General features: G+C 45.1%; 53 protein-coding genes and 2 pseudogenes (1 of these 55 running past the window's edge). 34 read left to right on the top strand and 21 right to left on the bottom strand.

Annotated features, from left to right (window positions below):
• Positions 1 to 292 carry the 3' end of a LysR family transcriptional regulator gene (locus AB4154_RS15285; RefSeq protein ID WP_017059462.1) on the top strand. It extends 611 nt beyond the left edge of the window, so only the last 292 of its 903 coding nucleotides appear in the window; its start codon lies off the left edge, out of view; the stop codon is at positions 290 to 292.
• Here AB4154_RS15285 and AB4154_RS15280 read toward each other — a convergent pair.
• A complete protein-coding gene (locus AB4154_RS15280; RefSeq protein WP_372123460.1) occupies positions 289 to 1188 on the bottom strand; it encodes a DMT family transporter in 900 nt (299 codons plus the stop codon). The genes AB4154_RS15285 and AB4154_RS15280 overlap by 4 nt on opposite strands.
• A 197-nt stretch (positions 1189 to 1385) precedes the next feature.
• Here AB4154_RS15280 and AB4154_RS15275 point away from each other — a divergent pair, with 197 nt between their 5' ends.
• The 5 genes from AB4154_RS15275 to AB4154_RS15255 all read left to right on the top strand — a co-directional run bounded on the left by AB4154_RS15275 (position 1386) and on the right by AB4154_RS15255 (position 5821).
• Positions 1386 to 1775 carry a VOC family protein gene (locus tag AB4154_RS15275; protein WP_017064032.1) on the top strand — a complete coding sequence of 130 codons (390 nt, stop codon included), beginning with the start codon at positions 1386 to 1388 and terminating at the stop codon, positions 1773 to 1775.
• Between the two features lie 51 nt (positions 1776 to 1826).
• The gene (locus AB4154_RS15270; protein ID WP_029236398.1) at positions 1827 to 2351 is read left to right on the top strand and encodes a hypothetical protein; all 525 of its coding nucleotides are present in this window, start codon (positions 1827 to 1829) and stop codon (positions 2349 to 2351) included.
• Between the two features lie 169 nt (positions 2352 to 2520).
• Positions 2521 to 3960 carry a 6-phospho-beta-glucosidase gene (locus tag AB4154_RS15265; RefSeq protein WP_372123458.1) on the top strand — a complete coding sequence of 480 codons (1440 nt, stop codon included), beginning with the start codon at positions 2521 to 2523 and terminating at the stop codon, positions 3958 to 3960.
• A 99-nt stretch (positions 3961 to 4059) separates the two neighbouring features.
• Positions 4060 to 5058, top strand: a complete 999-nt coding sequence (locus AB4154_RS15260) for a LacI family DNA-binding transcriptional regulator (protein ID WP_017059467.1) — start codon at positions 4060 to 4062, stop codon at positions 5056 to 5058.
• Between the two features lie 202 nt (positions 5059 to 5260).
• Positions 5261 to 5821: a sugar O-acetyltransferase gene (locus AB4154_RS15255; protein ID WP_017059468.1), complete on the top strand. Its 561-nt coding sequence runs from the start codon at positions 5261 to 5263 to the stop codon at positions 5819 to 5821.
• 88 nt (positions 5822 to 5909) lie between these two features.
• On the opposite strand, the gene AB4154_RS15250 is transcribed toward AB4154_RS15255, so the two are convergent.
• A complete protein-coding gene (locus AB4154_RS15250; RefSeq protein WP_017062388.1) occupies positions 5910 to 7097 on the bottom strand; it encodes an MFS transporter in 1188 nt (395 codons plus the stop codon).
• A gap of 281 nt (positions 7098 to 7378) precedes the next feature.
• Between AB4154_RS15250 and AB4154_RS15245 the strand changes: the two genes are divergently transcribed.
• Positions 7379 to 8260 carry a LysR substrate-binding domain-containing protein gene (locus AB4154_RS15245; protein WP_372123454.1) on the top strand — a complete coding sequence of 294 codons (882 nt, stop codon included), beginning with the start codon at positions 7379 to 7381 and terminating at the stop codon, positions 8258 to 8260.
• A gap of 120 nt (positions 8261 to 8380) precedes the next feature.
• On the opposite strand, the gene AB4154_RS15240 is transcribed toward AB4154_RS15245, so the two are convergent.
• Both AB4154_RS15240 and AB4154_RS15235 read right to left on the bottom strand, forming a co-directional pair.
• Positions 8381 to 8671, bottom strand: coding sequence for a putative quinol monooxygenase (locus tag AB4154_RS15240; protein ID WP_372123452.1), 291 nt, complete (start codon positions 8669 to 8671; stop codon positions 8381 to 8383).
• Between the two features lie 207 nt (positions 8672 to 8878).
• Positions 8879 to 9376 (bottom strand): hypothetical protein, encoded by a 498-nt coding sequence (locus AB4154_RS15235; protein ID WP_372123451.1) that lies wholly within the window; start codon positions 9374 to 9376, stop codon positions 8879 to 8881.
• 493 nt (positions 9377 to 9869) lie between these two features.
• On the opposite strand from AB4154_RS15235, the gene AB4154_RS15230 reads away from it, so the two are divergent.
• Entirely contained in the window at positions 9870 to 11402 is a 1533-nt protein-coding gene (locus AB4154_RS15230; RefSeq protein ID WP_372123449.1) for a phospholipase D family protein, read from the top strand.
• A 128-nt stretch (positions 11403 to 11530) separates the two neighbouring features.
• Here AB4154_RS15230 and nfsA read toward each other — a convergent pair whose 3' ends face one another.
• The gene (gene nfsA, locus AB4154_RS15225) at positions 11531 to 12253 is read right to left on the bottom strand and encodes an oxygen-insensitive NADPH nitroreductase (protein ID WP_017060948.1); all 723 of its coding nucleotides are present in this window, start codon (positions 12251 to 12253) and stop codon (positions 11531 to 11533) included.
• A gap of 279 nt (positions 12254 to 12532) precedes the next feature.
• Between nfsA and AB4154_RS15220 the strand changes: the two genes are divergently transcribed.
• Positions 12533 to 13777, top strand: coding sequence for an NADH:flavin oxidoreductase/NADH oxidase family protein (locus AB4154_RS15220; RefSeq protein ID WP_372123447.1), 1245 nt, complete (start codon positions 12533 to 12535; stop codon positions 13775 to 13777).
• Between the two features lie 127 nt (positions 13778 to 13904).
• On the opposite strand, the gene AB4154_RS15215 is transcribed toward AB4154_RS15220, so the two are convergent.
• Both AB4154_RS15215 and arcC read right to left on the bottom strand, forming a co-directional pair.
• Positions 13905 to 14531: a TetR/AcrR family transcriptional regulator gene (locus tag AB4154_RS15215; protein ID WP_004732262.1), complete on the bottom strand. Its 627-nt coding sequence runs from the start codon at positions 14529 to 14531 to the stop codon at positions 13905 to 13907.
• Positions 14532 to 14655: 124 nt separating this feature from the next.
• On the bottom strand, positions 14656 to 15564 hold the full coding sequence (arcC, locus tag AB4154_RS15210) for a carbamate kinase (RefSeq protein WP_004732260.1): 909 nt from the start codon (positions 15562 to 15564) through the stop codon (positions 14656 to 14658).
• A 396-nt stretch (positions 15565 to 15960) separates the two neighbouring features.
• On the opposite strand from arcC, the gene AB4154_RS15205 reads away from it, so the two are divergent.
• From AB4154_RS15205 to AB4154_RS15160, 10 genes and pseudogenes are all read left to right on the top strand, one after another.
• Positions 15961 to 17397, top strand: coding sequence for an APC family permease (locus AB4154_RS15205; protein WP_017078523.1), 1437 nt, complete (start codon positions 15961 to 15963; stop codon positions 17395 to 17397).
• A 16-nt stretch (positions 17398 to 17413) separates the two neighbouring features.
• Positions 17414 to 18505, top strand: a complete 1092-nt coding sequence (gene aguA, locus AB4154_RS15200; protein WP_017078524.1) for an agmatine deiminase — start codon at positions 17414 to 17416, stop codon at positions 18503 to 18505.
• Positions 18506 to 18675: 170 nt separating this feature from the next.
• Positions 18676 to 19722: an ornithine carbamoyltransferase gene (argF, locus tag AB4154_RS15195; RefSeq protein ID WP_372123444.1), complete on the top strand. Its 1047-nt coding sequence runs from the start codon at positions 18676 to 18678 to the stop codon at positions 19720 to 19722.
• A gap of 174 nt (positions 19723 to 19896) precedes the next feature.
• On the top strand, positions 19897 to 21162 hold the full coding sequence (locus AB4154_RS15190; RefSeq protein WP_372123443.1) for a RidA family protein: 1266 nt from the start codon (positions 19897 to 19899) through the stop codon (positions 21160 to 21162).
• 178 nt (positions 21163 to 21340) lie between these two features.
• Complete coding sequence (locus tag AB4154_RS15185; RefSeq protein ID WP_372123441.1) at positions 21341 to 22324, top strand: HAD family hydrolase; 984 nt, start codon at positions 21341 to 21343, stop codon at positions 22322 to 22324.
• A 159-nt stretch (positions 22325 to 22483) separates the two neighbouring features.
• Positions 22484 to 23177 (top strand): annotated as a pseudogene (locus AB4154_RS15180) (aspartate/glutamate racemase family protein).
• A 223-nt stretch (positions 23178 to 23400) separates the two neighbouring features.
• Complete coding sequence (locus tag AB4154_RS15175; RefSeq protein ID WP_258182976.1) at positions 23401 to 23523, top strand: hypothetical protein; 123 nt, start codon at positions 23401 to 23403, stop codon at positions 23521 to 23523.
• 196 nt (positions 23524 to 23719) lie between these two features.
• A complete protein-coding gene (locus tag AB4154_RS15170; protein ID WP_372074172.1) occupies positions 23720 to 24592 on the top strand; it encodes a radical SAM protein in 873 nt (290 codons plus the stop codon).
• 290 nt (positions 24593 to 24882) lie between these two features.
• Positions 24883 to 25119 (top strand): YdcH family protein, encoded by a 237-nt coding sequence (locus tag AB4154_RS15165; protein WP_017067743.1) that lies wholly within the window; start codon positions 24883 to 24885, stop codon positions 25117 to 25119.
• A 194-nt stretch (positions 25120 to 25313) separates the two neighbouring features.
• Entirely contained in the window at positions 25314 to 26210 is an 897-nt protein-coding gene (locus AB4154_RS15160; protein ID WP_102320698.1) for a LysR family transcriptional regulator, read from the top strand.
• 101 nt (positions 26211 to 26311) lie between these two features.
• Here the strand turns inward: AB4154_RS15160 and AB4154_RS15155 are convergent, their stop codons facing one another.
• From AB4154_RS15155 to AB4154_RS15135, 5 genes are all read right to left on the bottom strand, one after another.
• A complete protein-coding gene (locus AB4154_RS15155) occupies positions 26312 to 27121 on the bottom strand; it encodes an SDR family NAD(P)-dependent oxidoreductase (RefSeq protein ID WP_372123439.1) in 810 nt (269 codons plus the stop codon).
• Between the two features lie 293 nt (positions 27122 to 27414).
• Entirely contained in the window at positions 27415 to 28974 is a 1560-nt protein-coding gene (gene glpD / locus AB4154_RS15150) for a glycerol-3-phosphate dehydrogenase (RefSeq protein ID WP_372123437.1), read from the bottom strand.
• Positions 28975 to 29241: 267 nt separating this feature from the next.
• A complete protein-coding gene (locus tag AB4154_RS15145) occupies positions 29242 to 30027 on the bottom strand; it encodes a DeoR/GlpR family transcriptional regulator (protein WP_372123435.1) in 786 nt (261 codons plus the stop codon).
• A gap of 260 nt (positions 30028 to 30287) precedes the next feature.
• The gene (glpK, locus tag AB4154_RS15140; RefSeq protein WP_229648092.1) at positions 30288 to 31808 is read right to left on the bottom strand and encodes a glycerol kinase GlpK; all 1521 of its coding nucleotides are present in this window, start codon (positions 31806 to 31808) and stop codon (positions 30288 to 30290) included.
• A 59-nt stretch (positions 31809 to 31867) separates the two neighbouring features.
• Complete coding sequence (locus AB4154_RS15135) at positions 31868 to 32722, bottom strand: MIP/aquaporin family protein (RefSeq protein WP_004732234.1); 855 nt, start codon at positions 32720 to 32722, stop codon at positions 31868 to 31870.
• Between the two features lie 449 nt (positions 32723 to 33171).
• Here AB4154_RS15135 and AB4154_RS15130 point away from each other — a divergent pair, with 449 nt between their 5' ends.
• The 7 genes from AB4154_RS15130 (at position 33172) to AB4154_RS15100 (ending at position 42381) form a co-directional block, all read left to right on the top strand.
• Positions 33172 to 33840 carry a response regulator transcription factor gene (locus tag AB4154_RS15130; protein WP_016795398.1) on the top strand — a complete coding sequence of 223 codons (669 nt, stop codon included), beginning with the start codon at positions 33172 to 33174 and terminating at the stop codon, positions 33838 to 33840.
• Positions 33841 to 33855: 15 nt separating this feature from the next.
• The gene (locus AB4154_RS15125; protein WP_136973629.1) at positions 33856 to 35325 is read left to right on the top strand and encodes a sensor histidine kinase; all 1470 of its coding nucleotides are present in this window, start codon (positions 33856 to 33858) and stop codon (positions 35323 to 35325) included.
• The gene (locus tag AB4154_RS15120; protein WP_372123433.1) at positions 35325 to 36464 is read left to right on the top strand and encodes an ABC transporter substrate-binding protein; all 1140 of its coding nucleotides are present in this window, start codon (positions 35325 to 35327) and stop codon (positions 36462 to 36464) included. Before AB4154_RS15125 ends, AB4154_RS15120 begins: the two co-directional genes overlap by 1 nt.
• A gap of 169 nt (positions 36465 to 36633) precedes the next feature.
• Positions 36634 to 37698, top strand: a complete 1065-nt coding sequence (locus AB4154_RS15115; RefSeq protein WP_372123431.1) for a 4-oxalomesaconate tautomerase — start codon at positions 36634 to 36636, stop codon at positions 37696 to 37698.
• Positions 37699 to 38027: 329 nt separating this feature from the next.
• Positions 38028 to 39206, top strand: coding sequence for a Bug family tripartite tricarboxylate transporter substrate binding protein (locus tag AB4154_RS15110; RefSeq protein ID WP_372123429.1), 1179 nt, complete (start codon positions 38028 to 38030; stop codon positions 39204 to 39206).
• A 282-nt stretch (positions 39207 to 39488) separates the two neighbouring features.
• Complete coding sequence (locus tag AB4154_RS15105; RefSeq protein WP_135383584.1) at positions 39489 to 41492, top strand: tripartite tricarboxylate transporter permease; 2004 nt, start codon at positions 39489 to 39491, stop codon at positions 41490 to 41492.
• A 16-nt stretch (positions 41493 to 41508) separates the two neighbouring features.
• Entirely contained in the window at positions 41509 to 42381 is an 873-nt protein-coding gene (locus AB4154_RS15100; RefSeq protein ID WP_136973632.1) for a universal stress protein, read from the top strand.
• Between the two features lie 194 nt (positions 42382 to 42575).
• Here AB4154_RS15100 and AB4154_RS15095 read toward each other — a convergent pair whose 3' ends face one another.
• Positions 42576 to 43007: a PACE efflux transporter gene (locus AB4154_RS15095; RefSeq protein WP_017064018.1), complete on the bottom strand. Its 432-nt coding sequence runs from the start codon at positions 43005 to 43007 to the stop codon at positions 42576 to 42578.
• A 130-nt stretch (positions 43008 to 43137) separates the two neighbouring features.
• Here AB4154_RS15095 and AB4154_RS15090 point away from each other — a divergent pair, with 130 nt between their 5' ends.
• Positions 43138 to 44028 carry a LysR family transcriptional regulator gene (locus tag AB4154_RS15090; protein ID WP_372123426.1) on the top strand — a complete coding sequence of 297 codons (891 nt, stop codon included), beginning with the start codon at positions 43138 to 43140 and terminating at the stop codon, positions 44026 to 44028.
• 89 nt (positions 44029 to 44117) lie between these two features.
• Here the strand turns inward: AB4154_RS15090 and arsB are convergent, their stop codons facing one another.
• The 5 genes from arsB to AB4154_RS15065 form a co-directional block, all read right to left on the bottom strand.
• Positions 44118 to 45173 carry an ACR3 family arsenite efflux transporter gene (gene arsB / locus AB4154_RS15085; protein ID WP_102320692.1) on the bottom strand — a complete coding sequence of 352 codons (1056 nt, stop codon included), beginning with the start codon at positions 45171 to 45173 and terminating at the stop codon, positions 44118 to 44120.
• Positions 45174 to 45282: 109 nt separating this feature from the next.
• Entirely contained in the window at positions 45283 to 45624 is a 342-nt protein-coding gene (locus tag AB4154_RS15080; protein WP_017064015.1) for a helix-turn-helix transcriptional regulator, read from the bottom strand.
• 192 nt (positions 45625 to 45816) lie between these two features.
• Positions 45817 to 46224 carry a glycine zipper family protein gene (locus tag AB4154_RS15075; RefSeq protein ID WP_029235181.1) on the bottom strand — a complete coding sequence of 136 codons (408 nt, stop codon included), beginning with the start codon at positions 46222 to 46224 and terminating at the stop codon, positions 45817 to 45819.
• Between the two features lie 31 nt (positions 46225 to 46255).
• Entirely contained in the window at positions 46256 to 46918 is a 663-nt protein-coding gene (locus AB4154_RS15070) for an START domain-containing protein (RefSeq protein WP_065583761.1), read from the bottom strand.
• Positions 46915 to 48078 carry a glycosyltransferase family 2 protein gene (locus tag AB4154_RS15065; protein ID WP_017064013.1) on the bottom strand — a complete coding sequence of 388 codons (1164 nt, stop codon included), beginning with the start codon at positions 48076 to 48078 and terminating at the stop codon, positions 46915 to 46917. The genes AB4154_RS15070 and AB4154_RS15065 overlap by 4 nt, the downstream gene beginning before the upstream one ends.
• Positions 48079 to 48340: 262 nt before the next feature.
• Here AB4154_RS15065 and AB4154_RS15060 point away from each other — a divergent pair, with 262 nt between their 5' ends.
• From AB4154_RS15060 to AB4154_RS15050, 3 genes are all read left to right on the top strand, one after another.
• Positions 48341 to 49138 (top strand): Cof-type HAD-IIB family hydrolase, encoded by a 798-nt coding sequence (locus AB4154_RS15060; RefSeq protein ID WP_017069716.1) that lies wholly within the window; start codon positions 48341 to 48343, stop codon positions 49136 to 49138.
• Between the two features lie 180 nt (positions 49139 to 49318).
• Positions 49319 to 49966 carry a DsbA family oxidoreductase gene (locus AB4154_RS15055; RefSeq protein WP_017060931.1) on the top strand — a complete coding sequence of 216 codons (648 nt, stop codon included), beginning with the start codon at positions 49319 to 49321 and terminating at the stop codon, positions 49964 to 49966.
• 34 nt (positions 49967 to 50000) lie between these two features.
• Positions 50001 to 51209 carry a winged helix-turn-helix domain-containing protein gene (locus AB4154_RS15050; RefSeq protein ID WP_372123424.1) on the top strand — a complete coding sequence of 403 codons (1209 nt, stop codon included), beginning with the start codon at positions 50001 to 50003 and terminating at the stop codon, positions 51207 to 51209.
• Between the two features lie 28 nt (positions 51210 to 51237).
• Here the strand turns inward: AB4154_RS15050 and AB4154_RS15045 are convergent, their stop codons facing one another.
• Positions 51238 to 52095, bottom strand: a complete 858-nt coding sequence (locus AB4154_RS15045) for a LysR substrate-binding domain-containing protein (RefSeq protein ID WP_372123422.1) — start codon at positions 52093 to 52095, stop codon at positions 51238 to 51240.
• Between the two features lie 106 nt (positions 52096 to 52201).
• On the opposite strand from AB4154_RS15045, the pseudogene AB4154_RS15040 reads away from it, so the two are divergent.
• The 4 genes and pseudogenes from AB4154_RS15040 to AB4154_RS15025 all read left to right on the top strand — a co-directional run bounded on the left by AB4154_RS15040 (position 52202) and on the right by AB4154_RS15025 (position 56675).
• Positions 52202 to 52496, top strand: a pseudogene (locus AB4154_RS15040) (putative quinol monooxygenase).
• 3 nt (positions 52497 to 52499) lie between these two features.
• Positions 52500 to 53474: a Gfo/Idh/MocA family protein gene (locus AB4154_RS15035; RefSeq protein ID WP_372123421.1), complete on the top strand. Its 975-nt coding sequence runs from the start codon at positions 52500 to 52502 to the stop codon at positions 53472 to 53474.
• Positions 53475 to 53673: 199 nt separating this feature from the next.
• Positions 53674 to 54012, top strand: coding sequence for a Fis family transcriptional regulator (locus AB4154_RS15030; RefSeq protein WP_372123419.1), 339 nt, complete (start codon positions 53674 to 53676; stop codon positions 54010 to 54012).
• A gap of 431 nt (positions 54013 to 54443) precedes the next feature.
• Complete coding sequence (locus AB4154_RS15025) at positions 54444 to 56675, top strand: hypothetical protein (RefSeq protein ID WP_372123417.1); 2232 nt, start codon at positions 54444 to 54446, stop codon at positions 56673 to 56675.
• A 43-nt stretch (positions 56676 to 56718) separates the two neighbouring features.
• Here AB4154_RS15025 and AB4154_RS15020 read toward each other — a convergent pair whose 3' ends face one another.
• Together AB4154_RS15020 and AB4154_RS15015 are read right to left on the bottom strand one after the other, a co-directional pair.
• Positions 56719 to 57180 (bottom strand): hypothetical protein, encoded by a 462-nt coding sequence (locus AB4154_RS15020; RefSeq protein ID WP_017060924.1) that lies wholly within the window; start codon positions 57178 to 57180, stop codon positions 56719 to 56721.
• 206 nt (positions 57181 to 57386) lie between these two features.
• Positions 57387 to 57629, bottom strand: a complete 243-nt coding sequence (locus AB4154_RS15015; RefSeq protein ID WP_017065673.1) for a hypothetical protein — start codon at positions 57627 to 57629, stop codon at positions 57387 to 57389.
• Between the last annotated feature and the right edge of the window lie 42 nt (positions 57630 to 57671).

Raw genomic sequence — 57671 nt, 5'->3', positions numbered from 1 at the left:
CCGTTTATACACGGCAGATTATTTTACCAAGTCGCCACTGAAACAGAGAAAAGTGAGTGCCGAGTGTGACTCGCTGATGACCATGTGTGTGCTGGTATCGGGCTCAGATTGTGTCGGCAGTACATCGCGTGATTTTGCCAATCAATTTTCCGAATCCTTCCAGCTTCAAGTCCTTGATCAGCCGTTTGAAATCTTACCTATGCAGCAATACATGATTTGGCATAAAAGAACCGATTTGAACCCTGCTCATCAGTGGCTGAGAAACAAGATTCAGCAATATATGGCTGATTAACGAGCCGCTCTTGCTGCTCGTTTCTGTTTGGCGCTCTCTATCATCTTAGAAGGCGTCATTCCTGTCACCCACATGGTGCCGGTGATAACCAGAATTGAACCAACAATCGTATTGATGCCAATTGCTTCATCTAAGAATAAGTTACCCCATAGAATACCAAATACCGGAATGATGAAGGTCACGGACAGGGCTGAAGGTGCGCCGAGTTCAGAGACGAGATTGAAGTAAAGTAGATACGCTAACCCAGTACATACCGCGCCTAATAAGACAACCGATGTAGTGATCGTAACGTCGGGTGTTTCTCTCATCGGAATAAAGAATACAAACGGCAAAACCAGCAATACCGCAGTCCACATGCTGCCATGAGCATTGTTGAATGCCTCAACTTTAGGGGCTTGTTTGGTATAGTTTGACGCTATTCCGTAGCTAAAGGCCGCCATCACTGCTGCAAAGATAGGAAGCATAGCCTCACGGCCAATGTTCATCGCATCCCAACCGACTAACACGCCAACTCCTGTTACCCCAATCCCAAGTCCCAATAGAACTTTCGCCTCGAGTGCTGTTTTGGTCCATATTGCACCAATGATTGCCGCCCATATTGGCGCGGTAGAGTTCAAGATGGCGAGTGTCGAGGCGTTAAGTGTCTGCGCGGCATAAGCGAAAAGCAAAAAAGGAAGTGTGGTGTTAAACAGGCCGAGAATGAAGAAGTGTTTTGCGTGATCATGAAAAGAGAGCTTCTTTTTTAAATAGAAAGAAACTAAAAGCAGAGTAAGTGCTGCAAACAGAACTCGCGCTTCAATTAAGACTGCGGGCCCTAATGGATTGGCGGCCATTCTCATGAAAAGAAACGAGCCTCCCCATATAGCCGCAAGTAGTATCAGTTTTAAAAAGCTCACAGTTTGAATCTCAGATTGTGTAAAACCTGACTATGGAGGAAAGATAACTATTACACAAACATAGATGCCAATACTGTGCAGTTATGGACATAAAATCGAGCCCGTTAATCAGGAACAATTTCGATGAATTTCGTTCTGTTTATTGTTCCTTATTTGATGAGTAATCTAGTGTTAGACATCAAACTTAGGCAAACAAAATGAAGATTGAACACATCGCAATTTGGACCAAACAACTCGAAGTACTGAAGCGATTTTATGAAGATTATTTCGGCGCGACATTGAACTCAAAATATCACAACCCAACTAAAGGGTTTTCTTCATACTTCCTCTCGTTTGATACGGGAAGTCGTTTAGAGATTATGGAAATGGACTCTGTCCCTGAATCGAAAGACGACATCTATGACCAGTTCACAGGCTTCATTCACATGGCGATATCATTAGGTTCGGAACAGGCGGTCGATCAACTGACTCAACACTTGGTCGAAGACGGCTATGAGCGCTTAGATGGCCCAAGAAGAACAGGCGATGGCTATTATGAGAGCTGTGTACTCGATCCGGATGGTAATCGTTTGGAACTTACCGTTTAATGTAGAGACTTAATTGAGTTACTCATCTACTAACGGAACTGAGGTATGACAATGATGAAGCTTGCTGTGACTTTCCTTTTTAGTCTTGGGCTTATGGGATGTGCTACCTCAGAACCGGTGTATGAGCAGGAGGCGGACTCAAAGCTTGAACCATCACAACCCATAGGTTACCTCGGTTTTAAAGCTCACCAAGAGTGGGCGATTCAATTCAATGATTGCACGGTCTACGATTTAATCGGTGCACAACCTTACCAGTGGTTTGATCGCACTTCAGCCTCTGTGAGCTGTTATACGTTTAAGCCAAACGATGCCATCGAGCCTTTATCTGTCTATGCCGACGCAAACTTCGACAGCAATAAGCTAGCCCCGATTAACCTATTTCAAGAGCTGCAGGTATCAGAGTCTGGCTGGGGCAAGTTTCCTGCCGTCTATGAGACCAACGGTACCAATTGGCTGAAAGTCAAAGAGGGTTGGATTCACCTCACACTAGCCGATCAGACACTCGTTCAGTTCTACCCTGGCACTCAAGACCAATCTGGCAAATCACTGCATGATCAGTATTTTGAACAGCATTGATCGTAATGCTGACTGTTGATTAGTCTTTAGATCGATCAAAAAAGATCTTTTAACTGTTGCTGAAACCGGTTTCAATCTGTATCTTTGCTTTTATTGAAATCGATTTCAGAGTTGTAATTGCAGCTCAAATTCTGATCTTTTTCACGAATAACTTGTAGTGAGTAATGGTATGAACAACGAATTTTCGAACGATTTTTTATGGGGCGGTGCAGTAGCAGCGCATCAACTAGAAGGCGGCTGGGATGCGAATGGTAAAGGTGTCAGTGTTGTTGATGTATTAACAGCGGGCGCTCATGGTGTACAACGTCGAATCACCGATGGCGTGATTGATGGCGAAAACTATCCTAACCAAGTCGCAGTGGATTTCTACCATCGCTACAAAGAAGACATTAAGTTATTCGCTGAGATGGGCTTTAAGTGTTTCCGTACCAGTATCGCGTGGACGCGTATCTTCCCAAATGGCGATGAAGCTGAACCGTGTGAAGCGGGATTAGCGTTTTACGATGATCTGTTTGACGAGCTGTTGAAATACGACATTCAGCCTGTGGTAACACTGAGCCACTTTGAAATGCCTTACCATCTAGCTAACGAATATGGTGGCTGGATGAACCGAAAAGTGATCGACTTCTTCGTTAAGTATTCAACTTCAGTGATGGAGCGATACCAACACAAAGTGAAATACTGGATGACGTTTAACGAGATCAACAACCAGATGAATACCTCAGCGGATATTTTCGGTTGGTTGTGCTCTGGTGTGAAGTTTCCACAATGCGAAAAGCCGCAAGAAGCTATGTATCAAGCGGTTCACCACCAGTTTGTTGCCAGTGCGTTGGTGGTTAAGAAAGGTCACGAGATTAACCCAGATCTTCAAATCGGCGCAATGTGTGCGATGGTGCCTTTCTACCCTCGTTCTTCAAAGCCAGAAGATATCATGGTGGTACAGCAAGCGATGCGTGATCGTTACTTCTTCTCAGATGTGATGGTTCGTGGTCATTACCCAAATTACGCTAAGCGTGACTGGGCGATCAAAGGCTTCAACATTGAGATGCAGCCAGAAGATGAGCAGATCCTAAAAGAAGGTAAGGCCGATTACTTAGGCTTTAGCTACTACATGTCGAATACCTTGGATTCTTCTTCGCATCAGTCGACTGAAGAAGCGATGGACGGCGGTCACGAAAACTCGGTCGATAACCCGTTCATCCAGTCTAGCGATTGGGGCTGGCCAATTGATCCAACGGGTTTGCGTTTCTGTTTAGCGTCTCTGTATGAACGTTATGAAGTGCCATTGTTCATCGTTGAGAACGGTTTTGGCGCGGTTGATACCATTGAAGAAGATGGCAGCATTAATGACGATTACCGCATTGCTTACCTTGGCGACCACATCAAAGAGATGAAAAAAGCCGTTTCGATTGATGGTGTTGATTTGATGGGCTATACCCCTTGGGGCTGTATCGATTTAGTTTCGTTCACCACGGGCGAGATGAAAAAACGCTACGGATTCATTTACGTAGATAAGCACAACGATCAATCTGGCTCACTAGAACGCAAGCGCAAGAAGTCTTTCGAATGGTATAAAGGTGTGATTGCATCTAACGGTGCCACTATTTAGAATGCATTCCCCAGCGCAGTTATGTGAACTGTGAGCTGTCATTTTGCAATGAATTAGTCGGCCTATGTCGGCTAATTTTTTATAAAGGAAAAAAAGCGAATGGTAACCATGCTTGATGTCGCAAACCGCGCAGGCGTATCTAAATCGACCGTTTCTCGTGTCTTAAATGGCAAGAACATCGTGCGCCCAGATGTGGTGAAAAAGGTATTTGATGCGATTCAAGAAACAGGTTATCGACCGAACTTGTTGGCTCAGCAATTGGCGACCAAGAAGACCAACTTCATCGGCTTTGTTATCACCAATGAGTTGTTCAATGGCCCTTACTTCTCTTCCTTGATGTATCACGCGGCTTCTTATAGCGAAAAGTCGAATCACCAACTGGTGATCACCGATGGCAAACACAGCGCTGAAGACGAAATAAAGGCGATCAACTTCCTGCTGGATATGAAGTGCGCGGGCATCATCCTCTATCCGCAATGCTTAACCGAATGTGAGATTGCAAAGATCATCGACAGCACCGACACTCCGATTCTGGTACTCAACCGTGAAATGCCGTCGAAGCCCAATCATGCTATTACCACCGACCATTATCAGAGTGCTTGTTTGATGGTTGAACACATCATCGAGCAAGGCCATACAGACATTGCAGTGATTCGTGGTAAAGCCGGTTCTTCGACCGATGAGCTGCGTTACCAAGCCTATCAAGATGTGTTAACTAAACATGGTGTTGCATTGGATGAGTCCAACGTTGTTCAAGGTGATTGGACGATGGAGAGCGGTTATCACGCGGCTCAGGCTTTGGCAAAAAGCAGAACCACATTCACTGCTATCTTGTCTGAAAACGATGATATGGCGATTGGTGCGATTAAGGCGTTAACCGAACTTGGGTACTCATTGCCTCAAGATGTTTCGATCGTCGGCTTTGATAACAGCAAAGTGGGGGCGTTTTTAACGCCAAGCTTAACGTCTGTGAGTGTGCCATTAGAGCAAATGACGCAAAAGGCGATCCTGCAAATTGTCGGTGAAACAGAGCAAGCGACCACCATCAATACCACTGGTAGTTTGGTGTTACGTGATTCGATAGCGAAGCTAAATTAGCACTGTTCGAATTTCATATTTTACCTACAAAAAGTGACGAGCTGCGCATCTCTTAAACCAAGCTCAAACACTCCTTATTCACTGTTATTTAGATGTGCGATATTGCGTTTTTGGTCGATGAATTGACCACCATTAGTTAAGTAATGTGAAGCTAGATAAGTAATATGAAAATAGCTAATTGATGTGAGAACAGGTAAGTAACGTGAAAACAGAAAAACAAAAAATGCTAGCAGGTGAACCTTATCAGGCTTGGGATAAAGAGCTTTATGCAGCTCGTATCGAATGTCGCAAGGTGCTTCAAAAACTCAATAACAGTATTCCTGACACACCCGAATGGGAAGCAGCAACGCAAGAGCTGATTCCGGGCTGTGAAAATGCACATTTAGAACCTCCATTTCGTTGTGACTACGGCTCGAACATCAAGCTAGGCAAGAACTTCTACGCTAACTTTAACTGCGTGATTTTGGATGTGGCTGAAGTGACTATTGGCGATAATGTGCTGCTTGGTCCGAACGTTCAAATCCTGACTGCAGGTCACCCACTCGATGTGAAAGGCCGTGTAGAAGAAGGCGTTGAGTTTGGCACACCGATTAATGTTGGCAACAATGTTTGGCTTGGCGGTGGTGTAATTATCTGCCCCGGTGTCACCATTGGCGAAAACAGCGTGATTGGCGCGGGCAGTGTCGTAACCAAAGACATCCCAGCCAATGTGGTTGCAGTCGGTAATCCATGTAAAGTGCTGAAAGCGATCGATAACGAGTAATAATCAGATTGAATTGATAAAGCCCGAACCTAGGTTCGGGCTTTGTTTTTTCTATTCTTGCTAGATGCTAGATGCTAGATGCTAGATGCTAGATGCTAGATGGAACAGCTTGTTGTGCTTGCTTCTTATCTAACGCACCACTGAATCGAGTCAGAACAAGAGCGATCAGAACGATCACAGCACCTACCCAAGGGGTGTTCATTAATCCAGATTTCGCGACAATCAAACCACCGCCCCATGAGCCCAATGCAATACCGACGTTGAAGGCGGCAATGTTCAACCCAGAAGCGACATCGACTGCGTCTGGTGTGTATTTCTCAGCCAGTTTCACAACATACACTTGTAGCCCCGGAACGTTACCGAATGCGAATGCACCCCAAACCAAAATGGTAGCAACAGCTGCGTAAGGGTTTACTGCGGTAAAGTTGAATACCACCAGTACTGCGGCTAAACCAGAGAAGATAACGGTCAACGCTTTAATCGGGCCCATCTTGTCGGCCATTTTTCCGCCCCAGATGTTACCTACCGCCACTGACACACCGTAAACCAACATGATGAGACTGATAGAGCTCGAATCAAACCCTGATACATTTTCCAGTATTGGAGCAAGGAACGTAAACGCTGTGAACGTACCGCCATAACCTAGTGCTGTGATAGCGTAAACCAACAGTAAGCGTGGTTGAGTTAGAACCTTTAGTTGTGCCGAAATCTTCGCCGCAGGTGGTTGCTTAAGGTTGCTTGGAACCAAGATAGCACTACCGATAAGAGCAATAAGGCCAAGCAGAGCAACGATCAAGAAGGTCGCTTGCCATCCAAAGGTTTGGCCGATATAAGTGCCCAGTGGTACTCCAGTTACCAATGCAACCGTTAAACCCGTAAACATGATCGCAATGGCACTGGCTGCTTTATCTTTTGAAACCAAACCTGTCGCGATGGTCGATCCGATCGAGAAGAACACACCATGGGCAAGGCCAGTCAAAATTCGTGCGGCGATCAGCGTGTTATAGCCTGGAGCTTGCCACGCCAATAAGTTACCAATGACAAACAATGCCATCACGGTTAGCAATACCGCTTTACGATTCCACTTTCCGGTTAATGCCGTTAATACTGGTGCGCCAATAGCAACGCCAAGCGCGTATAAACTGACTAATAGGCCTGCCGATGGCAGAGATACATTCAAGTCGCTCGCCATGGTAGGAATCAAGCCTACGATGACAAATTCTGTGGTTCCGATGGCAAAGGCGCTGAGCGTCAATGCAAGTAATGCTAATGGCATAATCATCTCTCTTACTGTTCTTTGTTAAATACCGAGCGCGATAAAATGGGGCAGCTTGTGACTGCAATAGGAGCGCTTCGTTTGATGGCGAGGATTATCTAGCAATATATATTTGTGATAAATGACGCTATTAACAAATAACCTTTGTGTTATTTGCAATAATTGGAGAGTTAACCGATCATTGGATTAAGCTGATGAGATCGAAAAGACACAGATGATTTGAGCTGTGATGAGCACAAGCGAGATGACATTAAACAAAATGAAGATAGCGAAGGAGCCTTATGTTAACCCGTTCAGATGATTTAGAAATGGTACTCACCGTTGTCGATGCTGGTGGTTTTTCTGCGGCGGCAGAGGCGCTGGATGTGCAGGTCGCCAAGGTATCTCGTTCGGTGAGTAAGGTTGAGTCGCAACTCGGCGTCTCAATATTCAACCGAACAACGAGACGCGTGGAATTGACGGAGGAAGGGCGGCAGTTTGTCGATTCAGTCAGGGTGGGATTACAGATGATTCAGAGCGCGGAAGAAGAAATCGTGTCGCGCGGAGAGTTGCCAAAAGGTCGTTTAAGAGTCGATGCCGCCAGTCCATTCGTATTCCATCAGCTAGTGCCGTTGGTGCAGTCATTCAAAGAGGCTTACCCAGACATTGAGTTGGAACTCACTTCCAACGAAGGCTTCGTTGATCTTCTCGAAAAGAGAACTGATGTTGCGATTCGAATCGGTAAGCTGTCCGATTCAACACTGCACGCTCGACCGTTAGGTAAAAGCTTACTCCATATTGTGGCGTCACCTGGTTATCTCGCTAAGCGTGGGCTGCCCACCAAACCTGAAGATTTGAGTTCGCATCAAATTGTGGGGTTTGCGGGTAACAAAGTGCTTAACCATTGGCTTTTACCAAACCAAAGTGATGTCGCGCCTACTGTGACAGCCAGTAATGGTGAAACCGTGCGTCAACTAGTCTTAGCTGGAAATGGGATTGCTTGTTTATCGGGGTTTATGGTGCAGGAAGATATGGCTGCGGGTCGCCTAATCCCTATTCTGGAACAAGACAAACTTGCCAACACAGACCGAGAGCGAGTGAATGCGGTTTACTACAAGTCGTCATCGGTCTCTAAACGTATCTCGGCGTTTATCGACTTTATTCAGCCCCGTTTGAAGCTCTAACTAAGGCAGCTGACGATATCCGCATAAATGAAAAAGCCCCGCTGACGTGCAGCGGGGCTTCCAAATCGAACTCGATAGCTTGTCAGTGTGCTTTCTAGTAACAGACTACAGAAACTGTACTTAAGCGAACTTAGTCATCTCGTTAAGTGTAAATGACGTAACACTGCCTTCGGTTGCTGCCATGTATTCAGCAAGGTGAGTATTACCCATGTGTGTTTGCCAAAGTTCACGTGATGTCCAGTTTTCGTAGAAAGTGAAATGTGCTGGGTTTTCATTGTCTTGGTGAAGGTCGTAGTTGATGCAGCCTTCTTCAGCGCGAGTAATATCAATCAGTTTTAGCAGCTCTGCTTTAACCAATTCAATTTTGTCTTCGTTAGCGACGATGTTTGCGACGATAGTTAGTTGAGTCATGTTCGTACCTATATTATTTTTCACCGAAATGGTGATTTGTCTGTGTTTACAGTGCCACTCTTTGTTCATTGAGCTGCAGTCTGTGTCGATGGATAAATAATAGTGGGAATATTTGAAACGATAAACAGTGCTACATTTGAATTATTGTCAAAAAATAATTGATAATAACTTGGGTATTATGTGCTACTAGGCGTAGGTGAGGAGTATTTAGAAGCCGCCCGCCCACGCATCAAAATCGTCAATGTTGTCGAGCTCTTCTTTAGTTCTTGAGGCTGGGTAATAAGGCAGAGCCAATCTTTGAGTGGAAGGTTGCAGTTCCCAATCGGGTGTAATCTTGAGTCGGGTTAATTCATCGTTGAGGCGCACAGACATATAGTAGCCATCGGCATGGGTATTGGCGTAACTCGCGATTGTGGCGATATCTCCAGAAGGTAATTTTACGTCTCGACCCAGTGGATAGAGCTGGTGCAATGCGAAACTCACTTTGGGATCTTCAAGTTTGCCTTGCTTAAAGCGTTCTAATCCGATGGCGGTTGAAGTGGTGCGCGGCTTCCACCCTGTGAGGAACAATCCACTCAAGTTATCTTGGAACGGCTTACCCTTTCGATTGCCTTCATTGGTAATGAATTGAACCGTCAATGTATCTCCCGATTCTTGCAGAATATCTAAAAACTGTTCACCAGTGCGATCGACCAAAAGCTTCATAATATCCAGTTACCATCAAGAATGAGAGACAATAAAGGGTACTACTATAGGGAAGGCTTGTGTAGGGACGATAAACGTTATGTAGTGTGAACAATGTTTTCGGTGTTGATCCTTACATGTCCCTTAGATGAACAACAGCTTTAGCGCTTACGTAAGTAATGCGTTTGCACGATCTCATATAAGTAAGTCGACACGCCTGTTAGTGTGAAATCAAGCGGTGAAACTAGATCTCCAAACAATGGTGAAGCATCACCCAGACCGAACAGACTCACCATCGAAATGGTAGAAAACCCGCTAAGTTTATATTGCCTGACACTCACTCAACTTAGGTGATTTGTAGGTCAATTTACTGATCTTCAAATTTATACTGGATAATTACCTATAAATTTCAGGATTTAGCAGTAATAATCAATGAATAGATCGGAATAGCTTGTTCATTGAAAAGCTGTACGGAAAGTTTCTAAAGACGCATCGTGAAAAGGAAGTCAGATACATGCCTGTGCTCCAACGCATCAGTTTAACGTTAATCTTAATCGCCGTTTTAGGTGGGTGTTCTTCACTTCCTGAAGGCATCGATCATCCAACAGAACCGCCAACCTCTCCTGCACCTAGTTCTTTATCGGTTCTAACCAATGAATTTCAGCCTGAAGCTTTAGAGCAAGGCACCACCGCGGTTCGTCTGCAAGAGTCTGGTTGGGATGCTTTGGCACAGCGATTAGCACTGGTCGAAAGTGCCGAGCACACCATCGACATTCAATACTACATCTGGAACTCTGACGAATCGGGCAGCTACTTAGCTAGCCGCTTGCTAGCCGCGGCCGAGCGCGGTGTGAAGGTTCGCGTAATGCTGGATGATATCAACCTCAACGAACGTGAAGGGTTGCTGTCGGCACTGGATGCACACCCGAACGTCGAGATTCGTATCTTCAACCCAACACCAACACGCCGCGGTTTTAGTAAATGGCTGAGCTTTGTCGGTGACTTTTCTCGATTAAATCGCCGTATGCACAATAAGTCGTTTACCGTCGATGGTACTTTGTCTGTGGTGGGTGGACGTAATATTGGTGATGAATACTTCGATCTTTCTGATGAAATCAATTTTCGAGACCGCGATGTATTAGTCATGGGCTCGGTAGTTAACACCATCCAAACCAGTTTTGTTGAATACTGGAACAGCCGTTGGTCTTACCCTGTCGATATGCTGGGTGATGACGAACAACCTGATCTCTCGAAGATAGATAATATTGTCGTTCCGCATTATCAAAATTATCCTGAATTACCATTAGATCGCAAGGCTGCTGATAGCTTACTGAAAGAGGTGATTGGTGAGATGACTTGGGTGAATGCACGTTTTGTTTATGATCAACCCGTCCCTGATGACTCCGATAATACTGATGAACCAAAAGCGACCGCGATTCTTCTAGGTAAGTTAGCGAGCGAATCGAAACAAGAGATCTTATTGGAATCGGCTTACCTTGTATTCGATGATGGTCAGCTTGAAGAGTGGCAGGTATTGAATAACAAGGGCGTTGAGATAAAAGCGCTAACGAACTCTATGGCGTCTAATGATCTGGTGACCAATCACTCCGCTTATGCGGGCAGACGTTACGATATGTTGGAGCATGGTATCGACCTGTTTGAGCTAAAACCAGAATCTAAGCTTTGTGAAGCATCGACTCAAGACGTGTCTAAATGTGCGCCTGAGACGGCCTATGGCTTGCACGCTAAATCAGTCGTATTCGACCGCAGCATCGCGAGCATCGGCTCATTTAACTTCAACTTGCGTTCTACCTACTTGAACACGGAATCGGTTTTGATCATCGAGAATAAAGAGATTGCTGAAACATTAGCAGAAACCATTGAGCAAGCAATGAGCGAAGAAAACAGCTGGCGATTAGAGCTTGAAGACGGTGATGTGTATTGGTATTCAGGCGACCAACGTTGGGACAGCGAACCTGACACTGGTCAATGGGAACGAATGCAGTCAGGCTTTTTGCAATTGCTACCGATTGAGAAATATCTGTAAGCTAGCCGCCTCCGGATAAATAAAAATGTCAGCGTATATTACGCTGACATTTTTGTTTGTACTGCTGTTTGTTGCTAGCTCTAATCGCTTAACGGCTTAACGGCTTAACGGCTTAACGGCTTAACGGCTTAACGCTTGGTCAGCTGCTTGCTGTTTAAGTAAGGCAGGATATGTGGGCGAGATTCACCAGAGAGTTTCTGTGTGATCTGCTGTGACCAACTGCTCTGCTTTTGGTTGCTTGAACGGCTTGCGTAGTAGCTTTGCATTGAATCATCGTAGCTGGCAATTTCATCTAGGCTCAGCGGTTGGTATTGGTTTTCGTGCATCACCACATGAGCAGGAAGGCGAGGCTTAACCTCTGGTTGCTGTGCCGGGTGACCTAAGCACATCCCAAACAACACGGCGGTATGTTGTGGTAGTTCTAACAGTTCATCGACTTGTTGTGCGCTGTTACGCAGCCCGCCAATGTACACGCCACCTAAACCTAGAGACTCAGCTGCCAGCATGCAGTTTTGCGCCATGATGCCAGAATCTACCGCGCCAATCAGGGTCAGTTCAGTAAAGTCGGTTTTCACTTCAGGGTTAATTTGAGCGTGGCGTTGATAGTCGATACAGAACACTAAAAACTCAGCCGCATTCTCAACGTAAGCTTGGTTACCTGCGTATTCTGCTAGCAGTTTACGCTTCTCTGTGTCTGTCACTCTCACGATAGAAACAGCCTGCAGTAAGCTCGATGATGAAGCCGCGAGACCAGCCTGAATAATCACATCAAGTTGTGCTTTTTCAATCGGTTGATTTGTATATTGACGAATGGAGCGGTGCCCCAGAATAGTTTCAATCGTGCTGTTCATAACTCTCAGACAGTCCTTGTGGTGATGACGTAGAGAATCACAATAACGACAATTACCATGAGCGTAAAGGGCATTAGAGCCTTTCTGGTTGACATATTTCAGCAGCGTCAGCCCAGTTTTTGAGATTCTATTTATAATCGATTAATGCCAGCTGCTATGCCGCTGGCATTTTATTATTGAGTGAAATTTGCTTCGAAATAGGCACTAAATGCTCAGAACTGTCGGATAAAATAGGGCATACTGGACGCAATATATAGACCAAAGAAAGTAACCACGCGCATGAATCCAATCTGCCTCAACGACCCTTTTTCTCTTCCTAATGGCCAAGTGATCAAAAATCGCCTGTTCAAATCGGCAATGAGTGAACAGCTAGGTGATAAACATCATAACCCTAAGCAAGGTTTAGTCACGCTTTACCAGCGTTGGGCTCAAGGAGGAATTGGCCTATCCATGACGGGCAACGTGATGGTCGATAGAGGTGCGCTTGGTGAACCTAAAAACGTTGTGTTGGATGAGCAAAGTGACTTAATCGTATTTCGTGAGTGGGCGAAGGCTGGAACGCAAAATGGTTCGCAGATATGGATGCAATTGAACCACCCAGGAAAGCAAATCCCTAAATTCTTATGTGATAGCCCCGTTGCTCCTTCGGCTATCTCTTTAGAGCGTGGATTAGAAAAAGGTTTCAATACGCCACGAGCTCTGACTGAGACGGAAATAATCGCAATCATTGATAAATTTGCGCTGAGTGCAAAGCTTGCAAAACAAGCAGGCTTTACTGGCGTGCAGATTCACGGTGCTCATGGTTATCTTGTAAGTCAGTTTTTGTCTTCTAGACACAATCAACGCCAAGACAAATGGGGTGGGTCACTCGAAAACAGACTTCGTTTCGTGCTTGAGGTTTATCGCGCGATTCGAAAAGAGGTCGGTGAAGATTTCCCTGTCGGAATTAAGCTCAACAGTGCTGACTTCATGAAAGGTGGCTTCACTGAAGAAGAGTCGATGCAGGTTGTACAAACTCTGAGTGATAACGGTATCGACCTGATTGAGATCTCTGGCGGCACCTATGAAAGTCCATCAATGATGGGTTCAAAGAGCAAAGCTGAATCAATCAAGTCCAGCACAGTAAAACGTGAAGCGTATTTTATGGATTACATGGTTAAGGCGAGAAAACTCGTGAGTACACCGCTGGTGGTCACGGGTGGTTTTCGAACCGCGCAAGCAATGAATGAAGCATTAAACACCTCGGCGACCGATTTTATTGGTATTGCGCGAACAATGGCGGTTGATCCTGATTTCCCTAACAAGTTAATTGAAAACCCTAGCCACGGCATGCCACTAACGGTGCCAACCACAGGAAAACCCGCATTAGACAAGGTGGCGATGGTCGGGCTGGTTTGGTATGAACATCAGATGTGGCGCATTGCTTCTGGCAAGAATGCCGACCCTAAACTTAGCGCATTAAGCGTGGTGGTAAAAACAATTCTCAGCGCTGGCTGGCACGCTTTCAAAAAGCGCAGAGCGTAAGCAGTCATGGATTGTTAAAGCAGAACTTTGAGGAATTGAAGTTCTGCTTTTTTGTTTGGTCAGCGAGTTTAGCCTGGTCATCGAGCGCAAATAGAAAGGTAAGACGTTATCGGGATTACAGGTTCTCTTAATGCGTATGCATCATGCTAGGCTCTGTTTTTTGACAGATATGAGGAATATACAGCTTAAGGTAAGACTCGGTCAGTCGGATTGCTTCGTTGGCAAGTTCTGGTGTGATGCAGCCATGTTGTCGATAAGATAACGAGTATATTTTATCTGCGACTTGCAATGAGATAGCGAAGACATTGATGGATTGTGGTAACTGAGGAACATCAAAAAACTGTCGATAAATCGTTTCTACTTCTTTACCAAGAATTAAGTCATTCTCGGTGTCTGCATGTCCTAGCTCAGTGAATGTATGACGACCTAGAATTAACTTTTTAGCAATCGGGTGATTGTTGTAATAATTAACATACGCTGTTTCAATCATGCGATTGATGTCAGTCCAATGATTAACATGCTCGTAATCTATACATTTACCGAGCAGAGAGTCGAAATCAGTAAAAACGTCATCTAATAGATTATGAAATAAGTTCTCTATGTTTGGATAGTGGTGATAAACCGTAGATGTTGCCATTCCACACTCTTTGGCAACATCGTACATTGAAATATCAGTAGCTTCACGGCGTTCCATTAGTTGCACAACAGCATCATGAATTCGAATTAACTTTTCTTCGGTTGTTACTTTGCGCATCTAATGATCCTCATTTTTATTTGGAACACAAAAAACATAAAGGGCTTTCAAGAAAATTTCCAATCGGAATATCGAAACTTAGACTTTATTACCCTTTATTTATATAAAGCATTATAACCCAATATTAAGCATTAATATGTGTCCCCGTTTTTCCTTCTATGATCTCTAATGCACTAGACAGGTCACCAATGTATCCATGCTGTTTTGTTTTTTCTACAAATTGACAACATGCGTCGACCTTCGGCCCCATAGAACCGGCTGGGAAAGTGTACTTTTTCATTTGTTCAACTGACACGTTCTCAAGCTTCTCTTCCTTTGGGGTTCCCCAATCTAAACAAACATGAGAGCCGTCAGTGAGGATCAGTAAATGTTCTGCGCCGATTTCTTCTGCGATAAGAGCAGCTGTCATGTCTTTGTCGATTACCGCTTCAAAACCCACATAAGCGCCATCTTTTTCGACGACTGGAGCGCCACCGCCACCGCCACAAATAATTAGGTGCTCTTTCTCTAGCAAGTCTTTGATGGCTTTTATTTCTAGCACTTCTTTTGGTGAAGGTGATGGCACCACGCGACGCCAGTGTGCACCGTCAGGTTTCACAACCCATTGGTTGGCTTCTGCGAGTTGTTTGGCTTGTTCTTCTGTATAGATAGGGCCAATAAATTTGGCTGGGTCGGCAATCGCAGGATCATTCTCGTCGATAACAATGCGAGTTAGAATCGTGGTCGTAAAGCGGTCTTTAATTGCAGCATTTAGCCCCTGCTGGATAAGGTAACCAATCATCCCTTGAGTCTCGGCACCAAGCACATCAAACGGATAAGGAGGGCAATCTTTATAAGCATTGTTCTGTAATGAGAGTAGGCCGACTTGAGGGCCATTTCCGTGCACAACCACTAAACGGTAGTCTTTGCTGAGTTCAGCCAAAGAGCTGGCGGTTTGCGCGATGCTCTTTTTTTGGTTTTCGCAACTCATTACTTCACCACGCTGTAGTAAAGCATTCCCACCGACAGCAACAACAATAATAGGCTTCGACATGTTTAACTCTCCAAATAATATTTTGCTCAGGGCAAATAAGTTAGTTTGAATTGTATTTAAATAATGCAGGTGTCGTGGGGATAGAAATCACAATTCGATTTGTGATCAATATTTGATGTTTTTAGTCGCCTATATGTCACAGAAAGCCTTAATTCCCCCTAGATTAACTAGATATGTGATCTTGGTTTTGAAATGGAAAATGTATTTATTAATCGAATGGTTATTGACCAAAATCAAGTATTCCGACTTTTAGCATTATAAATCTAATATTTGTTGGGTTTATTTTATTTTTACCCCGAACTCGTTTATGTAAAACCGATATTCAATTCTCATCCCAGTTCACTTCATCGCTTTGCCGTTTAATTAATCCCGAATTAGAGATTAAGGAGCTAAGAGATGAGTAACGAAACGCAAGGAAAAATGGGGGTTACGGGAATTGCACTCTTTACACTGTGTGCAGTTTTGGTGGTCGACACATTAACCGCGTCAGCCAGTATTGGTGTCAGTGCCATTGGTTGGTGGGTGTTAATGCTGGTCTTCTTTGTCATTCCATATGGCTTAATTACTTCCGAACTGAGTACCACCTACCCAGGTGAAGGTGGGATTTACGATTGGGTAAAACAAGCCTTCAATTTTAAATGGGCAGTCAGAACAACGTGGTTTTACTGGATTAACGTTGGTTTATGGATGCCTGCGGTATATATCATGTTTGCAGGGATGTTTGCCGAACTCTTCATGCCAGATCTGTCTTTATGGGGACAAATCGCCATTTGTATATTACTGACGTGGCTAACGGTTTTGATTTGTAATGTGTCTGCCGACATCGGTGTGTGGGTCACCAATATTGGCGCAATATTAAAAATTGTCGTGATCAGTACATTGGGTGTGGGCGGCTTTATCTATGCAATGAAAAACGGCGTTGCCAACGAATTTACGTTGCCCGCAATGATGCCTTCATTGGATTCTGCGGTCTCTTTCTTACCCGCGATTGTGTTCAACCTAATGGGTTTTGAACTGGTTGCGACCATGACTAAAGAAATGAAAGACGTTCGTGATATGCCTAAGGCTGTCTTCCTCTCTATCGGTATCACCGCTTTCTTATACATCTTCGGTACGGTAGGCATTTTGATGGCGCTACCTGTCGAAAGCATTGGCTTGGTGTCTGGCCTTATCGACACATTTAGAACACTTTTCGGCACTGGTGTGGTTGGTACAGCGATGGTGTACATCTTCGGTACTTTCGCTTTGTTAACGCTTATCGGCAACATGGTGAGTTGGACAATGGGCGCTAGCCGAGCTGCTGCTGAAGCCGCTCAAGAAGGTGAGCTTCCAGCCCCAGTCGCGAAAGTGTCTGAGAAAGGCTCTCCAGTTGGCGCAAACAACATCACAGGCACAGTATCAACGGTCGTTATCCTGTCTTACGCGCTGTTTGCTCAGGGTAATGATGATCTGTTCTGGTCGATATTTGCCTTCTCTAGCTGCATTTTCTTACTTCCTTACCTGTTCATGTTCCCTGCATACCTAAAGCTTCGAGTGGTTGATGGTCAACGTGAACGCCCATTCAAAGTTCCGGGTGGCATGGCGGCTCAATGGGTCATGTCGATTGTTTGTTTCTTGGTCGTCCTTCAAGCCGTGATCTTATTCATTTTCCCTGAGGCCCTTGATCTAACTGTTGCTGATTGGGGATACACAGGACCTGTTTTGATTGGCGTGATTGCCACCATCCTTGCTGGTGAATGGATTCTTCTAGGTGCTCTAAAACGCAAGAAGCAGCAAGGTTCAGGCGATGACGACACGACCGAGACACAAGATAAAAAAGAAGCTCAAGCATAATTTAGGGGACATAACGATGAAAAAACTGATTGAGACTACTCCAAAACATGATGGCTTCAGAATGCCAGGGGAACACGAGCCACACAGCGAAATTTGGATGGCTTGGCCAGAACGTACTGACAACTGGCGCAATGGGGCAAAACCAGCGCAAGCGGTGTTTGCAGACGTTGCTACCAAGATCAGCCATACAACACCAGTCACCATGCTTGCGAGTTCAGACCAATACGATAACGCAGTATCTCGCTTACCAGAGGACATTCGAGTGTTGGAAATCTCGACTGATGACTCTTGGATGCGTGATATCGGTGCGACTTATGTTGTTGATGACAGCGGTGAACGCCGAGGTGTGGATTGGGAATTCAATGCATGGGGCGGATTTGTTGATGGTTTGTATTCACCTTGGAATCGCGACAACCAAGTTGCTCAAAAGATGTGTGAAACCATTCGTGACTCTCGATACCGCGCTCCAATCGTACTAGAAGGCGGCTCAATTCATGTTGATGGCGAAGGGACACTCTACACAACAGAGGAGTGCTTACTGCACGAAAGCCGCAACCCAGATATGAGCAAAGAAGAGCTGACAGAAGTACTTTGTGAACACCTCAATGTTGAGAAAGTGATCTGGCTGCCTCGTGGCTTGTACAACGATGAAACCAATGGCCACGTGGACAACATCCTTCACGTCGTGAAGCCGGGTGAAGTCGTTCTGACGTGGTGCGATGACAAGAATGATCCTCAATATGAGATCAGCAAAGAAGCCTATGACTACATCACCAGTCAAACCGATGCCAAAGGCCGTCAAATCAAGGTACACAAGCTGCCGATGCCAGGCCCTCTTTTCATGACCGAGGAAGAAGCGGCAGGTATCGATATCGCAGACGGAATGGAGCGAGAAGCGGGTGAGCGTTTAGCGGCGTCGTATGCCAATTACCTGATTACCAATAACCAAATTGTGTTGCCGTTGCTCGATCAACGCTACGACAACGATGTTATCGGGATCTTGGAAGGCATTTATCCAGGCTACGAAGTGAATGGCGTTCCGGCTCGAGAAATTTTGTTAGGTGGCGGCAACATCCACTGCATCACCCAACAAGTGCCAAGAGTTTAGTTACAGCGATAAACCTAATAACAACTAAAGACTGAGAGCAGTCGTTAATACCAATATTTAACCCCAAACGTAGCGGTTCTTGAAAGTGATGGCAGGTATTCAAAATCAAATTGCCATGAAAGTGAACTTGAAAGAGCCGCACACAAAATTATGAAAAATAGGAACTTATTATGAAATTACCTTCTTCTAGCGCAACTGAACTAAACAAAGCAAACCTAGAGCACATGGTTTCCATGAAAGATTTCTCTGTAGAAGAGATGGACAACATGATGGAGCTCATGACTCATCTGAAACAGGCGCGCAAAGACAACGCAATTCCACCTCTGTTCAAAGGCAAGTCAGTTGGGATGATCTTTGAAGCGGGCTCTACTCGTACACGTGTTTCTTTCGAGGTGGCAGCAACATTACTGGGTGGTCATGCGCTATTCCTATCACCAAAAGACATTCACTTAGGTGGTAAAGAGTCGATTGATGATACTTCTCGAGTGTTGTCACGTATGTGCGACATCATCATGGCTCGTACTAATAGCCCTGAAACACTAGATGGCCTACTTGAAATGTCGACAGTGCCTGTGATCAACGGCCTTGATACGCGTTTCCACCCAACTCAAATGCTTGCGGATCTCTACACGATCAGAGAGCACATTACTGATGGGCGTAAGCTATCAGACCTAACTTTAGCATTCATGGGTGATGCGACAGATGTGTGCCGCTCTTTGATGCTGACGTGTGCTAAGTACGGTATGGGCTTCAAACAAATTGGTCCTAAGAAATACCACATGGAGCAAGAGTGGATCGACATGGCGCTCAACTTCTGTGAAGAGTCTGGTGGCACGATTGAAATTACTGATGATGTAGAACGCATCAGTGATTGTGATGTTGTGTACGGCGATAGCTTCTACTGGGTGACGCAAATGGATGAGAAGGAAGAGCGCCTTGCGGCATTCATGCCTAACTATGTTATCACAGAAGAGCTAATGGCTAAGGCTCGTCCGGGCGCAATGTTGCTGCATTGCCTACCTGCGAATGACAAAGAAGAAGTGACTCGCGGCGCACTAGAAAGCGAATACTCAGTGGCGTTCGATGAAGCAGAAAATCGACTCACTGCTCAGATGGCGATTTTAGTGTACTTCACACATAAAGATGCGGTTATCCCAACACAAGAAACCGTTAAGCATCATGAAGAAAAAATCAACAGCTTCTTAAGTACTCTGTAGGGGTTAATTGTGGGGGCGTAAAAACCTCCACTGTGTTGCTCGAATTAAGCTGAACCAGTATTTATCACGATTTATTGGTTCGGCTATTTTTGTACCTTTTATTTTGAAATGTCGGTAAACATGCAGCTAATTGGCTCTATCTGACATCAATACTCGAATAGGAGATGTATCGACATGAGTGCCGATATTATTAAAGTTTCAAGAAACACTGAAGATGCACCATTGAGCCCTTTCTCAACACAATCGGTGGCATTTTCACACTACAATAACCTCTCTGCTCAATTACCTATTGATCCTAAAACAGGTGGCCTGATCTCAGGCTCTTTAGAAGATCAAACAAAACAGTGCTTATTAAACATTCAAGCGATTGTGGAGAGCATTGGACACCGCATGCACGACGTTGTGAGAGTAAATATATACTTGAAGAACATTGCGGCTCTCGACTCGGTTAATGAAATCTATGCGTCTTTTTTCCAACACTACGTACCCACATGCACGACACTCGCGGTAGCCGATTTACCGCTCGAAGGTGCTCATTTGCAAATGGATGCGGTGATCTCTAATGGTGAAGGTACCTATCCTCAAGCGGCTTGTGAGTTAGTTAAAATCGCAAGAAATACCCAACATGCACCAGTCAGTTCATTGTCAACTCAGACGGTGGCTTTCTCTCACTATAACCATATTTCAGCCCAGTTACCGATTGATCCTCAAACGGGCAATATCGTTGTTGGGAGCGCTAAAGAGCACGCCATTCAATGTCTCAAAAACATCAAATCGATTCTGGAGAATGTTGATGTTCCACTTGATGACATTGTGAAGATTAATATCCATGTGAGAAGTTTGGATGACCTTGCTGCCATTAATGAAGTGTACACCACCTTCTTCCCTGACTCGGCGATTGCACGATCTGTGGGCTATATGCCAGCACGTTCAATAACTGTTGTTGAAGGCTTAGCGATGGGAGCGTTAGTACAGATAGATGCAACCGTGTCGCACGGTGATGGAACTCCGCCACAAGCGGTTGAAGATCGACATGGGATAGTGATTAAGGCAAACAATACCAAAGCTGCACCGGTAAGCGAGCTTTCAACACAAACTGTGGCCTTTTCACACTACAACAATATCTCCGCCCAGTTACCACTTGATCCTAGAATTGGCGCAATTGTGACGCATGGTGCCAAAGAGCAGGCGATGCAGTGCCTGAATAACATTAAAGAAGTGATTGAGAGCGTTGGGCATGTCATGGATGACATCGTGAAGCTCAATATCCAGTTGAGATATATGGCTGATTTAGATGTGCTCAATGACGTTTGCACACATTATTTTGACGGTCCGTTGCCTGCGCGCACGGTTATCGGTGTCTCTGATATTCCTATGGGCGCTTTAGTGCAAATTGATGCCATCGCTTCCAATGGTGAGGGCACTCCGCCTAGCCTTTAAGCTTCCTGTTTAGCTTTTTAAACAACGAGGGTTGGCCGTGAGGTTAGCCCTCGTTTTACGTTTGTTCCAATACCAACATGAGTATTGGTTATAGTGTCCATAAGTGGAAAATCAGAGTAGACCAACTAGGATGAATTGAATTAAACCCTACAATTAATTCAACAACATGGTAGTTGCTATGAAGAAAATAACTCTTTTATCCGTCGCGATCTTATCCAGCCTCTCTTTCTCATCTTTTGCTAAAGATTGTGATCCTAATTTACTGCCTTCTTGGAAGGACAGCGAGAGCAAATCCGCTATCGTCGACTTTGTTGGGCAAGCCACCAAAGCTGAATCCGATACGTTCGTTGCGGTAGCCGATCGCATCGCCGTGTTCGATAATGACGGTACGCTTTGGTCAGAAAAACCTTACTACTTCCAACTAGCCTTTGCACTAGACCGTGTAAAAGAGATGGCGCCTGAACACCCTGAATGGAAAACAGAAGCACCGTTTAAGTATGTACTTGAAGATGATATTGAAAGTGTTCTGGGCAGTGGCGAAGAAGGGTTATTGAAAATCATCATGGCGACACATTCTGGTATGACAGTAGAGCAATACCAGCAAGACGTTGAGCAATGGTTGGCGGTAGCAAAAGATAAACGCTTCAATAAAGCCTACACAGACCTTACTTATCAGCCAATGAAAGAGATGCTGATTTACCTGCAAGAGCATGACTTTAAAACTTACATTGTGTCGGGCGGAGGCGTTGACTTTATGCGAGCGTGGGCTCCAGAAGCTTATAACATCCCGCCAGAGCAGGTCATTGGTAGTGCGCTTAAATATAACTACAGCTATAACGATGGTAAGCCGACGGTTACCAAGGATTCGTCCATTTTGACCATCGATGACAAAGCCGGAAAGGTCACTAACATTCAGCATATTATCGGCAAAAAACCTATTCTAGCGGTCGGTAACTCAGACGGTGATCAAGCCATGATGCAATGGGCAACGAGCCAACCCAACTCAATGGCGATGATTGTTCATCACACTGATGCTGAGCGCGAGTGGCAGTACGATCGTAAGTCCCATGTTGGCAAGCTTGATAAAGCACTAGATGAGGCAAATTCCAGAGAGGATTGGACACTGATCGACATGAAATCCGATTGGTGTGAGGTGTATTAACCCACACAAACATTCGGACAAAACAGCAAAGGCTCGGATGGTTCATTCGAGCCTTTTGCTAAATAGCGAAGACTTCGTCTCATTTTCAGCAAGATCGTACTATAAATTTTTAACGCATGACGCTTTAATCGGGATAGTCAGAAATTAAAGGAATAAAAAATGAAAACGATCGGTTTGCTTGGTGGTATGAGTTGGGAATCGACCATGAGCTATTACAAATCCATTAACGAAGGTGTTAAAGCGACGCTGGGAGGGTTGAACTCTGCAAAGATTTGTATGTATAGCGTGAACTTCGATGAGATTGAAAAGTTACAACACCAAGGCCGTTGGGCTGAGACTGCCGATATTTTAGCTGACGCGGCATTATCTGTTGAGAAAGGTGGCGCAGACTTCATCTTAATTTGTACCAATACCATGCATAAAGTCGTGCCTGAAATCGAACAGAAGATCACGGCTCCTATCTTACATATCGCTGATACTACCGCGCAAAAGCTGCTAGAACAGGGCGTAAAGAAAGTCGGGTTACTCGGCACCGCTTTCACGATGGAACAAGATTTCGAAAGGGCGCCTGACTAACAAGTTCGGTATCGATGTTGTGATCCCTGATGAGAGTGACCGAAAACAAGTGCACAACATCATTTACCAAGAGCTGTGCCGAGGCGAAGTAAAAGAACAGCCTCGCGCTATCTATAATCAGATCATTGAGAGGCTAAGCCAGCAAGGAGCAGAGGCCGTCATTCTAGGCTGTACTGAAATCGCCTTACTGATTCAGCAACAAGATAGTGATGTTCCTTTGTTTGATACCACAGCCATTCATGCAGAAGCCGCGGTGAGCTTGGCGACGAGCGATTAGCATCTAGCTCTTATTCTTAGTTCTATAGCTGTCCTATTTTCGTTCTTGTACGATTTTCATTCGTTGAAGTGAAAGTTTTTTGTACAAAAGCAGGTCGTTAATTAAAGAAGCGATGCTTTGTTCATTAACCAAGGCCTTATCGGTAGGTAAGGTTTTAGTTAATGATTGAGGTATCCGCGCTTTTAAACACTATGCTTTAGTCATGACCGAAAGAGGATTTATTATGAAATGGCTTATCTTATCTGTAACGCTGTTATTCGTGGCAGGGTGCCAATCGACGGGCTCTCAAGAAGCACAAGTCGGTGACGACATGAATCGAGTTCATACTCAGGGGTGCAGTAGCTAACTGGTCCTTTCAAATATGTTTTAGCTGCTCTTGCTAGAACCACTTCTTATAAAGCCTTGTGTTCTCACAAGGCTTTTTATTTTCTACAAAATCTAAAAACTGATTCGACTATATTGTGGATTATCAACGAATGCTGACGTTGATACGCTTTGGTGTATTCACGCACGCTCTGTGCTTGTAGACCGGAGATACCAATATGAAATATGAGGGAAAAGTATATCGTCCATGGATAGAGGCGAAGAGCATTCTTATTCAAACCACATTAGGTTGCAGCATCAACACGTGCACGTTCTGTAATATGTTCAGCGATAAGCGATTTAAGGTTCGCGACATTGAAGACGTGTATAAAGATATTGAAGAAGCGCGCCTAATATACCCTTACGTTGAATCGATTTTCCTTATTGATGGCAACGTGATGGCGGCTCGTACGGATTATCTGCTTAAGGTCTTGGATAAGCTTCGTCACACCTTTCCTGAAAGTAGAAAAATATCACTCTATAGCGGTTTGAATGATTTCCGTCGGAAGAGCTTGAGTGAGCTTAAGGAGCTGAAAAGTGCAGGGTTGAGCATGGCGTATGCGGGTCTTGAGTCTGGTGATCCTGTTGTGCTCGATAATATCAAAAAGCGTATGACACCAGAGCAAGCGATTGAGGGCATGGCACTGGCAAAAGAGGCAGGTATCGAAACTCTATTGTCGTTTATTTTTGGACTCGGCGGTCGTGAGCGTTCCCGCGAGCACATTGTCGAGACAACAAGGTTGCTGAATATCATGAAACCTGAGCAGATAGCGCCAATGGCGTTAGCAATACAACCAGGAACGATTTTGGAGCAGCAAGTTAATGACGGTACGTTCATCATGCCGACTCAACTTCAGATCTTAGAAGAGGAAAAATACTTACTCGAAAACCTCAATATCGATACTTTCTATTGGGGTGACCACGGTAACAACATCGTGACTCAGAAAGGCTTCCTACTTGATTCTAGAGAGCAGTTCTTAGCCAAGGTGAATCATGCGATCACATCTAATCCAATGGCGAAGGATAGCGTGATTCAAACTTTTGCCTGGTAGATAACTGATAGCTGAAAGGTCTCATTCAAAATTTAGACCTGTTCGCTGGATTCAAATCCAACAAGATAAAAGTAGTGCTTACGAGAATTCATGATTCTCGTGAGCCTATATCGTTACTGAGACAATTCAATTTAACACCCTCGATTTTGTAGGGGGATGTTGTAAATTTGTGAATCTAAATTGTCTATATTCTACGCTGTGTACTGGATCTCATTTGTCATTTGACTCCCTTGCTAAGGTTAATAATGAATGCGTAATACCAATCACTTTACTCAACTTAAGAGGTTTCTATGCTAGGTGAAAATCATTCTCTTGTTCACGAATTTCCTGAAATGAAAGATAAAATTGCTGAGCTTGTTAAAACTGACGATGGCTTTGCAGCAGACATGAAGACGTACGACAACCTTGATAAAGAGATTCGTAAGCTTGAGCTGAAAGATTCACCCATTGATGACGGCTCGATGCACCAACTGAAACATGATCGTTCTGTACTGAAAGATGCACTGCATGCACGTTTAACTGGCTAGTGAGTTGGTAATTTTGCTGACTAGCTAAATGGCGAATTGCAGACTTAGACAAAAAAACTCCTTCGGGAGTTTTTTTTCGTTTTGGCTCAATCACTTCTTCACAATTCAACTGAGTTAATACGTTGTATTATTATGTGAATGACGCATAATGAGGGTTACTGGTACGCGATTTTTAAGATTTTATTGGTAATCTCATGAATATTGAACACCTCAAATTGTTTGTTCGTTTAGCTTCCACACATAACATCAGCATGGCTGGGCAAGAGCTTGGTTTGTCTCCTGCTGTTGCAAGCTCGCACATCAGTAAACTGGAAGACAATTTAGGCGTTCGCTTGGTCCACCGAACCACTCGTAAGGTCTCTTTAACCGAAGAGGGGGAAGCATTCTTACCTCATGCTGAAGAAGTGTTATCGAGCGTGGATGCTGCCAAATCGGCGGTCGGTGTGGGTTGTGATTCTCCAACCGGAACGTTGCGAGTTACCGCATCTGCGTCTTTTGGACGTTTGCATCTTGTTCCTGCCTTACCTGGATTCTTAGAGCGCTACTCTGGGTTAAAAGTCGATCTCAGGCTATCAGATTCGATGGTGGATGTTGTTGAGGGTGGCTTTGATATCGCGATTCGTATCTCGGAGCTGAAAGACTCGACACTGATTGCCCGAAAACTTGCGACAGACAAGCGTATTGTGTGTGCATCGCCTGATTACTTAATCAAATATGGTAAGCCAGCCAAACCTCGAGATCTTAACGATCATCAATGTATTAGCTTAATTGGTTTAGAAAACTGGACCTTCAATACTGAAAGCGGGCCTAAGACGATTAAGGCATCTGGGTCGTTCAGGGCAGATAACGGGGAAGCACTGCGTGACGCAGCCTCAGGTGGTATGGGGATCACGGTGACATCGAATTGGTGTGCCTATGAACAACTGAAAAGCGGTCAGCTAGTTCAAATATTAGAAGATTACCCATTAACATCAGAGCCTGCAATTTGGGCTGTGTACCCAAGCACAAGGTTACTTGCACCAAAGGTGAGAGCCTTCATTGACTACTTCTCTGAATATTATGGTAATCCACCGTATTGGGAACAAAAGTAGAATCAGATAGATTTAACGAAAAAGCCCTACGTGACTAAGTTATGCGTTAGTCACGTAGGGCTTTTTCTTGGAATCAGAAAATCACTTGAGCATAGCTGTCATTAAGAAAGCGTTGCTTTGATGATCTCTTCAATTTTAGCGACAACTTGTTGTGACTTATCGCCGTAAATCGCATCTGGGTGCGGGTTAGCAAACGTGTTGTTGTCGTTATCAAAGTATTGACCGCCTGCTTGTGCGAACTCATTAGACAATGATGCGCGAACCAGAATATCAGAACCGATGCTTAGGTCGCCGCCTGCAATGCCATAAGCGTCTTTCACCATCTTGCTGCCTAGTAACGAAGCTGGGTTGACAGCAACCACCATTGGCCCATTAGAACCTAGTTCTTTTGCCATCTCACGTGTCCACATGGTGATCGCCAGTTTACTTTGCGCGTAAGCATCGCCATCAGAAAGTGGCTTTTTCCCTTCTAGTGCTTCGATGCTCACTGCCGCTTGCGCTGCCGACGATAAGTTCACCACACGGCTCGATGAATTCAATACTGGCAACAGGCGTCTGGTCAGGTGATACGGCGATACTGTGTTCACAGCAAAACGAACATCTAAACCGTCTTTGGTGATTGGGTTTGGAGTATTGAACACACCCGCGTTGTTGATCAGTACATCAATCTTCTCGTGCTCGGCAATCACCTCGTCAGCCAACGCATCCACATCAGCCAGAACAGACAAGTCTGCCACGTAACTTTGGATCTTCGCTTCCGTAGAGAGAGCGATAAGTTGCTGCTCAACGTCTTTAAGTTTGCTTGGGTTACGTCCATGCAATAAAACGTGGTGACCTTGCTGAACGAGTACTTTTGCTGTTTCGAAGCCGATACCGTCGGTAGAGCCTGTGATCAGAATGACTTTTTGCATGGAATAGATTCCTTATTAAAGCGCTGACATCGTGAGCGTTTTGAATGAATTGTTTTGTTGAGATAAAGAATAGCAACCTTTTATGAAGTTGATAATTAACCCATTTGATAAAACACTATTTAGCTTTTGTTGAAAATAGAAGAGGGTAATAGGGCGATTTGGTCGAGTGACAACTACTGAAGTGCAAGGAATTGAACGCAAATAGTGGAGGCAAATAATAAACAAGCTTAGCACGGGGGACGCTAAGCTTGTTTATTAATCAGGTTGTTGAACTGTACTTGTTGGCTGGTGGATTAGCCTACTTGAGAAAAGCTCACTACCTTGCTTTGTAGTTTCTCTTTCAGGTAATCCGTCACCGCTTGCTGCTCGGATTCGCTCATGTATAAGCCAAGTTTGGTTCTGCGCCACAAGATGTCTTCGTCAGTCATCGCCATCTCTTCATTAATCAAGTAATCGATTTCAACTTGATAAACGCCATGGGCTTCGCTTGAGAACTGGATGCCAAGGTCCGCCTCACATGTAGCGCCTTCAAGCAGGTCCCATGTGTAAGTACCAAATTGGGTCACGTAACGAAGTAGCAGTGCTTCTGGTGCCCAAGGGTATTTAGTGTGCATCATTGCTGCAAGCTGTTCGCGGCTGCAGCTGAAGTTACCACCCGGTAGTGTGTCGTTAGCTGTCCAAGGTGCGCCCATGTGTTTCAGGTAAGGTTCTAGCTTGTTCAGTGCCGCTTCACCGAGTTTACGATAAGTCGTTAACTTGCCACCAAAGATAGATAGCAGTGGTGCTTGATCCATTTCTGCATCCAGCTCCAGTGTGTAGTCACGAGTGATAGCTTGTGGTGAGTCAGATTCATCGTCACAAAGCGGTCGTACGCCACTGTATGTCCAGACCACATCGTCACGCTCTAGTTGCTTAACAAAATGCTGGTTAACGATATCAATTAAGTAATCAACTTCTACATCGTCGATAGCCACTTCGCGAGGATCGCCTTTGTATTCAAGGTCGGTTGTGCCGATGATCGAGAACTTATCTAGGTAAGGGATCATGAACACAATACGATTGTCTTTGTTTTGCAGAATGTACGCTTGTGGTTCGTCGTGAATGCGTGGCACAACAATGTGCGAGCCTTTGATCAGACGAATATTACGAGGCGAAGCCTGCTCTAATCCATCATCAAAGAACTGTTTAACCCAAGGACCAGCAGCGTTAACAAGCGCTTTTGCTTTGCGTTCAAAGCGTTGGTTTGTCATGACATCAAGGATCGTCACATGCCAAATACCACCTTCGCGGTGCGCTTTTTCAACACGGCAGTAGTTACGTACTTCTGCGTTGTTTTCTTTTGCTGCCAACACGTTGAGCAATACCATACGCGCATCATCCACCCAGCAATCTGAGTATTCGAAGCCTGTCTTCATTTCTGGTTTCAGTAGCCCTGATTTTGCTAGGTTGACTGTCTTACTTCCAGGAAGAGTAGTGCGCTTACCCAAGTTATCGTAAAGGAATAGGCCACAGCGAATCATCCAAGCTGGGCGTAAAAATGGTCGATGAGGTAAACGGAAGCGCATTGGTTGAGCAACATGAGGTGCTTTTCTTAACAAGACTTCACGTTCAGCGAGTGCTTCCGAAACCAAACGAAATTCGTAATGTTCAAGGTAGCGTAGGCCACCGTGGATAAGCTTTGAGCTAGCAGAAGACGTCGCAGACGCGAAATCATTTGCTTCGTATAAGCCAACGTTTAGACCACGACCTGATGCATCTGCCGCGATGCCTGCGCCATTGATGCCGCCGCCAATCACGATCAAGTCTAAAGTGGAAGATGTACTGTTGTTTGAATTATTTTGTTGAGCACTCATGGTTTTGACCTCTTCTGAGCGAACGAGCATTTTAGAACATAATTGAATCCTATATGAACTTTCGTTTGCGGTCATTTATTATTTTCGTTTATGCGCGTTTTATGTGATTTGGGCATAAAAAAACCTCTGCTTATGAAAGCAGAGGTTCAAATAAGTCTAATTCGAGCATAGAAGCGACAGTGACAGCGAGCAAGTTTTACTTTTTTAACTTTTCTATAAAGAATCGTGATTCATTATAGAAAGTGGCTCACCGAGCACTTATGTGAGTTATTCGCTCACAGGACGAGCTGTATCGATGACTTCTAAAGGAATGTCTGAATCTTTAAGGATGTTCAAAATCTCTTCCGGCGGCTGCTTGTTGGTAAACACCATGTGCGCCTGGGAGATATTACCAAGCTTAACCATCGCATTACGGCCAAACTTAGTGTGGTCGACGGCTAAGAAGATACTGCGACTGTTCTCGATGATGGCTTGTTTCACACGAACTTCGTGATAATCAAAATCGAGCAGTGAGCCATCAAAGTCGATGCCACTGATGCCCAAGATACCGAAGTCGAGGCGGAACTGTTTCACGAAATCTAGTGTTGCTTCGCCCACGATACCGCCATCACGGTTTCTCACTTCGCCACCGGCCAAGATAACCTTTATCTCTGGGTTCGGCAGAAGGATGCTCGCAACGTTAATGTTGTTGGTGACAACTCTTAACTGTTTGTGGTTTTTGTTGAGCGCGCGGGCAACCGATTCTGGTGTGGTACCGATATCAACAAACAAAGTCGCGCCATCTGGGATGTGTTTAACCAGTTCATCGGCGATCACGTCTTTTTCGTTGAAGTTAAGCGCTTTACGCGTGTTGTACGAGGTGTTTTCCGAGCTTAAAGGAATGGTTGCACCACCATGATAGCGACGAATTTTGTTGTTATCGGCAAGTTCATTGAGGTCTCGTCTGATGGTTTGTGGGCTGACATCGAACTTTTCAACGAGCTCTTCGGTACTCACATATCCTTGTGTTTTTACCAGATCTACAATCTGCTGGTGTCTTGGTATCTGCTTCACTTAACTTACCACTCCCTGCGCGCAAAGGGCTCTAGCGCGTCAAAATCGAAAATATAAACTCACGCTATTGTGCTCGAATTGATGAAAAGAGAGAAGTAATGATAGTAAGGAATTATGTCCAAACCGCAAAAACGTTGATCAAAACATGAAAAATTGGCTCCAAACGCAAAAAAGAGCACAAAATAGTGCTCTTTTTAGTTTCGTTTACTGAGGAACGAACAATTCAATCGATAAGAGAGTGATTATTCGAACGCTCGATTTTACTCTTCGTCGTCATCGTGCAGCTCAGACCAAACCTGTGCACACTTGATTGCACGCTTCCAGCCTTTGTAACGGCGGTTACGTTTCTCTTCGTCGTGGTGCGGCATGAAGGTGCGGTTAAGAACGGCTTTGTCTTGAAGCTCGTCAATGCTGTCCCAGAAACCAACTGCTAGACCAGCAAGGTATGCTGCACCCAGAGCCGTTACTTCAGTTACTTCAGGACGGTGAACTTCTGTATCTAGTACGTCTGATTGGAATTGCATTAGGAAGTTGTTCGCTACTGCACCACCATCAACACGTAGGTTTGCTAGCTTGATGCCAGAGTCCGCTTGCATCGCATCCAATACGTCACGCGTTTGGTAAGCAATACCTTCCAACGTTGCACGGATGATGTGGTTAGAGTTAACACCACGAGTTAGGCCGACAATCGTACCGCGAGCGTAAGCATCCCAGTATGGTGCGCCTAAACCAGTAAACGCAGGGACTACGTAAACGCCGTTTGAAGAATCTACTTTCGTTGCGAAGTACTCAGAATCTTCTGCGCCAGCCAGTAGCTTCATTTCATCACGTAGCCATTGGATTGATGCGCCACCCATGAATACCGCACCTTCAAGTGCGTATGCAGGCTCACCTTTAGGACCACATGCTAGCGTTGTTAGTAGGCCGTTCTTTGATGTTACTTTCTCTTGGCCTGTGTTCATTAGAAGGAAACAACCTGTGCCGTAAGTGTTCTTAGCTTGGCCTGCTTCTACACACATTTGACCGTAAAGTGCAGCTTGTTGGTCACCCGCAATACCCGCGATTGGGATACGAGTACCGCCTTTACCCCCAAGGTTCGTTTGACCGTAAACCTCAGAAGAGCGCTTCACTTCAGGCATCATGATTGCTGGAATGCCCATTTCATCAAGTAGCTTCTGATCCCAGCATAGGTCGTTGATGTTGAACAACATAGTACGTGACGCGTTGGTGTAATCCGTAACGTGTACACGTCCTTGAGTCATTTTCCAAACCAACCAAGTATCAACTGTACCGAACAGTAATTTGCCAGCTTCAGCGTCTTCGCGAGCGCCTTCAACGTTGTCTAGAATCCATTTTACTTTGGTACCTGAGAAATACGGGTCAAGGACTAAGCCTGTATTGTCACGTACGTAGTCTTCTAGGCCACGCGCTTTAAGGTCTTCACAGATATCTGCTGTACGGCGACACTGCCATACGATTGCGTTATAAACAGGCTTGCCTGTCTCTTTGTTCCAAACAATGGTGGTTTCACGTTGGTTCGTGATACCAATGCCCGCTAGCTCATCGCTGCGGATGCCTGCTTTAGCAAGAGCTTCAACCAATGTAGAGCTTTGAGTCGCCCAGATTTCCATTGGATCATGCTCAACCCAACCCGCTTTCGGGTAAATCTGAGTGAATTCTCGTTGAGAAGAACTAACGATGTTTGCATCGTGATCGAGGATTACAGCGCGAGAACTTGTGGTGCCTTGGTCTAGGGCAACAATGTATTTTTGCTCGGTCATGGTAAGAATCCTTTTTCTTTCGTTATTTATATTTTAGTAAATGTAAGGTCGCTTAGGGATTAAGCTTGAGCTTGTTCAGCTTCTTCTTCTGTTTCACATTGGTTTGGAATTGTGCAGCCTTGGCCTTCTACTGGTAGGTAAGCACCGATAACACGTGGGTACAACCAACCACCAAAACACGCACCAGCAATTGGAGCAAGAATTGGAACGATGAAGTAAGGAATATCACGAGCACCGCTTAGTGCGAAATCCCAACCTGCAAAGTAAGCGAACAGTTTTGGTCCGAAGTCACGAGCAGGGTTCATTGCAAAGCCCGTCAGTGGACCTAAAGAACCACCGATAACCGCGATAAGAATACCGATCAGTAGAGGGTTCATTGCACCGCGAGACGCGCCGTTGTTCTCATCACCTAACGCTAAAATGGCAAACATCAACACTGCTGTAATCACGAATTCCACAGCAAAAGCGCCGAAGAAAGAGAGTGAAGCATGTGGGTAAGTCGAGAAGATACCAGCAGTTGATAGTGCGTCTTGGCTGCTACGAACGAAGTTATGTGCGATTTCGTAGTCAGTAAATAGGTTGCTGTACAGGCTGTAAACCAATGCTGCAGAGCAGAAAGCGCCAAGCAGTTGCGAAATGATGTAAGGCACCACTTTCGCTTTATCGAAGCCATGGAACATGGCCAGTGCAATCGTTACGGCTGGGTTGATGTGTGCGCCTGAAACGCCGGCAGTACAGTAAATTGCAATCGCAACACCGAAGCCCCAGATGATGCTGATTTCCCATTGTCCGAATGTCGCACCAGTTAATACCAGAGCGGCCACACAGCCAACGCCAAAGAATATGAGTAATCCTGTACCGATAAATTCAGCCAAGCATTGCCCAAATAAAGAAGGGTGTTTGTTTGTTGTCATGTTCGAGTCCTTTTTAGTTTTGCTTATCTAGCACGTGTATTGTGCATATATTTGCGAACTCGAAAATAAACGAACATCAAAAGTGAGCGTTTGAGCATAAAATTGTTAATTAAAGTCACTTGAAATGTTAATCCGAACACTTTTGCTCGAAAAAGATGCTCGCATGAACGTCATTGCTCGAATTGATAGGTTGCGAAGCCGCTCAAACTACCTATATGTAAATGAATGCGCAACTGGTACGAGGAGTTTATGTTTGGATTTGTGATGCTACTTCGTGAGTGGCGGATTATTAGACGTAGCTTGATGATATTTAACGCGCCTTAACATCTGTACTGAACAGAATGTTCTAAATGTGATGTGATACTGGACTTTGTTTTATTATTGTTACTTTTGTTATTGAAATTGCCATCATACTTGAGAACAATCGTCTTATTTAAGCGGGGGATAAGATGCGAATATTGGTAGTTGAAGATGATCGTCTGATCAGTGAAGCAATAGAACAGCGCTTTATCGACCTAGGTCATGGTGTTGATTGTGCCTACGATGGGGCGGTCGCATTCGCCATGATTAGCCATACCGATTTTGATTTAGTGATCCTCGATCTAAACCTGCCCAATAAATCGGGTGAGCAGATCATTAAACGTATTCGCCAATCGTCTGATACCCCTGTTCTCATTCTTACCGCGCGCAGTGAAGTGTTTGACCGAATTCAGCTTTTGGATCTGGGCGCTGATGATTATCTCACTAAGCCTTTTGATTTTGGTGAGTTGGAAGCCCGCTGTCGCGCGATCGTTCGACGTCGTCAAGGCAGCGATCAGAACACAGTGACGTTTGGTGACATTGAGTTCGACAGTGCAGGTTGCATTGTGAAAGTGAAGGGCGAGGTCATTGAGCTTAAACAGCGTGAATATCGCTTATTAGAAATCTTCCTGAACCACCTCAACCGTGTGATGAGCAAAGAAGAGATCATCGACCACTTATATAACTTCGATAACCCACCCAACACTAATGCGATTGAAACCTACGTTGGTCGTTTGAGGAAGGCGCTAGCCAATAGCAATGTTGAGATCAAAACCCTGCGTGGCCTTGGTTACGTGCTCAATAAAGTCGAAGACTGAGCTGAGGTGTATTAGGTGACGGCACTGAGCAAACCTGTCCGATTTCGTTTTCGAACAAAATCGCTGAGATTTCAATTATTGTTCTCAGCGACCTGTCTATTGTGCCTGATTAGTTTGCTCACTTTGGTTGCGGTAAAGCGCTACGCCTATCAAACCACTCAGATGTTTTATGATCGCCAGTTGAATAACGCCGCCCTGCAGATCATAGAGCAGGTTCGTTTTAATGGTTTAACATTCAGTGTCGACATCCCCACCGCGGCCTTCAAATCGCTGGCTGATTCCCCTAGAGATAAGGTTTTCTATCTGGTTGCTAGTTCTTCGAATTCATCGGAGTCTGGTTACATCACGGGTTATAAAGAATTGCTTGATGATCAGTTAGTGCGTGACCAAATCGACCAGTATCAGATTAAGCTCGAACCAGAGGCTGCTTATTTTTACTTAACCTTTAAAGATGAATGGGTGCGTTTGTCTTTGGTCAGTCGCATCATGAATACCCGTGAAGGGCCGCAAAACATTTACGTGCTTGTGGGGCAAACCACACAAGCGAGGCAAGTATGGGAGAAGCAGCTCTCGGACCACGCGGTTAAGCTACTGCTCGCGGTGATGCTAAGTGCACTATTGGTCATCTTTGTGTTGATTGTAAAGGTGCTCAAGCCGGTCAATGAGATTAACAATAAGATGGAGAGGCGATCGAATCTCGACTTAACCCCTATTAATCTCGATGCGCCGGAAGAGGTCGAGCATTTGGTCGATACCATCAATGTGTTTATGTCTCAACTCGATAAGAACTTAACCAACCTTAAGAACTTTACTGGCGAAGCTGCTCATCAATTAAAGACGCCAATCGCTGGTATTAAAGCTCAAATCGAACTGGCCAAAAGCAAAGCCAATGACAGCCACACACTCGATTACTTAGATAAAGTCACTGGCGCATGTGAGGTGCTTGAGCGTACGGTAGAGCAGCTATTGAACCATGCAACGATTCGCCATCGCTACCAAAGTATTGAGCCCACAGAGATTGATTTTAATGAGCTAGTGAAGCAAACCAGCCGTGGCTTGGCGATGAATGCACTCAATAAAGACATCGAATTGAGCTACATAGAATCACTTAAATTTTACATTCGAGGCGATAGCTTCGCCTTAACTCAGATGCTGACGAATCTCATTGAAAACTCAATCAAGTATTCACCCAAAGACAGCACTATCGAGGTTGAATTAGTACAGCAAGGCAGCAAAGCGGTGCTGTACATTCGCGATTTCGGGCCGGGCATTGATGAGCAAGATAAGCCTCATGTGTTCGAGAAGTTTTATCGCAGCGCGAATGCGATTAGCCAAGGCACAGGGCTAGGGATGAGTATCGCGTTAGATGTTGCTCAAAAATCCAATGCAATTCTGAGCTTGGAAGACACTACATCAGGCGAAACGGATAATCGCGGCCTCACGGTGAAAGTCCAGTTCCCGCATACCTATTGGTGGGAGGTTTAATGATGAAATCTTTACGGATTTGGATCGCAGGGCTAACTTCGGCGGTGTTGTTAGCAAGCACTCTATTCGTTACCAATGCCACCGCACAAGCTAATCAAGGCTCAGGTCCCCAAGACTCTGTTCACCAAGACAATAGCAACCAAGGTGATGGCAATGAAGATGCGTTGGTGATCTATGGTGCAGCCTATTTGTCAGAAATGAAGCCACTGCTCGATGATTTCCAGCGTCGAAACCCAGAAATAACCGTGCGCTATCAAGCGATGAGCAGCAATGTATTAGATGCTCATATCCGAGACCAAAAGCCGGACCAACCCGACATCACCATCAGTTCGGTGATGGATTTACAATTGCGACTTGTTAATGATGGTTATGCTCTGCCTTACCAAATAAATGTGCCGGGCTATGGCTCTCAATCGGGTATTGTTCCCCACTGGAGCCAGTGGCGAAATGAGCTGTTTGGTTTTAGCTATGAACCTGCTGTGATCGTGTTTAATGAGTCTTTTCTTGAAGGAAAGGAAGTCCCGTTGAGCCGTGTCGAACTGTTGAGTTTTATTCGCCTCTATAGTGAAGAACTGATGGGGAAAATAGGGCTGTTTGATATTCGAGATGTTGGTATCGGTTATCTGCTTTGGTCCTTTGAACGCGCTCAAACGAGTAACTACGGACAATTCTTGGAGCTGTTTAATCTCCATCAGGCTCGCACCTTTGATAGCTCTGCGTCGATGCTCCAAGCGCTGACTGATGGTGATATTGCGATTGCCTACAACATCATGGGCTCGTATGCGAACTCGTGGGAGTCGAAGCACAAAGATGTGGTGATTGTGGCGGCCAACGACTATACACCTGTGGTCATTCGAACTGCATTTATTAATAAAACCACGTCTAGGCTAGAACAAGCTCAAGCCTTTATTGATTACTTATTTTCCTATTCAGGGCAGAAGCTGATGGCAAAAGAAACCAATATGCCCCCGGTGCGTACCGATATAAAAAGTGCTAAATCGGCAGCGGTTTTACGTGAGCAGTTTGCCAATCAACTCAAGCCCCTTCCGTTAGATGTCAGCCTGTTGATCTTCTCGGATCAAAGCAAAAAATCCTTAGTGATAACCGAATGGGAGAGCGCTCTTAAAAGCTACGATTAGTTTAGTTGGTAGTTAATTCGATTGCTTTGCAGCAACCCGATCTTGGCTTGGTCATTCAACCGAAATACCGCCGAGTCAGCTACATGACAGTTTCGTTTTTTACTCTTGAAGTCCAAAAATGAGCATGGAATTGCTCTTTCACTTCAAGAGTAAGAGGTTGAACACGGTCATGAACGAGAATATTTCCTGCATGTTGATCCGCGGTGGCACATCGAAAGGCGCGTACTTTCTAGCGAGTGATTTACCTGAAAGTGAGCAAGAGAGAGACGATCTGCTTGTGCGTATTATGGGTTCAGGCGAAGGCCAACAAATCAATGGCATCGGCGGCGGCACGTCACTGACGAGCAAGGTCGCAATTGTGTCTAAGTCGGAGCAAGAAGGGACAGATTTAGATTATCTCTTTGCTCAGGTCGCGGTCGATAAGAAAGAAGTCGATACCAAACCTTCGTGCGGCAATATTCTCTCAGGCATCGTGGCGTTCGCCAGTGAAAATAATTTGGTTAAGTTAAGCAGTCCATCGACCATGTTGCGTGTCAGAAACATCAACACCAATACTATTATCGAAGTTTCCGCCGAAAGCCCAAATGGCCATTTACGTTATGACGGTGATGTGCGTGTGGACGGTGTTCCTGGAACTGGCTCACCAGTTTTGCTTAACTTCTTAGATGTTGGCGGCTCGAAAACGGGCAAGCTATTCCCAACAGGCAACGTGCGTGATCAAGTCAAAGGTGTTGAAGTTTCTTGCTTGGATGCAGCTGTGCCTATGGTGCACATTAATGCCAAAGACTTTGGCTTAGCGGGTAACGAGACCAAGCAACAACTCGATGATAATGCCGAGTTACTTGAGCGCATCGAGTCTATCCGTTTATCTGCAGGTCGCTTAATGGGCATGGGTGATGTGACAGGAAGCGTGGTGCCTAAAGTGTCTTTGTTATCATCACCAACTCAAGACGGACACATTACCTCTCGCTACTTTGTTCCTCAAAACTGTCATGCTAGCCATGCTGTGACGGGCGGGATCTGTGTTGCGGCGGCTTGCATGATTCCGGGTACTGTCGCGCATGAAGTGTGCCAAGGCATTAACTCTGAAACGGTCGTTATTGAGCACCCTAGTGGACAAATCCAAGTCAATATCAAAGTAGAGCCAGGGGAAATTGAGCCTGCGGTTCGTCAAGCGGCTTTGGTGCGTACAGCGCGCCCACTGTTCAAAGGTCAGGTTTACCCGACGTTTTAATCTCAAGCTGCTTTAATGCGTATTCATAATCGCTGGCCATTGGGTTGGCGATTTTTTTTCATTCTCACATTCTCACATTCACACTTACACTCATATTCTTTGTTCGTTCTAATATCTTCCCCGGACCCTAGTAAAACCTCGAGGTTTACTGCACCAATTCGGCGCGCGGTGCTCTGTTTTTGTGCCTTAAAGGGCGATCTTTGTAACACTTTTGTTATCAAAGTGCAGCGTGTCAGTTGGATGACAGGTTCGGTGACTAATTTGTCAGAAACCACAAAAAACAGTCCAGCTGCAGGTAACACGCAGTAAAAAGGATATTAGGAGGCACGATGCTGAACGTACAACTACCCGAAAATACACAATCTTCTACTAAGGGTTCGTTATTCTCGAACTGTTCTTTTCTTATGACTCAAAAATTGTCTAAGCTAAAAGTTTGCCAATCACTCTTGGTCACGCTACTTGGTTTCGGGGCATTATCTCATCACGCACAAGCCGAAGAGGTTTCGTTTAAAGGTGAGCGTGTCGAGTTTGTGATGCCTTACAAAGAGGGCGGCGGTACCGATACATGGGGGCGTTTCTATGCACCTTATTTGTCTCAATCGTTACCGGGCAATCCAGTAGTGGTGGTGAAAAACATCCCGGGTGGCGGCTCAACAAAAGGCGCTAACCAATTTGCTCGCCGTGCGAAAGACAACGGCCTCAACATCTTTGCAAGCTCGGCATCAACCCAATATCCCTATCTTCTTCAAGATCGCCGAGTTCGTTACGACTACAACGATTGGAGCGTGATTCTCGCATCCCCAACTGGCGGCGTTGTGTATGTTTCGCCTAAAACGGGCATCGAGAATGTACAAGATCTTTTCGATAAGAAAGACCAAATCAAGTTTCAATACGCAAGCCAAGGTGCGACCTCAATTGACTTGGTACCACTGCTAGCCATGGATCTACTTGGTTTGGAGGTACAAGCGATTTTCGGCATGCAAGGGCGTGGTGCGGGTCGACTGGCATTCGAGCGCGGCGAAGTGAATATCGATTCTCAAACCAGCTCATCTTACATCGACAAAGTGACACCGTTAGTCAATGAAGGTAAAGCGATTCCTTTGTTTAGCTTCGGTGTATTGGGTGAAGACGGCAAGCTAAAGCGTGATCCTAACTTCCCAGAGCTTCCGCACTTCGCTGAGGTGTACCAGTTGTTCCACCCTGAAGAAGCAGAAACACAAGGCTATGCGGTTTGGCGCTCATTCTTTATGGCCGGGTTTGCCGCTCAGAAGATGATTTTTGTGCCTAAGTCGACACCAGAAGAGATAGTTGCAGCATGGCGCGCATCGGCTTCTGAATTAGTCTCTCAACCTGATTTTCAAAAACGTGCCGTCGAAGTATTGGGTGATTACCCTCAGCTGACTGGCGAACAAGCACAACTCGCACTTAAAGCGGCTATGTCGCTTGATGAAAGCAACCTTGAATGGGTCAGAAATTGGCTCACTACAAACTACAACACTCGTTTCTAAACAGGCTATCCAGAAGCCCAAGAAAATATGAGTCTTAACAACGCTCAGTATTAACTGGCGGTGAGACCGCGACGCAAGATCGTGGCTCACGCCTTTTCATCTTACTTTCTCTGTCGCAACGTAGCTAACGAGTTATTCGATTAAATCGTTAACTCAGTGAGTGCTTCACTCCCATTGTATCGCCGCTGTACGGGTAACTCCGTAGGGCTTTGTGCATCAAGGGCTAAGGAAAGCAGTGGTCACGAAAGCGAAAGTGAGTCTCATGATAGAAAGGATTCAACGATGTTTAACGAACTCTTTGCTGCACTGGAAACCATATTAAGCGTTCAGCACATCACCTTTATGTTAGGTGGTGTATTGCTGGGTCTCGCGATTGGTATCTTTCCGGGGCTTGGCGGTATTGCAGGCTTATCATTACTGCTGCCGTTCTTGTATGGCATGGACCCAATTTCAGCCTTGGCGATGCTTATCGGCTTGGTTGCGGTTATTCCCACTTCCGATACATTCACTTCCGTATTAATGGGGATCCCGGGCTCAAGTGGCTCGCAAGCAACCGTGCTTGATGGCTTCCCAATGGCGAAGAAAGGCGAGGCGGCTCGTGCGCTTTCTGCCGCGTTTACTTCATCGCTTTTCGGTGGTTTGTTCGGTGCGGTGATACTAACAGGGTTTGTGTTGATCGCTCGACCAGTGATCCTCGCTTTTGGTTCTGGTGAGTTGTTCATGCTGACCTTATTAGGTTTGAGCATGGTCGGTGCGTTGGCAGGTAAGAGCTTGGTAAAAGGTTTGTCGGCGTGTGGTATGGGTGTATTGCTTGGCAGTGTCGGTAGTGCCCCTGCAACTGGCGAATATCGAATGACCTTTGACAACTTCTACCTAATGGATGGCATTCCTCTGGTAGTCGTTGGCTTAGGTATTTTTGCGCTTCCTGAGATTATCGATCTGCTTCGTCAAAATAAGCCAATCGCCAATGCTAGTAAACTTGGCAAGGGTTGGTCTGCGGGCGTTCGTGACTTCTTGGAAAACAAATGGCTCGCAGTGCGTTGTAGTGTAATCGGCTGTATTGTTGGTGCACTTCCCGGCCTTGGTGGCAGTGTAGTGGACTGGATCGCTTATGGTCATGCGGTGCAAACGACTAAGAAAGATCCTGAATTCGGTAAAGGTGATGTGCGTGGTGTTATCGCACCTGAATCGTCGAACAATGCGAAAGAGGGTGGTGGCTTAGTCCCTACGCTGTTATTCGGTATTCCAGGTTCGGGTAGCATGGCAGTATTCCTTGGCGGCATGGTGTTGGTGGGTTTAGAACCAGGTCCTGCGATGGTCAGTACTGATCTCGATATTACTTATACTATCGTGTGGTCTTTGGCATTAGCGAACGTGTTTGGTGCGGGCGCTTGTATGCTGATTTCACCTTGGGTGGCTAGGCTGACCACGGTTCGTTACACCTTGCTTGCTCCATTCATGGTGATGGTGATTTGTTTCGCTGCATTCCAAGCAACACGCGACCTTGGCGACTTAGTCACGCTATTAAGTATCGGTACGCTGGGTGTGCTGATGAAGCGTTTCGACTGGCCTCGACCTGCGTTCTTGATTGGTTTTGTACTGGCCAACGGCATGGAGACCTACCTATACCAAGCGGTTCAGTTTGATGGTGCTGCATTCTTACTACGCCCGGGTGTGATGATTATTGGTGCGCTGACTGTCTTCTCTCTGTTCTTCATGTGGCGTCAAAGCGCGAAGAAGAACAAGCAAAGCGAAGCCCAAGACGCTTCGATTGAAACTGCTCAACCTTCAGTAAGAATCAGTTACCGCAAGCCTCAGGTTATCTTCGCTGCCTTGGTCAACATCGCGTTTATGTACGGCATTTACGATGGCTACCAACAGAGCTTTTTAGGTGGCGTGTTCACCATCATCATTGCCAGTATTATGTGGGTATTGTCTTCGGTGGTGCTATTCCAACTGCTGACCAAGCCAGAAGGCGATGCTGTCTACTTCGATAACGAGTATGAGCAAGGTTACGCCTTTGATACCAACAGCATCAGCATGATGCATTACCTGTACTGGTTGGGCGCGCTGATCCTTGGTTGTTACTTTGTCGGCTACGTGATTTCTATTAGCGCGTTCTTCTGCCTGTTCTTGATGAGTAAAGCAGGGTTGAGCTTGATACGTTCCGCATCGGTAACGGTTGCTGCGACAGGGTTCTTACTGGGTCTAACTCACCTAATGGTTTTGGATTTACCGATTGGCTTGTTGCAAGAGGCGGTTGATCTGCCTTGGCCGATTGGATAATGGAAGGAAAGTAATTATGACGATTCGAACTATTATTATGCCTTTTGCTTCTACGGCAAACTCCGCTGAAAGGTTAGAAGGTGCATTGAGTGTTGCTCGGTATTTTGGTGCGCACTTGGATGTATTGCACGCCCAAATTAGCCCGCAACAGTTAATGCCAGAAGAGCGCCAATTGCTACCAAGTAAATGGCTTAGCCGTATTGATCAATTGGTGAATAACTACGTTGCAGAAGATATGAACCAGTCTGAGCTTGAGTTCACCACCTTGTGCGACAAGCTCGAAGTGCCACTGTGCGACAGTGATAACTTAGTGATGAACGACGCCAATAAACTCGTGAGTGCCCAATGGCATAATCTAACGGGTTATCGAGCGGATGTAGTCTCTGAGCGCGGTAAGGTGTCTGACTTAATCATTATCCCTAAACCGCTCAATGGCAAAAGTAGCGTGAGTTTTGACGTGGCGATAGAACATGGCAGTCGCCCCATCTTACTGATGCCACGTGAGCAAAAAAGCTTTAACCCGGAATGCATTATGATTGCTTGGAATGGAGATGATCCAGGTGCGAGGGCTGTGAAAGCAGTGATGCCATTGCTTAGAAAAGCAAAAAACATCGTGGTGGTAACCAGTGAGCGTTCACTCAACAAAAAGCCTAATCAACAAGATTTAAAGCGCTATTTGGGGCTACATAATATCGAAGTGGAGTGTATTTCGTTTAAAGAGGGCAGAATAAAAACGCCTCAAGCGATCCTTGCTCATGCAGAGCAGTTTCATGCTGACTTGATAGTGGCTGGCGCTCTTGCTCATAAGAAGATGCATCAACAGATGCTGGGTGGCGTTACCAGAAGATTATTGAGTAAAACCAACGTGCCTCTGTTCATGGTGAGTTGATTGAATGACCTGAGATTTCATCGAAGTTTAATTGCTGTCATGTCAGGCGCATGACAGCTTAGATTGTTAGAGTAAACTCATGGGCTAACTGATATTTGACCCGTCCGTCTATGCTTATGTGGTCATCGTATTTATTCTCCTTTTTACGATGACTGATTACCAGTTAGCCCCTTTTTATTTGAATGTATGCAGCTCTAAACCAGAGCTGCCACTTTTCCTTTCGCAACCAATTGATCTCGAACTGAGTCATACGCCCAGTTGAACGCAATCGCGTAAAGTACGAAGAAGATAACTAGGCCGATGTCCATGATCAGTACGGTTAGGAAGTCGAGTTGTAGAACCCACATCAAGACAGGTAGAGTCACTGTCATTAAGCCAAGCTCAAAACCTAATCCGTGCAGGATACGTGTTTTCGTGGTTCTTTTGCTTCGGTCTGCTCCGTAAATTTTGTCGTAGCCATAGTTGTAAACGTAGTTCCACGCCATCGCTATCAATGATATTGCGAGCGCTAAGCCTGCCATTTCGCCTGCGCCGTTTCCTGTAATATAGGTTGCAAGCCCCGCCATCAAAACCAAAGCAACCAATTCAAATAGCACCATGTGCAACATGCGTTCTTTATGTGACATTTTTCTAACTCTCTTTACGATTAAATAGCCGCCGATGGGCTAATGATTTGGCTAGATAATATCTACTTAAGTGATAATATAAAGATAGTTAGTATCATATTCAGTGATAGTAAGTTTTGGGAGAAACCAAATGTACAACATTGAACAGCTGAAAATGTTTGTGTATGCCGTTGAATTAGGGTCATTTTCTGCCAGTGCTCGTCATTTGGGTAAGGTGCAGTCGGCGGTGAGCCAAGGCATCAGTAATCTTGAAATAGATTTTAATGTTGAGCTTTTTGATCGTTCGACTCGAAAGCCTTCATTAACCAAAGCGGGCGAGCAGTTATTTAAACAGGTGAAAGCGATCGTACTTCAGGTTGAAGATCTTAATGTAACGGTTAACGCGATGGGTAGCGGTGAAGAGGGGCTCATCAAAATTGCATTAGATGATTCATTGCTGGTTCCGAACCTATCTAAGATCCTTAGTCAGTTCAGTCAACAATTCCCTGCGACCGAAGTTGAACTGGTTGCGTGTACCACGACAGAGGTCAATCCGTTGATTATCGAAGAGAGGGCCGACATTGGATTGATGTTTACCAACTTGGCTTTTGATGTCGGCTCTGAGCCTTGCTTTATCGGTCACTTACCGTTTATTGCTGTGTGTCATCCAAGTCATTCGCTCGCAAAAACAGGTGTGGCGAAACTCTCTGATTTACTGCCGCATCGTCAGTTAATGTTGAGGGGAGACAAAGGTAAGGTGATGGATCAGTTTCCGCTGATTGCCGGAAAGGTATGGTGGTCAAACAGCTTTATTGTTATCAAAGAGATGGTGCTCGGCAGCGATATTGGGTGGGCATACTTACCGAAACACCTTGTTGAAGAAGAGCTTATTAAACAGCGCTTGGTAGAGGTGAATGTGTCATTTGACCATAAAACTTGGTCGCCTCCGGTTGATCTTGTTCTGTCTAAAACACGCTCAAAAGGTCCTGCATTACTTTGGCTTGAACAAGCATTGAAAGGCCTATTAGACGAAACTGAATAAAGAAAAGGCTCACCGTTTAACGTGTGAGCCTTTCTGTTCAAAGTGATGCTGCTTTTTGTTAGTTCTAGTTCTAGGTGTAGACGTAGATGCTATACGCTAGGTTTAACCGTCTGACCGTTGTAGTACTTGTCTTTCATCTTAAGCGCCACGTTCACAAGGTAAATCAGCACAGGGACTTCAATCAATGGACCGATAACGCCTGCAAACGCTTGGTCTGAGTTGATACCGAATACTGAGATAGCCACGGCAATCGCTAGCTCGAAGTTGTTACCTGTTGCTGTAAATGCAATTGATGCGTTCTTGTCGTACTCGATGCCCATCTTTTTACCGATGAAGAAACTGATGAAGAACATCGCAGTGAAGTAGATAGTCAGTGGAACCGCAATTAATAGAACGTCCATTGGCAGTTCAACAATCATTTCACCTTTCAGGCTGAACATCAGAACGATGGTTGCCAGTAGTGCAATCAGTGTGATTGGAGAGATGCGTGGAATAAATACGTCGTTGTACCACTGCTCGCCTTTCATCGACACAAGGATCTTACGGCTTAGGAAGCCCGCTAGGAATGGGATACCTAGGTAGATAAGTACACTGTGTGCAATGTCGATCATCGAGATATCAACCAACATGCCTTCGTAACCAAATACTGGTGGAAGAACGCTGATGAACAACCACGCCATAAAGCTGTAGCTCACCACTTGGAATGCACTGTTTAGAGCAACCAATGCCGCGCCGTACTCTTTGTTACCGCCGCCGATGTCGTTCCAAACCAGAACCATCGCCACACAACGAGCAAGACCAATCAGAATCACCCCAACCATGTAACCTGGGTGGTCTCCCAAGAAAGTTAGTGCCAATACAAACATCAGAATTGGACCAACGATCCAGTTCATGATCAAAGAGAGCTTAATGGCTTTCTTATCTTTTACCACAGTGCCTAGCAGGTTGTAGTTAACCTTAGCCAGAGGTGGGTACATCATTAAGATAAGGCCAACCGCAAGCGGAATGTTAGTGGTGCCAACAGACATTGAATCGTTCCACTGTTCGATCTGTGGGAATAGGGTGCCGAGTAGTACACCAAGGCCCATGGCAATAAAAATCCACAGTGTTAAGTAGCGATCTAGAAAACCTAACTTTGGTTTCATGATAATCTCTCTTAGTTGATATCGTAAATCGTCGAAAAACGATTGGTTGTGGCAAAAAAACACGCTTAAAAGTAAAGGCTATCAAAGCCGATCATTCAAGCGTGAACTTCTATTTTAAAATGCTGTTAAATATCGATTCGAAGCGTTGAATATTGTCGCGGTCGATGCGGTAACACATCTTCGGCGGAATCGACTCAGCCGTAATAAAACCTGAGGCTTTCAATATTCTTAAGTGCTCTGATACCGTTGATTGAGCTAAACCCAATTCACTCACCAGATCACTGTTCAAGCAGCCGCCCGATTTTTCTAACGTGGAAAGGATACTCAATATACGTATTCTTGCTGGGTGAGCGAGTGCTTTCGCCAGTGCGGCCATTTGCTTTTCTGCTTTAGCATCACCGTGTTCGATGGGCAGAGAACAGCCACCAGATGTCGAGCAAGTTGAGTTCATATTGACGTCTCACTTTCATTAATCGTTAAAAGACGATTAATGATAAGCCTATTTTAAATAGGGGTCAATGCTCACTGTCTATTTGAACGAACTTTAAGGTGGCGATTCAGGGACTATGGTTGAACTCTGCTTTGACTCAGCTACGCAAAATGGCGTGAACATCGATTAAACGCCATTTTGCTCGGTTATCCGCTAGTTAAGAACGGTATAGCCTCGGTTGATCATACAGTTACGATTCACTTGAAACTTCTGCTGCTCAGATAGCTCGGCGGATTGTCTTTTTTGAGCACCGTGCTTTAAAGCGCCGCTGATAATACCGATGCCAGCACCAATTTTTGCACCATCATGACCACTCCCGCCAGAGACGGCTCCACCAACCGCACCCAGCGCTGCACCCTTAGCGGTTGAACCGACAATATCGCTGCCAAGAGAATCGACCTCTTCAGGCTTCACTTGTTGAGCGTATTGCTCACATTCATACAGATCGGCGTGATACTGTGTTTCATCAACACCTTTAGTATCGACAATGATTTGATTAGCAAATACTGAACTTGATGCTACAAGCAATATCGCTGCGATTGGAGAGAATGGAAATTTCACAATATAGACCTCTAGAGTATTCATTGCATTGTTAAAGTGACGTGTAGTTCTCGATGAAATCAAGGCGCCGATCGGTGTACTCACCAGAATCCAACATCTTAGATAACCCGCGAAGCGTGTTGTAAGGCTGAGAAACGGCCACCATGTTAATGAGCCAATACGGAATATCGCCACCTGGATCACTCAATACTCGATAAGAGATATGGGTGGTGTTTTCGTCGATTGGTGTCAGGATCCAACTCGCCTCTAATTCAGCCACTCTGATGATTTTTTTATTATTGTTTGGCAGGTAATCAGGCCTACCATGCTGATCAATGGTGACAACCATCGTCTCTGGATCTTGAGTGATGACGTTCTCTACGATAGCTTCACGATCGGCAACTGGCCAAGGTGCCTTGGTATAGGTTTTGGTGATCGTGTGCGCCGCACTAAAATGCTCTATTTCTTCCATGTCATCGATGTTTTCTACCCATTGCGTGCCAACAGAGGTATCGATAAAGAGTGCGATAATAGAAGTGAGGGACGCGTTGATGTCGCCTTCTGCTCGAAATTCTTTAAAGTGACTGCCTTCAATTTTACGGTTATAAACCTCGATGCCTTTTTTATCGCGTGCCAGTGACCAGCCATCGGTGTCTGATGCAAACACCGAAACTGAACAAGCAAGAAGAAGCAAAGTAATAATCTTATTCATCATGTTAATGAGCGCCCTTTCCAGCTGATTTTATTGGTTTTAGATAAGCGGTAACTGTTCAGCACGAGTAGGCTTTGAACACAAATACCGAAGGGTACGGTTAACGCAAATTTTGCGGGAACAAACAGTTCCTTAACCAAAATGAAGTAGGTGACGATCGACACCAAGAGCATCACAGAGCTGACAATGAGCGAATAAGCATGAATGGCAGACATGTCACTGATGAAGGCGTTCGCCGATACCAGCATCAAAAGCGGTCCCGCCCATGCGATGATGTTGGCTTTGATGAAGACTTTTAAAGCTTGTGCTTGCGATTGACAATTCACAATAAGATTCATGTTTTTGGAAAAGCCAGCCCAGATTGAGTTGAAGTCTGAATACATGTGCGTACTCATTAGTTTGTCTGCAAATGCCCAGAAAATCTTAAATCCATTGACCTTCATGACTTTTGCAAAGGCAATGTCTTCCGATATCGCGTTTGCTACTGCGGCGTGTCCACCGACTGCGTCGTAGGATTTTCGGGTAAACAACATCGCCTGACCGTTAGCAATCGCTTCTTCCTTAGTCATGTCGTTCGAGTTTTTAAAGTTCATATAAGATGCGATCGATAGAAAGATGCCCGGCAAGGTCGCTTTTTCTGCCACAGACGCAAAAGTTTGTTTTGGATTAAACGATAAGAGATCAGTTTTTTGTTGGATAGCAAAGTCGATAACGCTCTGTAGCATCGCGGGTGCTGAATCGGTATCTGCATCAATGAAATACACATATTCACCGCTCGCGTTGAGTGCGCCAGCCATACATGCATTGCTCTTACCAAGCCATCCGGTCGGTAACGTTCTACCTGAAATACAGCGCGCGTTAACGTCGAACTTACTGATCAATGCTTCTACTTTTGCACGGGTTGAGTCAGTAGAAAAGTCATCAACAACAATGACTTCAAACTTGTCTTTTGGGTAGCTCTGCTTCAATAGAGAGCCAAGGCTGATTTCAATATTGTCTTCTTCATTTCGCGCAGGAATAATGACGGAAACAGTCGGCCACTCAGTTCTTTTGAACGATATTTTAGGTTCAATGTGAATACGATGGCGCTCTAAGTTCGCAAGTGTGATTAGAAACTTGACGGTAACGATGCAAAGCAAGGTCGTAATAATAGCTAAAATCATAATGACTGTGGTCGGAATAAAGTGATGGAGAGACAGGAAAGAATATAGTGGAGTGTGACCTAACGCACATCTTGTATGTAGGACTTAACCCTTCAAACTGGAATGCGCTTCTGTTAGCGTTTGCCTTGGAAAGATGTGAAACAGTGACTGACAGGCGGTAAAATAAGCATTGTATTCACCAGCGACTCTAGCGATATAATCGAACCCAGAACCGTTACTCAAGATAACGAATGATCATAATCCAATAATAGGTACGCCCGACATGCCCCAACAAAATATCAAATTTATCGCGACTGATATGGATGGCACCTTACTCGATGAGCATGGAAAGCTCGACCCTGAGTTTTTCAATCTTTATGAGCGCTTAGAAGCGCAAGATATTATTTTTGCTGCCGCGTCTGGCCGCCAGTATTACAGCTTGCTAGAAACATTTTCCCCGCTTAAAGATCGCATGATGTTTATTGCTGAAAACGGCACATTAGTGATGCACAAAGGCCAAGAACTTTACAGCTGCTTGCTTGATACCGATGCCATTAAAGAGATCATTAAAGAAGCTCGAGCTATTGAAGGCGCGCATGTGGTGCTATGCGGTAAGAAATCGGCATACATCGAAACCAAAGATGAGCGTGCTCTGGCGGAGATCTCTAAGTACTACCATCGCCGTGAGCAAGTAGAAGACTTACTGGCGGTAGAAGACGATTTCATCAAGGTGGCTATCTGTCACTTCGACGGTTCACAAGAGAAAGTGAACCCAACTATTGATGCCAAATTCGGTGAGAACTACCAAGTGGTTGTAAGCGCAAAAATTTGGTTAGATGTGATGAACGCTGAAGCGTCAAAAGGTGCGGCGATTAAACATCTACAGAACACATTAGGTTTCACTTACGAGCAGACCATGAGCTTTGGTGATTACCTAAATGACTTGGAAATGCTTAAAGAGAGCTACCACTCTTACGCGATGGAAAACGCGCATCCAAAGTTAAAAGAGATCGCGCGTTTTGGCGCGCCAAGTAACGTTGACGCGGGTGTGTTCCAAGTACTTGAGAAGTTGCTAGCGTAACGCTCTTAAGCTAGATTCGATTTTTATCAAAGCCAACTCGTGAAAATGAGTTGGCTTTTTTGTTGGCTGCTGTTGTATTGAGTTAAAATTGAACGAGTGTTCAGCTTGTTGTAGTCTAACCAGAAAGATGGGTATTCACTTTGAATTGGATACGCCTTAGTAACGATATTTGGAATGATTATGAGCAAGAAACTTCAACTTGATATTATTTCTGACGTAATGTGCCCGTGGTGCGTAGTCGGTTACAAAAACTTAGAGCTAGCCGTTGCGGAACTTGGTTTAGAAGACCAGATTGAACTTGAATGGCAGCCGTTTGAGCTTAACCCTGACATGCCGCAAGAGGGCGAAAACCTGCGTGCCCATATCATGAGAAAATACGGTTCTAGCGCAGAAGAGAGCCAACGTTCACGAGAACAGCTTTCGGCTCGCGGCCAAGCGGTTGGTTTCGATTTCAATTTCTATGACAGTATGAGAATGGTCAATTCACGTCATCTACATGTACTTCTCGATTTTGCACTAGCGCACGGCAAACAGACTGAGTTAAAGCTACGCTTCTTTGCTGCTCACTTCACAGAGCAAAAAGACCTGTCCGATCTTGAAGTCATTGCACAAGAGCTTGAAGCGGTTGGCTTAGACTCAACGAAGGCACTAAAGCGTCTAAAGAACACCGACAACTTGAAGCAAATTGAAGCGCAAGAGTTTGAATGGCAACGCATGGGGATCTCTGCGGTTCCTACTGTGGTGTTCAACCGTAAGAGTGCAGTAACGGGCGCGCAGACGGTAGAAACCTACAAGCAGATTCTTCAAGAGCTTATTGCTGAATCATAAACGGATCATTGCTATCAATTAGAGTCTGAATTTCATGGAATCACTGTCACTCGCTCAAGCGCAAAAACTGGTATTGCTTTCGCAAAAGCTGCCGCCTAAGAAGTTGCCACCTAAAAAGCAACGCAATGGGGGCGCTTTGGCGAACACGTTGTCTGCGATTGAAAACCTTGGCTATGTGCAAATTGATACCATCTCTGTGATTCAGCGAGCTCACCACCACACGCTTTGGAATCGCAATCAAGATTACCAACTGAACCATGTTGATAAGCTGTTAGAGCGTCGAGAAGTATTTGAGTATTGGTCGCATGCCGCCGCGTATTTACCCATGCGTGACTTCCGATTCAGCCTACACCGCAAGAATGGCTTTGCGAGCGGTAAGCTCAAGCATTGGTATAAAAAGAATGACGCACTGATGGCTCATGTTCTCAAACGTATTGAGAATGAAGGGCCGTTGATGGCGAAAGATTTTGAAGGGGATAGGCCAAACCCCGGCGGTTGGGGCGGTAAACCGGCCAAGCAAGCATTAGAAACATTGTTCATGCAAGGCGACTTAATGGTGCCAAGCCGAGTTAACTTTCATAAGGTGTATGACCTAACCGAGCGAGTTTTACCGAGCGGAATTGATACCTCTGAGCCGACAGAACAAAAGTACATCGAGCATCTGATAACACGTTATTTAGAGGCTAACGGAGTTGGAATAGCGTCGGAAATGAGCTACCTACTCAAGAACACAAAGCCTTTGATTCAGAGAGCACTCCAACAGATGCTTGAAGATAAGCAGGTTCTGAAAGTAGATATTCAAGGCTCTGATTACTATGTCCTGCCAGGTGCTTTTGAACTGCTGAATCAACCTCTTTCCAGAACCAAGCTTAAGATACTGTCTCCGTTTGATAACCTGCTGATTCAACGAAAGCGAATGCAATCATTGTTCAACTTTGATTACCTCCTAGAATGCTATGTTCCAGAGGCCAAGCGTCAGTTTGGTTATTTTAGCTTACCGATTCTGTGGCAAGGTGAGCTGGTGGCACGAATGGATTGCAAGGTCGACAGGAAGAGTGGTTTGCTCAATATCTGTAACTTGGTTGTGGAAGAGCGAATTAAAAACCATGAGTTGTTGGTTCATGCTTTATGCGATGAACTAAAACACTTCATGGTGTTCAACCAATGTGATGAGATGATCGTCCATAACACCACGCCCTCTGATCTTGGCAAGCGCTTGATGAGCCAATGGCAAACAGTCTAGCGGTCTTTGTTGTTTAGAAAGCGCTTAGTTACTCAGCAAACGCAGCTAACAAGAACTCGACAAAGGTTCTGTTCTTCAACGACAGTTGCTTGGTTTTGTAGAGCAAGTGAATCGGCTTTGGTAACGGCGCCATGCCGGGTAGGATTTCCAACAGCGCTCCACGATCAATCTCTTCTGCGACTAAGATAGTCGGTTGCAACAACACGCCCACACCCTGCAGGGCGGCATACCGCAACACATCACCATTATTCGACATCAAGCGCACACGTTCTTTATTCGGTGTGGCGTGAGGAGCTTGGCTGCTGTAACTGAATCCAAGCGATGGGTGCTGCGTCAAGTCTTCCAATACTCTGATTTCAGCATGTTGGTTTAGGTAAGCGGGCGCCGCGCAGTAACACATCTCATAATCCCCTAAATACCTTGCGACCAAGCTTGAATCGGATAGGTCACCAATTCGCACAATCAGGTCAATGTCAGATGAATAAGGATCAACAAGGTCATTATTCAACATCAGCTCGACGTTTATGGTTGGGTGATGTGCGAGGAACTTAGCCACAATAGGGGCAATCACCTTGTTCCCATAAGTGACTGGGCAGTTAATTTTTACTGTGCCTTGAGGTTGATTTTCTAAGGTTTGAATGAGGTTTTCGGCATTGCTGATATCTTCGAGAATTCGCTTACATTCTCGATAGTAAAGCTGCCCTGAATCGGTTAAAGACTGCTTACGCGTAGTACGATGAATCAGTTGAGAGTTGAGGCTCGCTTCAAGGTGATGGACATGTTTACTGATCATGGTCGCCGACAGGTTGAAGTGGTTGGCGGCGCTGCGAAAGCTGCCTTGTTCCACTACGTAAACGAAGACCTTCATGCTGGTTAACTTATCCATTAAACACTCTTGGTTGATAAACAATAAACAAAAGGTAAGTTTATCAATTATTAGGGGTTAATTATATTAATGGCAAACTGATAATTAACTAAAATAAGAGCGTGAAATGCCTCAATCGAATGAAATCATCTTTGTCACTGCCGAACTTAAGATCAAAACCAACATTGAACGTGAGGCTGCAGTTGAAGCTATCGAACAGTTTTGTTTAGACATGCAGAGTGAGCCGGGCTGCCTACAAGCGATAGCAACCTATGATCAAGACCAAAGTGATCTTGCTAGAGCAATACGTTAACCGTGAAGCGATCAATCAGCACTTTGGAATGCCTCATACTCAAGCGTTTATTGAGCGTGATATAACGGAATTAGTACAAGCATTTGAAACTCATAAGAAGGAGATCTAAGCCATGAAATGGGGAATCCTAGGAACCAGCTTTATCTCAGGCGTAATGGCGGATGCGATTAAAGGCGATGCTCAAAGCGAGCTATATGCTGTCGCTGGTCGTACTGAAAAAACACTTAACGAGTTTGCAGCCCAATACCAACCAACACGAACCTTCAACAGCTATGAAGCTCTGATTGAAGATGAGTCAGTCGACATTATCTACATCGCTCTACCAAATCACGTTCACCACGAATACGTGATTAAAGCGGCTCAAAAAGGCAAAGCGATCCTGTGTGAAAAATCGTTATCGGTTGATATGGAAAAAACCGAGCAAGCTCTGCGAGCGGTAAAAGCATCTGGCGTGTTCTTCGCAGAAGGTTTGATGTATCTAAATCACCCGCTTATCGCTAAGCTTCATCAAGAATTAGCGACAGGTGAGATTGGCGAAGTGCGCTCAATTCAGGGTTCATACGTTGCTGCGATTGACCAGTTCGTTAACCCTGCGAGCAAAGGCGCGTTGTACAACTTAGGTTGTTACCCAATGTCACTGATTCACTCTGTCGCGCAACACCAGTTTGGTGAGAGTGTGTTTGATGACGTGCAGATTTCAGCCATTGGCCGACGTGGTCAAGATGGTAACATCTGCGAGTCATCGGCGATGATGCGCTTCAACGACCACTTCACAGCGCAAATCCATACTGCAGAAGACCACGGTTTAAAGCATGGCTTTACGATTTTAGGCAGTAAAGGCTGTATCATTCTCGACACCAACCCATGGTTACCGACCGAAGACAACACATTCACGGTTGAGATCTACGAAACATCGACACGTGAAGTAAAAGTCGAAGCGCAAGGCGATGGCTTCCATTATCAAGCGCGCAATATCCGCCAAGCAGTTGAGCGAGGTGACACACAACTTGCAGCACCCATGGCGACTCATCAAGACTCTCGCGTAATCATGAAGTTACTGACGGATTGGGAACAAGCGGCGAGCTAGTTTCTTTGCTAATTCCTGTACACGCCTCATACTTGGTAGCTTCGTAAGCTATCAAGCATGAGGTGTTTCTCTAATCCTTCTCGCCCATTATCCTCAATAAATACTTTGCATTTGAAACAGTCGCAGTGTCCAATATCGGTTGAGACTAGATTGATCGAAAAACCTTATTTTTTAAGATGTTAAATAGGAAGTTTGCTGTATGCGTAAATCAGATAAGAAGATCGAAAATCAGATCAGAGACGTGCTAACTGACGTTTGTGAAGACACGCTAAAAGGCTTCGATGGTTTTTTGTGGGTGACTCACTCGGTCAACTTCTCTTCATTTCCGCAAAGTTTGAAAATCGTCTGTGTATTCGATACCAATCAGGATAGAGCGAATTTCTTAAATGGCGAAGGTCAACAGAGTGTCTCTGAGTCTATTCAACAAGCGTTCAATCAAGTTGGAATTCAACTGAAGAATATCGATAAGCATGTTAGCTACGATACGCAAGAAAATTGCGATCGCGACCATCAAGGGAAGTGGAACAAGAGGCTTTAAGGAGCGTTGTCATCGTTCTTGTTTAGACAGCCTATCCAAATTGAGTTTCAATAGTGTGGCGCTCAAACTGAGATTCGATACAGCAAATCCAAGTCCTATTCTGAGTTCTAGGCTCTGATAACTTCTCATCTTCCAAACCGTATTATTCTCATTTTGAGAAAATCTGAGCTGATTTCTCGTTAGCCGGAGATACTTGGTTTCCAAATAAAATTAAAATCACAAAAACTTATATTTTCCTTAATGCATTGATTTTGAATCGGCATTTGCTCGTTTTACTTGCCACCGATGAAACAAGACAGACGAGCACTTGAACAATAGAGCCATGTAGTCGATACTTTTTTCGTATTTTGATTCCTAAATTGACACGTAAGTTGGCTGACTTTTCGTTTTGTGATTTAAGGCATGACAGTATCGATTAGGAAATTTGAATCATGAAAACCTACATTTCTGGGCTGCTCGCACTCATACCGTCATGTTTAATCGCTGGCTACGCTTTTGCTGTTGGTACAGCAGTTGTGCTGCCAGGGCAACATGAAGCGGGTGTTGATCTTTCGGGCTCCCCACTATCTACGAATGCCGTCATTGATTGGGAAATTTCCAACAGTGATATTGTGTTCGGAGCTTATGCCGACAAAGCCGACAATGAGCGGGCCACGACAATTGGTTATATGTACAACCAAGTCATGGCGATGAACTCGGGTTGGTTGGAGAACGATCTCCGTAACCAAGCTGAGTTAGAAGGCCTCAATTTCGAAGACTATTTCCTGCACTTTTCTGAAGATACTGTCATTGCCGAAGTTGATAAAACTCATGGCGAAAAGACCCTTTTAAACCGAAAACCTATGATCTTGGGTTATACAGCCAGTGAAGACCATGCTGGTTTTTGGTTGTATCAAGAGCCTCCGTGGGATGCCGATGTGTTTGAGAATTTCGAACAGGGTGGGGCTTTGTATGTCTATCATGCTGAACAGTTCGAACGGCTGACCTTTAAGTTCTCACAGTTTGCTGGCAGCGGTGAATTTTGGATTGAATACCCAACTGCTATTGATTCTCAGGGTAGGGTTTCACAATGGGAAAGGCTTGATGTAAAGAAAGACAAAACGCTCAATATGACCAAAAACCAATCGGTGATCTGGAACCTTCCGGATAACTGGTTAAGAGCTACAACTCATGATGGGAGCGGTGCGAGTTATGGCGGCGGCCAGTATTTTGGTTCAACCTTTTTGAGAGATGGTGGGCGCTTATACGTTGTGAGAGTTCGTTGGCAAAGTGAGAATGCCGACGACAGGCCGCGTTTAAAAGAAGTAAAACTCAAAAACAGTTTTCCAACCGTCAAGTTAACCGATGCTCCGACTTCAACCCCGGACGGCAATGCTATCAGCCAATGGCGAAAAATCCGTGGTTTTGATGTGTCTGCAGACCTAGATGGTGATAACTACTTGTCGCCAAGCGAGTATCGAAATCGAACCAATAAGAACGCGACAGCACGTTTTCGTTGGGAATCAAGAGTGGTGCCATTTGGTCGAATGTGGAGCGCTAACTCATCTTGGTCGCTAACGAACGTCGCAAACGCGGATTATCTATCTGCTATTCATCGCTACTACAAGCAAAGCTGGGCAAGACAAGGTTTGAATGGTGCGTACAACGACGACACAAATAAACTCATTGGCTCGAACCAGTTCTATGTTCACTCTGGCGGGCATGTTCAAGAGTTAGGAGTTGTTGCGGGTTCGAATCAAGCGGATGATCTCTACAAGCAACAATTTTCAGCGTTTCTGAAAAATCTATCTGCTTTAGAAAGTGATGCGTCGATTGGGTTGAATATCGGAACCGCGAACTTACTGGGTCGAAATGGACAGTCTCATCTTAGCGAGGCGGGCTCTCTGTATTTACGCGAGCACTACATTTTTCCGTCTACTGGGTTTAGTGGTTACTCGGGGATCTCAAAATTCTGGGATAATTCTGCGCTCGCCTACAATGGGCAAAGTGTTATTTTTCAGGCGACAACGCGTTATGGGCGAGTTCAGTATCTTGGAAATAGTGAAGATAATTGGAAGCAAGACCAATACTCGACCCTAGCGATCTACCACCTCAATCGACACGCTCAACATAGCTACTTTAATCAGTGGAACAATGGTTACGTCTATGGAAGTGGCAATACGACGGCTGAGATTTTCTGGCAAAGTGGTGTCCCTAAAAACATCGCCTACCAACCAAGTTCGTTATTGGCTGTTGATTTGGGAGAGCCGAGTCATCAAATCCCACAAGGCTTTACGCCGATTCCTTTGATGCTTTCGACAACGACACCTCAGCCTGCTGACTACACCATCGTTGGCGATTCCTCGATGAACGAAATGGTGCATGCTGATCTGCCCAATGGTATCACTCACGTTCTACCGACGTTCACGTACTTTATGTATCAATCTGAAAATCAGGTGGTTGCTGGTGGCCCTGAGGACATGGTGTTAGCGAGAGAGTTCAGCAATGGTCGTGTGTTGTATCGCACGGATTTCCACGGTAAGAATCCGAGCTTTTATGACGCGGCAAAACTCACCATCGCGCTGGATGTTCCAATGAAACCTGTTGATGCCAACGGTAACGTTGGTGACTATGTGAGTGAAATCGAAATTGGCGGTTATGAAGGGCTGTTCTTACTTTATTAGAACCAATGTGAGTGAGTACTCTCGAACCAGAGCAGACTTGAGCTTAGGTTCGGGATATTAGCTTATTCTTTTTACACTGCTTAAACTCTTTGGCGATCCACGATTGCTCGTTTAAACCATTGTCGATTAAAGCAAAAAGGTAGCCATCGACTTTGCTTGAAGCCGCAGGATATTCTTGAAAAGCGTGCTTAGGGTAGCCGGGGTAATCTGTCTCGTATTGAGCGTCTAACTGCTTACCGAGTTGACGCCATTTTACAAATAACTCAGAAGAAGATGTCTCAACCTTATATTGGCCTAAAATGCGTTGGTGGTGGGTTAACGCCACTTTAGCGCAGTGATTGGTCTGTACGACTTTTTGTATCAACTCAACTTGTTCTTCACTCATGGTTTTCGCCAGTACATTCTCTTGTTCGATACGCGCCATTCGCTCACCAAACGTTTCAGCATGGATGGGAAACACAAAAGTAAGCGGTAAAGCCAATACCAAAAGACGCTTGTAGAACATAACCAAACTCGTTAGAAGGATTCGCGGCTATTATGCCGCCCGCCGCCAATATTATTAATGAATATAAACGCTTAATTGTAAGAATTATTTTTATCGAGTGGATTAATAAATGCTTTCTGTTTTCTTTTATTCGCTAGGCGAATGGTTTGCTTGTTCCGCTGGAATAACGGCTCTCTCCGATCTTAATTTAATCGGAATATGAGCGGTTAGAGATGTTGGATATCGATCGAGTGGTAAGGAAAGCCGATCGCTTTAGCGGCGTTCAACAAAGCTTGTTGAGTCTTGAATACTCTGGGTTGCATTTTTCTGTCGGATTCAAGAAAGCTGTTTACTCCCCACTTATGACTTTTGACCATTAAGTAATAACCATTAGCTCCAGGGGACACGACACCAATTGCTGCTTTCAGGTCGCCACGACTGAAATGTTTTTTGAACTCACGTAATACCATATCAACATCCTTATTCGATGATAAAAAAAGGTTCATCGCGGA

It is taken from the genome of Vibrio sp. 10N.286.51.B11 (genome assembly GCF_041469245.1).
In the GTDB taxonomy this organism is placed as follows: Bacteria; Pseudomonadota; Gammaproteobacteria; order Enterobacterales; family Vibrionaceae; genus Vibrio; species Vibrio crassostreae_C.
Note: the sequence above shows the minus strand (reverse complement) of the source record. Positions and strands in the feature narration are given on the sequence as shown.

Excerpts from the sequence above, each read along its gene's own strand:
- AB4154_RS15035 (WP_372123421.1), top strand. The coding sequence starts at position 52,500 with ATGAAATGGGGAATCCTAGGAACCAGCTTTATCTCAGGCGTAATGGCG.
- AB4154_RS15025 (WP_372123417.1), top strand. The coding sequence starts at position 54,444 with ATGAAAACCTACATTTCTGGGCTGCTCGCACTCATACCGTCATGTTTA.
- AB4154_RS15250 (WP_017062388.1), bottom strand. The coding sequence starts at position 7,097 with ATGCCATTAGCATTACTTGCATTGACGCTCAGCGCCTTTGCCATCGGA.
- AB4154_RS15095 (WP_017064018.1), bottom strand. The coding sequence starts at position 43,007 with ATGTCACATAAAGAACGCATGTTGCACATGGTGCTATTTGAATTGGTT.
- AB4154_RS15240 (WP_372123452.1), bottom strand. The coding sequence starts at position 8,671 with ATGACTCAACTAACTATCGTCGCAAACATCGTCGCTAACGAAGACAAA.
- AB4154_RS15245 (WP_372123454.1), top strand. The coding sequence starts at position 7,379 with ATGTTAACCCGTTCAGATGATTTAGAAATGGTACTCACCGTTGTCGAT.
- AB4154_RS15030 (WP_372123419.1), top strand. The coding sequence starts at position 53,674 with ATGCGTAAATCAGATAAGAAGATCGAAAATCAGATCAGAGACGTGCTA.
- AB4154_RS15105 (WP_135383584.1), top strand. The coding sequence starts at position 39,489 with ATGTTTAACGAACTCTTTGCTGCACTGGAAACCATATTAAGCGTTCAG.
- AB4154_RS15170 (WP_372074172.1), top strand. The coding sequence starts at position 23,720 with ATGAAATATGAGGGAAAAGTATATCGTCCATGGATAGAGGCGAAGAGC.
- AB4154_RS15080 (WP_017064015.1), bottom strand. The coding sequence starts at position 45,624 with ATGAACTCAACTTGCTCGACATCTGGTGGCTGTTCTCTGCCCATCGAA.
- AB4154_RS15165 (WP_017067743.1), top strand. The coding sequence starts at position 24,883 with ATGCTAGGTGAAAATCATTCTCTTGTTCACGAATTTCCTGAAATGAAA.
- AB4154_RS15185 (WP_372123441.1), top strand. The coding sequence starts at position 21,341 with ATGAAGAAAATAACTCTTTTATCCGTCGCGATCTTATCCAGCCTCTCT.
- AB4154_RS15155 (WP_372123439.1), bottom strand. The coding sequence starts at position 27,121 with ATGCAAAAAGTCATTCTGATCACAGGCTCTACCGACGGTATCGGCTTC.
- AB4154_RS15015 (WP_017065673.1), bottom strand. The coding sequence starts at position 57,629 with ATGGTATTACGTGAGTTCAAAAAACATTTCAGTCGTGGCGACCTGAAA.
- glpK (WP_229648092.1), bottom strand. The coding sequence starts at position 31,808 with ATGACCGAGCAAAAATACATTGTTGCCCTAGACCAAGGCACCACAAGT.
- AB4154_RS15130 (WP_016795398.1), top strand. The coding sequence starts at position 33,172 with ATGCGAATATTGGTAGTTGAAGATGATCGTCTGATCAGTGAAGCAATA.
- AB4154_RS15120 (WP_372123433.1), top strand. The coding sequence starts at position 35,325 with ATGATGAAATCTTTACGGATTTGGATCGCAGGGCTAACTTCGGCGGTG.
- AB4154_RS15060 (WP_017069716.1), top strand. The coding sequence starts at position 48,341 with ATGCCCCAACAAAATATCAAATTTATCGCGACTGATATGGATGGCACC.
- AB4154_RS15045 (WP_372123422.1), bottom strand. The coding sequence starts at position 52,095 with ATGGATAAGTTAACCAGCATGAAGGTCTTCGTTTACGTAGTGGAACAA.
- arsB (WP_102320692.1), bottom strand. The coding sequence starts at position 45,173 with ATGAAACCAAAGTTAGGTTTTCTAGATCGCTACTTAACACTGTGGATT.
- AB4154_RS15020 (WP_017060924.1), bottom strand. The coding sequence starts at position 57,180 with ATGTTCTACAAGCGTCTTTTGGTATTGGCTTTACCGCTTACTTTTGTG.
- AB4154_RS15065 (WP_017064013.1), bottom strand. The coding sequence starts at position 48,078 with ATGATTTTAGCTATTATTACGACCTTGCTTTGCATCGTTACCGTCAAG.
- AB4154_RS15215 (WP_004732262.1), bottom strand. The coding sequence starts at position 14,531 with ATGCGCAAAGTAACAACCGAAGAAAAGTTAATTCGAATTCATGATGCT.
- aguA (WP_017078524.1), top strand. The coding sequence starts at position 17,414 with ATGAAAAAACTGATTGAGACTACTCCAAAACATGATGGCTTCAGAATG.
- AB4154_RS15090 (WP_372123426.1), top strand. The coding sequence starts at position 43,138 with ATGTACAACATTGAACAGCTGAAAATGTTTGTGTATGCCGTTGAATTA.
- glpD (WP_372123437.1), bottom strand. The coding sequence starts at position 28,974 with ATGAGTGCTCAACAAAATAATTCAAACAACAGTACATCTTCCACTTTA.
- AB4154_RS15260 (WP_017059467.1), top strand. The coding sequence starts at position 4,060 with ATGGTAACCATGCTTGATGTCGCAAACCGCGCAGGCGTATCTAAATCG.
- AB4154_RS15190 (WP_372123443.1), top strand. The coding sequence starts at position 19,897 with ATGAGTGCCGATATTATTAAAGTTTCAAGAAACACTGAAGATGCACCA.
- AB4154_RS15175 (WP_258182976.1), top strand. The coding sequence starts at position 23,401 with ATGAAATGGCTTATCTTATCTGTAACGCTGTTATTCGTGGCAGGGTGC.
- AB4154_RS15110 (WP_372123429.1), top strand. The coding sequence starts at position 38,028 with ATGCTGAACGTACAACTACCCGAAAATACACAATCTTCTACTAAGGGT.
- AB4154_RS15160 (WP_102320698.1), top strand. The coding sequence starts at position 25,314 with ATGAATATTGAACACCTCAAATTGTTTGTTCGTTTAGCTTCCACACAT.
- AB4154_RS15275 (WP_017064032.1), top strand. The coding sequence starts at position 1,386 with ATGAAGATTGAACACATCGCAATTTGGACCAAACAACTCGAAGTACTG.
- AB4154_RS15220 (WP_372123447.1), top strand. The coding sequence starts at position 12,533 with ATGAATCCAATCTGCCTCAACGACCCTTTTTCTCTTCCTAATGGCCAA.
- AB4154_RS15055 (WP_017060931.1), top strand. The coding sequence starts at position 49,319 with ATGAGCAAGAAACTTCAACTTGATATTATTTCTGACGTAATGTGCCCG.
- AB4154_RS15205 (WP_017078523.1), top strand. The coding sequence starts at position 15,961 with ATGAGTAACGAAACGCAAGGAAAAATGGGGGTTACGGGAATTGCACTC.
- AB4154_RS15070 (WP_065583761.1), bottom strand. The coding sequence starts at position 46,918 with ATGATGAATAAGATTATTACTTTGCTTCTTCTTGCTTGTTCAGTTTCG.
- argF (WP_372123444.1), top strand. The coding sequence starts at position 18,676 with ATGAAATTACCTTCTTCTAGCGCAACTGAACTAAACAAAGCAAACCTA.
- AB4154_RS15235 (WP_372123451.1), bottom strand. The coding sequence starts at position 9,376 with ATGAAGCTTTTGGTCGATCGCACTGGTGAACAGTTTTTAGATATTCTG.
- AB4154_RS15230 (WP_372123449.1), top strand. The coding sequence starts at position 9,870 with ATGCCTGTGCTCCAACGCATCAGTTTAACGTTAATCTTAATCGCCGTT.
- AB4154_RS15265 (WP_372123458.1), top strand. The coding sequence starts at position 2,521 with ATGAACAACGAATTTTCGAACGATTTTTTATGGGGCGGTGCAGTAGCA.
- AB4154_RS15270 (WP_029236398.1), top strand. The coding sequence starts at position 1,827 with ATGATGAAGCTTGCTGTGACTTTCCTTTTTAGTCTTGGGCTTATGGGA.
- AB4154_RS15050 (WP_372123424.1), top strand. The coding sequence starts at position 50,001 with ATGGAATCACTGTCACTCGCTCAAGCGCAAAAACTGGTATTGCTTTCG.
- arcC (WP_004732260.1), bottom strand. The coding sequence starts at position 15,564 with ATGTCGAAGCCTATTATTGTTGTTGCTGTCGGTGGGAATGCTTTACTA.
- AB4154_RS15115 (WP_372123431.1), top strand. The coding sequence starts at position 36,634 with ATGAACGAGAATATTTCCTGCATGTTGATCCGCGGTGGCACATCGAAA.
- nfsA (WP_017060948.1), bottom strand. The coding sequence starts at position 12,253 with ATGAACAGCACGATTGAAACTATTCTGGGGCACCGCTCCATTCGTCAA.
- AB4154_RS15135 (WP_004732234.1), bottom strand. The coding sequence starts at position 32,722 with ATGACAACAAACAAACACCCTTCTTTATTTGGGCAATGCTTGGCTGAA.
- AB4154_RS15100 (WP_136973632.1), top strand. The coding sequence starts at position 41,509 with ATGACGATTCGAACTATTATTATGCCTTTTGCTTCTACGGCAAACTCC.